Source organism: Nocardioides sp. Z24_21, from assembly GCF_058134345.1.
Window position 1 is genome coordinate 1009317 of sequence record NZ_JBYTTH010000002.1, and the last position, 55903, is coordinate 1065219.

General features: G+C 73.5%; 53 protein-coding genes (2 of these 53 only partly in view). 28 read left to right on the plus strand and 25 right to left on the minus strand.

The features are described 5' to 3' along the window. The 3 genes in view from AC3X7Z_RS11240 to AC3X7Z_RS11250 are tightly spaced (at most 58 nt apart) and all read left to right on the plus strand, a layout consistent with a single transcriptional unit that may run on beyond the window. Positions 1-41: the 3' portion of an NAD(P)H-quinone dehydrogenase gene (locus tag AC3X7Z_RS11240; protein WP_489975957.1), read on the plus strand. The gene continues 1351 nt to the left of window position 1, outside the view; the window shows 41 of its 1392 coding nt (coding positions 1352-1392); the start codon falls outside the window, past its left edge; the stop codon is at positions 39-41. 58 nt (positions 42-99) lie between these two features. Beyond that, entirely contained in the window at positions 100-1332 is a 1233-nt protein-coding gene (locus AC3X7Z_RS11245; protein WP_186341384.1) for a SpoIID/LytB domain-containing protein, read from the plus strand. Beyond that, on the plus strand, positions 1329-2270 hold the full coding sequence (locus tag AC3X7Z_RS11250; RefSeq protein WP_489975958.1) for an SGNH/GDSL hydrolase family protein: 942 nt from the start codon (positions 1329-1331) through the stop codon (positions 2268-2270). Before AC3X7Z_RS11245 ends, AC3X7Z_RS11250 begins: the two co-directional genes overlap by 4 nt. On the opposite strand, the gene AC3X7Z_RS11255 is transcribed toward AC3X7Z_RS11250, so the two are convergent. Together AC3X7Z_RS11255 and AC3X7Z_RS11260 are read right to left on the minus strand one after the other, a co-directional pair. Next, positions 2257-5649: a pyruvate carboxylase gene (locus tag AC3X7Z_RS11255; protein WP_489975959.1), complete on the minus strand. Its 3393-nt coding sequence runs from the start codon at positions 5647-5649 to the stop codon at positions 2257-2259. The genes AC3X7Z_RS11250 and AC3X7Z_RS11255 overlap by 14 nt on opposite strands. A gap of 60 nt (positions 5650-5709) precedes the next feature. After that, positions 5710-6651: an NAD-dependent epimerase/dehydratase family protein gene (locus AC3X7Z_RS11260; RefSeq protein ID WP_489975960.1), complete on the minus strand. Its 942-nt coding sequence runs from the start codon at positions 6649-6651 to the stop codon at positions 5710-5712. A 124-nt stretch (positions 6652-6775) separates the two neighbouring features. On the opposite strand from AC3X7Z_RS11260, the gene AC3X7Z_RS11265 reads away from it, so the two are divergent. Then, a complete protein-coding gene (locus AC3X7Z_RS11265; protein ID WP_489975961.1) occupies positions 6776-7534 on the plus strand; it encodes a TetR/AcrR family transcriptional regulator in 759 nt (252 codons plus the stop codon). 15 nt (positions 7535-7549) lie between these two features. Here the strand turns inward: AC3X7Z_RS11265 and AC3X7Z_RS11270 are convergent, their stop codons facing one another. Next, positions 7550-8041, minus strand: coding sequence for an anthrone oxygenase family protein (locus tag AC3X7Z_RS11270; RefSeq protein WP_489975962.1), 492 nt, complete (start codon positions 8039-8041; stop codon positions 7550-7552). 83 nt (positions 8042-8124) lie between these two features. On the opposite strand from AC3X7Z_RS11270, the gene AC3X7Z_RS11275 reads away from it, so the two are divergent. Further along, positions 8125-9117 carry an AraC family transcriptional regulator gene (locus tag AC3X7Z_RS11275; RefSeq protein WP_489975963.1) on the plus strand — a complete coding sequence of 331 codons (993 nt, stop codon included), beginning with the start codon at positions 8125-8127 and terminating at the stop codon, positions 9115-9117. 12 nt (positions 9118-9129) lie between these two features. Here the strand turns inward: AC3X7Z_RS11275 and AC3X7Z_RS11280 are convergent, their stop codons facing one another. After that, complete coding sequence (locus AC3X7Z_RS11280; RefSeq protein WP_241005340.1) at positions 9130-10911, minus strand: acetyl/propionyl/methylcrotonyl-CoA carboxylase subunit alpha; 1782 nt, start codon at positions 10909-10911, stop codon at positions 9130-9132. Positions 10912-11405: 494 nt separating this feature from the next. Here AC3X7Z_RS11280 and AC3X7Z_RS11285 point away from each other — a divergent pair, with 494 nt between their 5' ends. Next, complete coding sequence (locus AC3X7Z_RS11285) at positions 11406-12602, plus strand: acyl-CoA dehydrogenase family protein (protein ID WP_186341391.1); 1197 nt, start codon at positions 11406-11408, stop codon at positions 12600-12602. A 25-nt stretch (positions 12603-12627) separates the two neighbouring features. On the opposite strand, the gene AC3X7Z_RS11290 is transcribed toward AC3X7Z_RS11285, so the two are convergent. Together AC3X7Z_RS11290 and AC3X7Z_RS11295 are read right to left on the minus strand one after the other, a co-directional pair. Continuing rightward, positions 12628-12963 (minus strand): YnfA family protein, encoded by a 336-nt coding sequence (locus tag AC3X7Z_RS11290; RefSeq protein WP_489975964.1) that lies wholly within the window; start codon positions 12961-12963, stop codon positions 12628-12630. A gap of 56 nt (positions 12964-13019) precedes the next feature. Then, the gene (locus AC3X7Z_RS11295; protein ID WP_489975965.1) at positions 13020-14375 is read right to left on the minus strand and encodes an HNH endonuclease; all 1356 of its coding nucleotides are present in this window, start codon (positions 14373-14375) and stop codon (positions 13020-13022) included. A gap of 154 nt (positions 14376-14529) precedes the next feature. Here AC3X7Z_RS11295 and AC3X7Z_RS11300 point away from each other — a divergent pair, with 154 nt between their 5' ends. The 4 genes from AC3X7Z_RS11300 (at position 14530) to AC3X7Z_RS11315 (ending at position 18787) form a co-directional block, all read left to right on the plus strand. Further along, complete coding sequence (locus tag AC3X7Z_RS11300; RefSeq protein WP_489975966.1) at positions 14530-15882, plus strand: sensor histidine kinase; 1353 nt, start codon at positions 14530-14532, stop codon at positions 15880-15882. Further along, positions 15879-16577 carry a response regulator gene (locus tag AC3X7Z_RS11305; protein WP_277395313.1) on the plus strand — a complete coding sequence of 233 codons (699 nt, stop codon included), beginning with the start codon at positions 15879-15881 and terminating at the stop codon, positions 16575-16577. The genes AC3X7Z_RS11300 and AC3X7Z_RS11305 overlap by 4 nt, the downstream gene beginning before the upstream one ends. 114 nt (positions 16578-16691) lie before the next feature. Next, the gene (locus AC3X7Z_RS11310; protein ID WP_489975967.1) at positions 16692-17573 is read left to right on the plus strand and encodes an ABC transporter ATP-binding protein; all 882 of its coding nucleotides are present in this window, start codon (positions 16692-16694) and stop codon (positions 17571-17573) included. Next, positions 17570-18787: an ABC transporter permease gene (locus AC3X7Z_RS11315; RefSeq protein WP_489975968.1), complete on the plus strand. Its 1218-nt coding sequence runs from the start codon at positions 17570-17572 to the stop codon at positions 18785-18787. The genes AC3X7Z_RS11310 and AC3X7Z_RS11315 overlap by 4 nt, the downstream gene beginning before the upstream one ends. A 14-nt stretch (positions 18788-18801) precedes the next feature. Here AC3X7Z_RS11315 and AC3X7Z_RS11320 read toward each other — a convergent pair whose 3' ends face one another. Genes AC3X7Z_RS11320 through AC3X7Z_RS11345 form a run of 6 tightly spaced genes read right to left on the minus strand, consistent with a single transcriptional unit; the run spans position 18802 to position 24158 of the window. Then, positions 18802-19260: a YqaA family protein gene (locus tag AC3X7Z_RS11320; RefSeq protein WP_186341397.1), complete on the minus strand. Its 459-nt coding sequence runs from the start codon at positions 19258-19260 to the stop codon at positions 18802-18804. Continuing rightward, positions 19260-19895, minus strand: a complete 636-nt coding sequence (locus AC3X7Z_RS11325; protein WP_489975969.1) for a CDP-alcohol phosphatidyltransferase family protein — start codon at positions 19893-19895, stop codon at positions 19260-19262. The genes AC3X7Z_RS11320 and AC3X7Z_RS11325 overlap by 1 nt, the downstream gene beginning before the upstream one ends. Before the next feature lie 18 nt (positions 19896-19913). Next, positions 19914-20543: a Maf family protein gene (locus AC3X7Z_RS11330; protein WP_489975970.1), complete on the minus strand. Its 630-nt coding sequence runs from the start codon at positions 20541-20543 to the stop codon at positions 19914-19916. Beyond that, positions 20540-22228 carry a DUF885 domain-containing protein gene (locus tag AC3X7Z_RS11335; protein ID WP_489975971.1) on the minus strand — a complete coding sequence of 563 codons (1689 nt, stop codon included), beginning with the start codon at positions 22226-22228 and terminating at the stop codon, positions 20540-20542. Before AC3X7Z_RS11335 ends, AC3X7Z_RS11330 begins: the two co-directional genes overlap by 4 nt. Before the next feature lie 32 nt (positions 22229-22260). Then, entirely contained in the window at positions 22261-22521 is a 261-nt protein-coding gene (locus AC3X7Z_RS11340; protein ID WP_489975972.1) for an acyl-CoA carboxylase subunit epsilon, read from the minus strand. Next, positions 22521-24158, minus strand: coding sequence for an acyl-CoA carboxylase subunit beta (locus AC3X7Z_RS11345; protein WP_489975973.1), 1638 nt, complete (start codon positions 24156-24158; stop codon positions 22521-22523). Before AC3X7Z_RS11345 ends, AC3X7Z_RS11340 begins: the two co-directional genes overlap by 1 nt. Positions 24159-24258: 100 nt before the next feature. Between AC3X7Z_RS11345 and AC3X7Z_RS11350 the strand changes: the two genes are divergently transcribed. The 4 genes from AC3X7Z_RS11350 to AC3X7Z_RS11365 all read left to right on the plus strand — a co-directional run bounded on the left by AC3X7Z_RS11350 (position 24259) and on the right by AC3X7Z_RS11365 (position 27040). Further along, a complete protein-coding gene (locus tag AC3X7Z_RS11350; RefSeq protein WP_186341401.1) occupies positions 24259-25056 on the plus strand; it encodes a biotin--[acetyl-CoA-carboxylase] ligase in 798 nt (265 codons plus the stop codon). Between the two features lie 15 nt (positions 25057-25071). Then, complete coding sequence (locus AC3X7Z_RS11355) at positions 25072-25575, plus strand: PH domain-containing protein (RefSeq protein WP_186341402.1); 504 nt, start codon at positions 25072-25074, stop codon at positions 25573-25575. Next, positions 25565-26641 (plus strand): adenylate/guanylate cyclase domain-containing protein, encoded by a 1077-nt coding sequence (locus tag AC3X7Z_RS11360; protein WP_489975974.1) that lies wholly within the window; start codon positions 25565-25567, stop codon positions 26639-26641. Before AC3X7Z_RS11355 ends, AC3X7Z_RS11360 begins: the two co-directional genes overlap by 11 nt. An 81-nt stretch (positions 26642-26722) precedes the next feature. Then, positions 26723-27040 carry a winged helix-turn-helix domain-containing protein gene (locus tag AC3X7Z_RS11365; protein WP_489975975.1) on the plus strand — a complete coding sequence of 106 codons (318 nt, stop codon included), beginning with the start codon at positions 26723-26725 and terminating at the stop codon, positions 27038-27040. Positions 27041-27043: 3 nt separating this feature from the next. On the opposite strand, the gene AC3X7Z_RS11370 is transcribed toward AC3X7Z_RS11365, so the two are convergent. Then, on the minus strand, positions 27044-27427 hold the full coding sequence (locus AC3X7Z_RS11370; RefSeq protein WP_489975976.1) for a hypothetical protein: 384 nt from the start codon (positions 27425-27427) through the stop codon (positions 27044-27046). Continuing rightward, the gene (locus AC3X7Z_RS11375) at positions 27424-27876 is read right to left on the minus strand and encodes a MarR family winged helix-turn-helix transcriptional regulator (RefSeq protein ID WP_489975977.1); all 453 of its coding nucleotides are present in this window, start codon (positions 27874-27876) and stop codon (positions 27424-27426) included. The genes AC3X7Z_RS11370 and AC3X7Z_RS11375 overlap by 4 nt, the downstream gene beginning before the upstream one ends. Before the next feature lie 81 nt (positions 27877-27957). Between AC3X7Z_RS11375 and AC3X7Z_RS11380 the strand changes: the two genes are divergently transcribed. Both AC3X7Z_RS11380 and purE read left to right on the plus strand, forming a co-directional pair. After that, positions 27958-29127 carry a 5-(carboxyamino)imidazole ribonucleotide synthase gene (locus tag AC3X7Z_RS11380; RefSeq protein ID WP_186341407.1) on the plus strand — a complete coding sequence of 390 codons (1170 nt, stop codon included), beginning with the start codon at positions 27958-27960 and terminating at the stop codon, positions 29125-29127. 10 nt (positions 29128-29137) lie between these two features. Next, positions 29138-29686, plus strand: coding sequence for a 5-(carboxyamino)imidazole ribonucleotide mutase (purE, locus tag AC3X7Z_RS11385; protein ID WP_186341408.1), 549 nt, complete (start codon positions 29138-29140; stop codon positions 29684-29686). A gap of 20 nt (positions 29687-29706) precedes the next feature. On the opposite strand, the gene arfB is transcribed toward purE, so the two are convergent. After that, a complete protein-coding gene (gene arfB / locus AC3X7Z_RS11390; RefSeq protein WP_186341409.1) occupies positions 29707-30147 on the minus strand; it encodes an alternative ribosome rescue aminoacyl-tRNA hydrolase ArfB in 441 nt (146 codons plus the stop codon). Between the two features lie 67 nt (positions 30148-30214). Here arfB and lhgO point away from each other — a divergent pair, with 67 nt between their 5' ends. The 3 genes from lhgO (at position 30215) to gdhA (ending at position 33884) form a co-directional block, all read left to right on the plus strand. Continuing rightward, on the plus strand, positions 30215-31423 hold the full coding sequence (gene lhgO / locus AC3X7Z_RS11395; RefSeq protein ID WP_186341410.1) for an L-2-hydroxyglutarate oxidase: 1209 nt from the start codon (positions 30215-30217) through the stop codon (positions 31421-31423). 52 nt (positions 31424-31475) lie between these two features. Continuing rightward, positions 31476-32477 carry a Gfo/Idh/MocA family protein gene (locus AC3X7Z_RS11400; RefSeq protein WP_186341411.1) on the plus strand — a complete coding sequence of 334 codons (1002 nt, stop codon included), beginning with the start codon at positions 31476-31478 and terminating at the stop codon, positions 32475-32477. Positions 32478-32558: 81 nt separating this feature from the next. After that, the gene (gene gdhA, locus AC3X7Z_RS11405) at positions 32559-33884 is read left to right on the plus strand and encodes an NADP-specific glutamate dehydrogenase (RefSeq protein ID WP_222129666.1); all 1326 of its coding nucleotides are present in this window, start codon (positions 32559-32561) and stop codon (positions 33882-33884) included. Positions 33885-33927: 43 nt separating this feature from the next. Here gdhA and AC3X7Z_RS11410 read toward each other — a convergent pair whose 3' ends face one another. Further along, complete coding sequence (locus AC3X7Z_RS11410; protein ID WP_489975978.1) at positions 33928-34359, minus strand: CoA-binding protein; 432 nt, start codon at positions 34357-34359, stop codon at positions 33928-33930. Positions 34360-34513: 154 nt separating this feature from the next. Between AC3X7Z_RS11410 and AC3X7Z_RS11415 the strand changes: the two genes are divergently transcribed. Together AC3X7Z_RS11415 and AC3X7Z_RS11420 are read left to right on the plus strand one after the other, a co-directional pair. Beyond that, positions 34514-35437 carry a DUF6801 domain-containing protein gene (locus tag AC3X7Z_RS11415; protein WP_186341414.1) on the plus strand — a complete coding sequence of 308 codons (924 nt, stop codon included), beginning with the start codon at positions 34514-34516 and terminating at the stop codon, positions 35435-35437. A gap of 143 nt (positions 35438-35580) precedes the next feature. After that, complete coding sequence (locus tag AC3X7Z_RS11420; RefSeq protein WP_186341415.1) at positions 35581-36753, plus strand: acyl-CoA dehydrogenase family protein; 1173 nt, start codon at positions 35581-35583, stop codon at positions 36751-36753. 40 nt (positions 36754-36793) lie between these two features. Here the strand turns inward: AC3X7Z_RS11420 and AC3X7Z_RS11425 are convergent, their stop codons facing one another. Both AC3X7Z_RS11425 and AC3X7Z_RS11430 read right to left on the minus strand, forming a co-directional pair. Further along, positions 36794-37561, minus strand: coding sequence for an IclR family transcriptional regulator domain-containing protein (locus AC3X7Z_RS11425; RefSeq protein ID WP_489975979.1), 768 nt, complete (start codon positions 37559-37561; stop codon positions 36794-36796). Between the two features lie 46 nt (positions 37562-37607). Beyond that, positions 37608-38795, minus strand: a complete 1188-nt coding sequence (locus tag AC3X7Z_RS11430; protein WP_186341417.1) for a thiolase family protein — start codon at positions 38793-38795, stop codon at positions 37608-37610. Between the two features lie 182 nt (positions 38796-38977). Between AC3X7Z_RS11430 and AC3X7Z_RS11435 the strand changes: the two genes are divergently transcribed. Continuing rightward, a complete protein-coding gene (locus AC3X7Z_RS11435; protein ID WP_489975980.1) occupies positions 38978-44194 on the plus strand; it encodes a DUF7507 domain-containing protein in 5217 nt (1738 codons plus the stop codon). Positions 44195-44322: 128 nt separating this feature from the next. On the opposite strand, the gene AC3X7Z_RS11440 is transcribed toward AC3X7Z_RS11435, so the two are convergent. Then, a complete protein-coding gene (locus AC3X7Z_RS11440; RefSeq protein WP_186341419.1) occupies positions 44323-44760 on the minus strand; it encodes a pyridoxamine 5'-phosphate oxidase family protein in 438 nt (145 codons plus the stop codon). Positions 44761-44854: 94 nt separating this feature from the next. On the opposite strand from AC3X7Z_RS11440, the gene AC3X7Z_RS11445 reads away from it, so the two are divergent. Beyond that, positions 44855-45625, plus strand: a complete 771-nt coding sequence (locus AC3X7Z_RS11445; RefSeq protein ID WP_489975981.1) for a dienelactone hydrolase family protein — start codon at positions 44855-44857, stop codon at positions 45623-45625. Continuing rightward, positions 45622-46512, plus strand: a complete 891-nt coding sequence (locus AC3X7Z_RS11450) for a DUF8832 domain-containing protein (RefSeq protein WP_489975982.1) — start codon at positions 45622-45624, stop codon at positions 46510-46512. Before AC3X7Z_RS11445 ends, AC3X7Z_RS11450 begins: the two co-directional genes overlap by 4 nt. Here AC3X7Z_RS11450 and AC3X7Z_RS11455 read toward each other — a convergent pair. From AC3X7Z_RS11455 to AC3X7Z_RS11480, 6 genes are all read right to left on the minus strand, one after another. Beyond that, on the minus strand, positions 46490-48121 hold the full coding sequence (locus AC3X7Z_RS11455; RefSeq protein ID WP_489975983.1) for a copper resistance CopC/CopD family protein: 1632 nt from the start codon (positions 48119-48121) through the stop codon (positions 46490-46492). The two genes, AC3X7Z_RS11450 and AC3X7Z_RS11455, sit on opposite strands and share 23 nt — an antisense overlap. A 53-nt stretch (positions 48122-48174) precedes the next feature. Then, the gene (locus AC3X7Z_RS11460) at positions 48175-48903 is read right to left on the minus strand and encodes a YcnI family copper-binding membrane protein (protein WP_489975984.1); all 729 of its coding nucleotides are present in this window, start codon (positions 48901-48903) and stop codon (positions 48175-48177) included. A gap of 62 nt (positions 48904-48965) precedes the next feature. Beyond that, the gene (locus AC3X7Z_RS11465; protein WP_186341423.1) at positions 48966-49523 is read right to left on the minus strand and encodes a hypothetical protein; all 558 of its coding nucleotides are present in this window, start codon (positions 49521-49523) and stop codon (positions 48966-48968) included. A 42-nt stretch (positions 49524-49565) separates the two neighbouring features. Then, positions 49566-50006 carry a DUF1707 SHOCT-like domain-containing protein gene (locus AC3X7Z_RS11470; protein ID WP_489975985.1) on the minus strand — a complete coding sequence of 147 codons (441 nt, stop codon included), beginning with the start codon at positions 50004-50006 and terminating at the stop codon, positions 49566-49568. Next, positions 50003-50752 carry a PadR family transcriptional regulator gene (locus tag AC3X7Z_RS11475; protein WP_489975986.1) on the minus strand — a complete coding sequence of 250 codons (750 nt, stop codon included), beginning with the start codon at positions 50750-50752 and terminating at the stop codon, positions 50003-50005. Before AC3X7Z_RS11475 ends, AC3X7Z_RS11470 begins: the two co-directional genes overlap by 4 nt. Positions 50753-50907: 155 nt before the next feature. Next, positions 50908-52110, minus strand: coding sequence for an LCP family protein (locus AC3X7Z_RS11480; RefSeq protein WP_186341426.1), 1203 nt, complete (start codon positions 52108-52110; stop codon positions 50908-50910). Between the two features lie 25 nt (positions 52111-52135). Here AC3X7Z_RS11480 and AC3X7Z_RS11485 point away from each other — a divergent pair, with 25 nt between their 5' ends. The 4 genes from AC3X7Z_RS11485 to AC3X7Z_RS11500 all read left to right on the plus strand — a co-directional run. Beyond that, positions 52136-52660, plus strand: coding sequence for an acyl-CoA thioesterase (locus tag AC3X7Z_RS11485; RefSeq protein ID WP_186341427.1), 525 nt, complete (start codon positions 52136-52138; stop codon positions 52658-52660). A 110-nt stretch (positions 52661-52770) separates the two neighbouring features. Then, positions 52771-54348 carry an LCP family protein gene (locus AC3X7Z_RS11490; RefSeq protein WP_186341428.1) on the plus strand — a complete coding sequence of 526 codons (1578 nt, stop codon included), beginning with the start codon at positions 52771-52773 and terminating at the stop codon, positions 54346-54348. Between the two features lie 31 nt (positions 54349-54379). Further along, the gene (locus AC3X7Z_RS11495) at positions 54380-55309 is read left to right on the plus strand and encodes a glycosyltransferase (protein ID WP_489975987.1); all 930 of its coding nucleotides are present in this window, start codon (positions 54380-54382) and stop codon (positions 55307-55309) included. After that, positions 55306-55903: the 5' portion of a glycosyltransferase family 2 protein gene (locus AC3X7Z_RS11500; protein WP_186341429.1), read on the plus strand. 323 nt of this gene lie beyond the right edge of the window; only the first 598 of its 921 coding nucleotides appear in the window; its start codon is at positions 55306-55308; its stop codon lies off the right edge, out of view. The genes AC3X7Z_RS11495 and AC3X7Z_RS11500 overlap by 4 nt, the downstream gene beginning before the upstream one ends.

Sequence of the window (55903 nt, forward strand, 5' to 3'; positions counted from 1 at the left end):
GCTCGATCGCCGAGGCCGCCCGCCGGCTGCACCACGTCTGAGTCCCCGCGCCCCCTGTAACCTCGGGGGTTCGACGTTCGTCCTTGGGGGAGAAGAGACATGAAGACCCGTTCCCGCCTGCTGCCGCTCGCGCTCGCCGTGAGCGCGCTGCTGCTGCCCGCGGCCGTCTCCGCGCCCGCGTCGGCAGAGCCGCGGCAACGTGTCGAGGCGTGGTCCACGCCCGGCAGCACGGCGATCACCATCACCGGGCACGGCTACGGCCACGGGCGCGGCATGTCGCAGTACGGCGCCCTCGGCGCGGCCCAGCAGGGCCTCACCTGGCAGCAGATCAACGAGTTCTACTACCCCGGCACCACCTGGGGGCAGGTGCGCGGCAAGCTGCGCGTGCTGATCACCGCCGACACCGGCCGCGACGTCCAGGTCGTGGCCGAGCGCGGGCTCAAGGTCACCAGCCTCGGCCGCGGCCGCACCTGGCGGATCCCGCAGCTGCCGGCGAAGAAGTGGCGGCTCATCGCGCAGGGCGACCGCACCGCCGTCCAGCGCACCAAGGGCGGTGGGTGGCGCACGTGGAAGACGTTCCGCGGCGAGGGCGAGTTCCGCGCCGCCGACGGCCGGCTCACCCTGGTGCTGCCCGGCGGCCGGCGCGACTACCGCGGCACCCTGCAGTCGGTCGCGGCCCGCCAGGGCGGCAAGCGCCAGACCGTCAACCGCATCGGCATGGAGGCCTACCTGCGCGGCGTCGTGCCCGAGGAGGTGCCGGCGCTCTGGGAGCCCGCGGCGGTCAGCGCCCAGTCCGTGGCGGCGCGCACCTATGCGGCGTTCGAGCGCTCGCACCCCGCAGCGCCCCACTACGACCTCTGCGACACCGCGCTCTGCCAGGTCTACGGCGGCGCCGACGTCGAGCACCCGTCCGCCACCGCGGCGATCCGCGCCACCGCCCGTCAGGGCCTCTTCCACGGCGGCCGCCCGGCGTTCACCCAGTTCTCCGCCAGCAACGGCGGCTTCTCCTCGGCCGGGTCGATGCCCTACCTCGTGGCGCAGGCCGACCCCTATGACGGCCTGGCCAACCCGACGTACGCCACGTGGTCGACGACCGTCGACGACACGCAGGTCGAGAAGCACTGGCCCGACCTGGGCGACCTCACCGGCATCGAGGTCGTCTCCCGCGACGGCAACGGCGACTGGGGCGGTCGCGTCACCGAGATGGCGTTCGTCTTCACCGGCGGCCGGGCCACCGTCAGCGGCGACACCGTCCGCTCCTACCTCGGCCTCTACTCCGACTGGTTCACCTTCGCCGTGACCCCGCGCCAGAACGGCCCCGCCCGCCCGTGACCCGACGCCTCCGGCTCGCGGCGGCGCTCGTCGCCCTCGCGCTCGCCGCCTCCGCGTGCGACTCCGGCCAGGCGGCCGGCGACGGCGAGACCGACCTGCCGGACCTCGGCCTCGGCACCGAGCCGACCAGCGACATCGACTACGTCGCGCTGGGCGACTCGTTCTCGGCCGGACCGTTCATCGGCACGATGCGCACCGACCCCCAGGGCTGCGCCCGCTCCAAGGACAACTACCCCGCCTTCCTGGCCGACTGGCTCGAGGTCGCGAGCTACACCGACGTGACCTGCTCCGCGGCCACGACGGCCGACCTCTACGAGCCGATGCTGACGTTCGACGGCCAGACGACCCCTCCGCAGCTCGACGCGGTCTCGGCCGACACCGACCTGGTCACCCTCGGGATGGGGGGCAACGACTTCGGGATCTACGAGGCGCTGATCCAGTGCCAGGCCGGGACGGGGGCCGCCTGTCCGGTCGAGCGGCTGCGCGCCGACGCGGCCAGGGTCGCCGGACGGATCCAGCAGGCGGTGCGACGCATCACGCGTGCCGCGCCGGACGCCGAGGTGCTGGTCGTCGGCTATCCGGACATCCTGCCGAGCGACGGCTCCTGCCCCGCCGTCGGTGTGCCCGCCGACGTCCTGCGGCCGGTGGCGGAGGTCGCCGGCGTCCTCAACGACTCGCTGCGCAGGGGTGCACTGGCCGCGGGCGCGTCCTACGTCGACATGGCGGCGGTCTCCGACGGGCACGACGTGTGCGCGAAGGACCGCGCCTGGGTCAACGGACCGCAGTTCCGCGCGGGCATCGCCGCGCCGTTCCATCCCAAGGTCAACGGCATGCGTGCCGTGGCGACCGAGGTGTTCCGCGAGGTGACGGGGGAGGACCCCGAGGTCACCGAGCACGCCGAGCCCGACCCCGACGTGGTCGTCGTCAACGAGGGCTGATCACCAGCACCAGGTCGCCGCCCTCGACGGCCTGCGTGGAGCGGACCGCCAGTCGCTGCACCGTGCCGGCCACGGCGGCGGTGATCGCGGCCTCCATCTTCATCGCCTCGATCGTCGCGACCGTCTGACCGGCCTCGACGTCGTCGCCCTCGGCCACGGCGACCGTCACGGCGCCGTCGTAGGGGGCCGCGACGTGGCCGCCGTCGGTCGGGTCGGCCTTCTCGGCGGACGCGACGTCGGCGGAGATGCTGCGGTCGCGCACCTGCACCGGGCGCATCTGGCCGTCGACGGTGGCCATCACGTTGCGGAAGCCGCGCTCGTCCGGCTCGCTGATGGCCTCGAGGGCGAACAGCATCTCGCGTCCCTCGCGCACCTGCACGCGGTGCTCCTCGCCGCGGCGCAGGCCGTAGAGGTAGTCGAGCGTGGAGACCGCCGACAGGTCGCCGTAGGCCGCGCGCGACTCCTCGAACGCCGCGGTCGGGCCGGGAAAGAGCAGCTCGTTGAGGGCCGCCCGCCGGTCGTCGGCGAGGCGGGCCCGCTGGTCGTCGGTGAGGCTCTCGACCGGCTGCTTCCAGGTCCGGCCGGCGAGGGCCTTGGTGCGGAACGGCTCGGGCCAGCCGCCCGGCGGGTCGCCGAGCTCGCCGTTGAGGAAGCCGATCACCGAGTCCGGGACGTCGTAGGAGGCGGGGTCGGCCTCGAAGTCGGCCGGGTCGGCGCCTGCGGCGACGAGCGCGAGGGCCAGGTCGCCGACCACCTTGGAGGAGGGCGTCACCTTCACGACGTTGCCGAGGATGTCGTTGGCGGCCGCGTACATGTCCTCGATCTGCTCGAACTTCTCGCCCAGGCCCAGCGCGATGGCCTGCTGGCGCAGGTTGGACAGCTGGCCGCCGGGGATCTCGTGGCGGTAGACCCGCCCGGTCGGGGACGGCAGGCCCGACTCGAAGGGCGCGTAGACCCGGCGTACGGCCTCCCAGTAGGGCTCCATCGCGTTGACCGCGGCCAGCGACAGCCCGGTCTCCCGCGCGGAGTGGTCGGTCGCGGAGACCAGCGCCGACAACGCGGGCTGCGAGGTGGTGCCGGCCATCGCCGCGCATGCGGCGTCGACGGCGTCGACCCCCGCCTCGATGGCCGCGACCAGCGTGGCCAGCTGGCCGCCGGGGGTGTCGTGGGTGTGGAGGTGCACCGGCAGGTCGAAGCGCTCGCGCAGCGCCGTGACCAGGGTGCGGGCGGCGGGCGCGCGCAGCAGGCCGGCCATGTCCTTGATCGCGAGCACGTGGGCGCCGGCGTCGACGATCTGCTCGGCCAGGCGCAGGTAGTAGTCGAGGGTGTAGAGCCGCTCGTCGGGCGAGGACAGGTCGCCGGTGTAGCAGAGCGCGACCTCCGCCACCGAGGTGCCGGTGGCCCGGACCGCGTCGATGGCCGGGCGCATCTGCGAGACGTCGTTGAGGGCGTCGAAGATGCGGAACACGTCGATGCCGGTCTCGGCGGCCTCCTGCACGAACGCCTCGGTGACCTGGGTGGGGTAGGGCGTGTAGCCGACCGTGTTGCGCCCGCGCAGCAGCATCTGCAGGCCGACGTTGGGGATGGCCTCGCGCAGTGCGGCGAGCCGCTCCCACGGGTCCTCGGACAGGAAGCGGAGCGCGACGTCGTACGTCGCCCCGCCCCAGCACTCCACCGACCACAGCTGCGGCGTCGTGCGCGCCACGTGGTCGGCGACCGCGAGGAGGTCGCGGGTGCGGACGCGGGTGGCGAGCAGCGACTGGTGGGCGTCGCGGAACGTCGTGTCGGTGACCGCGACCCGGTCCTGGGCGCGCAGCCGACGGGCGAACTCCTCGGGCCCGACCTCGCGGAGCAGCTGGCGGGTGCCGTCGGGCACGGGCCCGGAGCGGTCGAGCTGCGGCAGCTTGCTCACCGGGGTGACGCTCACCGGTGCGGCGCCGTGCGGCTGGTTGACCGTGACGTCGGCGAGGTAGGCCAGCAGCTTGGTCGCGCGGTCGCCGCCGAGGCTGGCGCTCTGCAGCTGGGGGTGGTCCTCGATGAACGAGGTCGTGACGCCCCCGGCCGCGAAGTCGGGGTCGGCCAGCACGGCCTGGAGGAACCCGACGTTGGTGGCGACGCCGCGGATGCGGAACTCGAGCAGCGCCCGCCGGGCCTTCTGCACGGCCGCCTCGAACGTACGCCCGCGGCAGGTGAGCTTGGCGAGCATCGAGTCGAAGTGGGGGCTGATCTCGGCGCCCGAGTACGTGGTGCCGCCGTCGAGCCGCACGCCCGGACCGCCGGGGGAGCGGTAGGTGGTGATCCGGCCGGTGTCCGGGCGGAAGCCGTTGGCTGGGTCCTCGGTGGTGATGCGGCACTGCAGCGCGAAGCCGCGGGGGCGCACCGAGTCCTGGGTCAGGTCGAGGTCGGCGAGGGTGGCGCCGGCCGCGATCATCATCTGCGACTGCACGAGGTCGACGGCGGTGACCTCCTCGGTCACCGTGTGCTCGACCTGGATGCGGGGGTTCATCTCGATGAAGACGTAGCGCCCGGCGGGGTCGAGGAGGAACTCGACCGTTCCGGCGTTGGTGTAGCCGATCTCGCGGGCGAAGCGGACCGCGTCGGCGCAGATGCGCTCGCGCAGCTCCGGGTCGAGGCGGGGCGCCGGGGCGATCTCGATGACCTTCTGGTGGCGGCGCTGCACCGAGCAGTCGCGCTCGTAGAGGTGGATGACGCCGCCGTCGGAGCCGGTGCCGTCCGCGAGGATCTGCACCTCGATGTGACGCGGGTCGACGACGGCCTGCTCGATGAAGACGGTCGGGTCGCCGAACGCGCCCTCCGCCTCGCGCATGCAGGTCTCGATCGCCTCGCGCAGGTCGGCCCGGTCCTCCACGCGCCGCATGCCGCGGCCCCCGCCACCGGCGACGGCCTTCACGAAGAGCGGCGCCTCGATCCGCTCGGCGGCGGTGAGGAGCTCCTCGACGTCGGTGGACGGCGGCACCGACTCGAGCACGGGCACCCCCGCGGCGCGGGCGGCCGCGATCGCGCGCGCCTTGTTGCCGGTCAGCGTGAGCACCTCGGCGCTGGGTCCGATGAAGGTGATCCCGGCGGCGGCGCACGCCTCGGCGAGCGCGGGGTTCTCCGACAGGAAGCCGTAGCCGGGGTAGATCGCGTCGGCCCCGCACTGCACCGCCACGTCGACGATGGCCTGCGGGTCGAGGTAGGCGCGGACCGGGTGGCCCACCTCGCCGATCTGGTAGGCCTCCTCGGCCTTCATCCGGTGCTCGGACCCGCGGTCCTCGTAGGGGAAGACGGCCACCGTGCGCGCGCCGATCTCGCGTGCGGCACGGAACGCCCGGACTGCGATCTCGCCACGGTTGGCGACGAGCACCTTGGAGAACATGTGCCGCACGCTATCGAGCGCCGGGTGTGAGGTGGATCACCTGTCCGTACCCCGGGCGGCTCAGGCGGCAGCGTGCTGCTCCTCGCGCCACCACGCCACCGTCCGTGCCACCCCCTCCACCAGCGGGGTCGGGGCGAGGCCGAGCCGGCGCTCGCTCGCGGTCGAGTCCATGACGAACGGGCGGGCGAACATATAGCCGGTCTCCGCCATCTCCCGCACCCGGCGCGAGAGCAGGCCCCCGGCGCCGAGCACCGGCACCGGGACCGAGGCGACCCGCGGCGTGCCTACCCCGGCCGCCTCGGCCACCATCTCGACCAGCCGGCGCTGCGTGAGGGCGGGAGCGGTGGGGGCGTGGAGGAACGAGTCCCACAGGTCCTCGCGGGCAGCGGCCGTGATCATCGCCGCCGCCAGGTCGGGGACGTAGGTGAACGAGTGCGGCTGGTCGGGGCTGCCCAGCACCCGCATGGTCCGCCCGGCCAGGACGGTGGGCACCATCCGCTCGCCCGCGTGGGCGTTGCGGACCAGCGGACCGTAGAAGTCGGACGCGGCCACGCTGACGGTCGGGGTGGGGGAGGCGTCGCGCTGGGCCAGCAGCTCGGTGCGGACCCCGAGCTTGCCCGTCCTCGCGGTGCGCGGGGTGGCCTCGGTGATCACCTCCGTCACCGGCCCGTAGGCGTAGAGGCTCTCGGGGAACACGACCACGGCCCCCACCCGTCCCGCCGCCTCCAGCACGACCCGCTCGGCCCGGGGCAGCTCGGCGCGCCAGACGCGAGCGTCGTACGCCGAGCCGTGGATGCAGTGGTGGACCGCGACCGCCCCGGCGAACGCGTCGCCCAGCTCCTCCGGGCGCGAGACGTCGACGCGGCGGCGCTCGACCAGGGGGTGGACGGGCCCGCTGCCCGAGCGGGTCAGCAGGCGGACCCGCTGGCCGGCGTCGGCCAGCTGGAGGGCGACGGTGGAGCCGACGGGGCCGGCTCCGGTGACGACGTGGACGGTGCTCATGGGATCTCCCGGGGATTGAGAGAGCGGTGCTCTCGGTTCGACCATCATGGCGACGTCCGACGACAAAAGCAAGAGCGATGCTCTCTTTCGGCACACGTGCTCACCGATGTGCGAGGATGTCGGGATGGCCGACTCCCGGACGACGCCCTCCTCGCCCGCCTCGCCGACCCCCTCTGCGCCCGCCGCCCGCGCCTCCTCGCCGCGCGCCCGGGCACGTGAGCAGACGATGCGCGACATCGTGCGGATCGGTCGGGATCACCTCGCCACCGACGGCGCGGCCGCGCTGTCCCTGCGGGCCGTCGCGCGCGACTTGGGCCTGGTGTCCTCCGCCGTCTACCGCTACGTCGCGAGCCGCGACGAGCTGCTGACGCTGCTCGTCATCGACGGCTACGACGAACTGGGCGACGCCGTGGACGCGGCGCTGGCCGAGGTGGATCCGGCCGACCACGCGGGACGCATGGTCGCCATCGCCCGCGCCGCCCGGGCGTGGGCGCTGCGCGAGCCCGCGACGTACGCCCTGCTCTTCGGCAGCCCGGTGCCCGGCTACGAGGCGCCCGCCGAGCGGACGACCGGGCCGGGCACGCGGGTGGTCGGGCGGCTCGTGGAGGTGTGGGAGGACGCGTGGCGCGCGGGGGCGATCGTGGTCGACGACGCACCGCTCGACCCGCCCCGGCTCTCGCGCGACCTGGCGCGGATCCGCGAGGAGGTGCACCTCTCCGTCCCCGACCGGCTGGTGGCCCGCGGCCTCTTCGCCTGGGCGGCGTTGTTCGGCTGCGTGTCGTTCGAGGTGTTCGGCCAGTACGGCGCGGACACGTTCACCGACCCCGAGGACGTCTTCGAGCACCACCTCGACCTGCTGGTCGGCACGGTCGGGCTGGGGTGAGCCCCGCCGGTCCCGTCATCCCCTGAGCCGGAGGGCCGCCACCGCGAGGCAGGCCAGCGCACCGGCCGAGGTGAGGCAGCGCGCGATGTTGAGCGCGACCCAGCGCGACTCGAAGTCCGCGCGGACCGCGGCGAGGTCGGCGATGGCGTCGAGGCGCCCGGCGGCCGCGAGGGCGTCGTTGAGCGGGACGTTGCCGGCGACGGTGATCGCGACGGTCCCCACCGCCAGCACCGTGGCCGCGATCGCCCAGGGCCGCGCCGGCCCGGTGCCCAGGACCGCGACGGCGCCCGCGAGGAGGGGCGGTGCGGCGAACGTGGCGAGGAAGATCGGGTTCACGATCGCGACGTTGACCTGCTGCATGGTGGCCACGAAGGTCCGGTCGTCCACCCGCGCCAGACCGGGCATCACCCCGGTGGCCCAGGTGAAGTAGGTGCCCGCCTGCAGCCCGGCGACGACGGTCGCAGCGAGGGAGAGGACGAGGACGGGGCCGAGAGGGGTGCTGGTCATGGCACCCAGTCCACCGCAGCCGGTGGAGCCCTGCCATGGTCACGGAGCGCGCGGGCATGCGCGTGCGTCTAGTGTGGGACGGGATGGACGCACTCACCGGACTGCTCGACGGACCGCGCGCCCGGCGCGCCTTCCTGCTCCGGATCCTTCTCGACCCGCCTTGGTCGATACGGCTGGCGGACGAGGCGCCGCTGTCGCTGACCTCCGTGGTGCGCGGCCACCTCTGGGTGCGCCCCGACGGGGAGGAGCCGGTCCGCCTGGCGGCTGGCGACGTCGTGGTGTGGGTCGGCCGTGACCACTGGACGATCGCCGACGACCCCGGCACCCCCGACCAGCTCGTCATCCACCCCGGTCAGGTCTGCACCACCGTCGACGGGCATGTCGTGGTGGAGGAGATGAGCCAGGGGGTGCGCAGCTGGGGCAACAGCACGGTGGGCGAGACGGTGCTGCTCACCGGGGTCTACCAGCTCGAGGGCGAGGTCACCCGCAGGCTGGTCCGGTCCCTGCCGCGCACGTTGGTGCTGCGGGCCGAGGAGCTCGACACGCCGCTGCTCGACCTGCTGGGGGAGGAGGTCGTGCGCGACGCTCCAGGGCAGGAGGCGGTGCTCGACCGCCTCCTCGACCTGGTGCTCATCACCCTGCTGCGCACCTGGTTCGCGCGTCCGCGATCGGGTGCCCCGGCGTGGTACGCCGCGCAGGCGGACGCCGTCGTGGGACCCGCGCTGCGCCTGATGCAGCAGCACCCCGCGCACCCGTGGTCCGTGGCTGAGCTCGCCGCGCGCGCCGGGGTGTCCCGGGCGGGCTTCGCCCGACGGTTCACCGCGCTGGTCGGCGAGCCGCCGATGGCGTTCCTCCTCGACTGGCGCATCACTCTGGCCGCCGACCTCCTCCTGGAGCCCGACGCGACGCTCGCCGCGGTCGCTCGCCGGGTGGGCTATGCGAGCCCGTTCGCGCTGAGCGCGGCGTTCAAGCGGGAGCGGGGGATCAGCCCGCGCGACCACCGGCGGGCTGCTGATCGGGGTGGACGCGCAGGTGACGTCATGGGAACCCCCGGTCGGGACCGGGAGATCCCATGACGTCGCGGCGGCTCAGTCCTTGATCTCGCAGATCACGGCGCCGTTGGTGACCGTGGCGCCGACCTCGGCCTGCAGGCCGGTCACGGTGCCGGCCTTGTGGGCCTTGAGCGGCTGCTCCATCTTCATCGCCTCCATGACGACGACGGTGTCGCCCTCGGCGACCTCCTGGCCCTCGGTGACGACGACCTTGACGATGGTGCCCTGCATCGGGGAGGTGACGGCGTCGCCCGAGGCCGCGGCACCGGCCTTCTTGGCCGCGCGCCTCGGCTTCTTCGACCCGCCTGCGCCGCCGTTGCCGCCCGCGGCGAGGCCGCCGAGCCCGGCAGGCAGGACGACCTCGAGGCGGCGGCCGCCGACCTCGACGGTGACCGTCTGCCGGTCGCCGGGGGCGTCGGCCTCGGCGCTGTCGCCGGCGTAGGGCTCGATCCGGTTGTCGAACTCCGTCTCGATCCACTGGGTGTAGACGCTGAACTCTCCCTCCCCGGTGGGGGTGGACGCGCCGACGTAGGCCGGATCGCGCACCACCGCGCGGTGGAACGGGATGACGGTGGGCATGCCGTCGACGACGAACTCGTCGAGCGCTCGCCGGGACCGCTCGAGGGCCTGGGTGCGGTCCTTGCCGGTGACGATGAGCTTGGCGATCAGGGAGTCGAACGAGCCGGGGATGGTCTCGCCCTGGTCGTAGCCGCCGTCGAGGCGTACGCCGGGACCGGCCGGCGGGTGCCAGCGGGTGAGGGTGCCGGGGGCGGGCATGAAGTTGCGGCCGCCGTCCTCGGCGTTGATGCGGTACTCGATGGAGTGCCCGCGGACCTCGGGGTCGCCGTAGCCGAGCTCCTCGCCGGCGGCGATGCGGAACATCTCCCGCACGAGGTCGATGCCGGTGACCTCCTCGGAGACGCAGTGCTCGACCTGGAGGCGGGTGTTGACCTCGAGGAAGGAGATGGTGCCGTCCTGGGCGACGAGGAACTCGCACGTGCCGGCGCCGTGGTAGCCGGCCTCGGTGAGGATGCGCTTGGAGGACTCGTAGAGCTCGGCGACCTGCTCGTCGGTGAGGAACGGCGCGGGGGCCTCCTCGACGAGCTTCTGGTTGCGGCGCTGCAGCGAGCAGTCGCGGGTGGAGACGACGACCACGTTGCCGTGCTGGTCGGCCAGGCACTGGGTCTCGACGTGGCGGGGCTTGTCGAGGAACTTCTCGACCAGGCACTCGCCGCGACCGAACGCGGTGACCGCCTCGCGGACCGCGGACTCGTAGGCGTCGGGGATCTCCTCGAGCGTGCGGGCGACCTTGAGGCCGCGGCCGCCGCCGCCGAAGACGGCCTTGATCGCGACCGGGAGGCCGTTGGCCTTGGCGAACTCGACGACCTCGTCGGCGTCCTTGACCGGGTCCTTGGTGCCGGGCGCGAGCGGCGCCTTGGCCCGGTCGGCGATGTGCTTGGCCTTCGCCTTGTCGCCCAGCGCCTCGATCGCGGCCGGCGGGGGGCCGATCCAGATCAGCCCGGCGTCGATGACGGCCTGGGCGAACTCGGCGTTCTCGGCGAGGAACCCGTAGCCCGGGTGGATGCTGTCGGCGCCCGAGCGCTCCGCGATCGCGATGATCTTGGCGATGTCGAGGTAGGACTCGGCCGGGGTGGCGCCACCGAGGGAGTGGGCCTCGTCGGCGAGGCGGACGAAGAGGGCGTCGCGGTCGGGGTCGGCGTACACCGCCACCGAGCCGATGCCGGCGTCCTTGCAGGCGCGGATGACGCGGACGGCGATCTCGCCACGGTTGGCGATGAGGACCTTCTTCAAGCTCACGCGAGGACTCCTGCGGTGACACTGAGGGGCGGGGACGGGCAGCCGGAGGGCGTACCGCTCGGCAGGCTACCGCGCTCCGAGTGCCGCGCGACGGGCCGCTTGCCGCGTGGGCTGTGCCATGCGCGCGTAGGCGATGCCGGCTGTGAGCGACGCCACAGGGACGAGCGCTGGTGGCCGGCGTTCTCGGGCGCCGGTCGACCTCCGGGGCGTGAGGAGATGGACAGGCGCTCTGCGGCGGGGTGCCTGCGACCCGCGTGGGCAGCCGCCGCGCCCGCAGGTGGGCACCCACGGCTTTCCGGAAGCGACGGGGGCGATGGTGATGAGGGGGTCGGGGCTCGGCGGCCAGCGCGACGGCACGGCCGCGGAGTCGTCTGCACGAGGTGTCGTCAGCACCGCGATGACGGGTGGGCTCGGGCGCGTGCGACGCCCGACCTGTTGCGTGCGTCACTCCTGTGGTTAGCGATCGCTAACCTAGCGGCGCTAGGGTGCGAGGCATGACCTTCGAGCTGTCCCCCGAGCACGAGCAGTTCCGCCGCAGCGTCCGCGACTTCGCCGAGGCCGAGATCGCGCCGCACGCCGCCCAGTGGGACCGCGAGCACCACTTCCCGACCGACGTCGTGCAGAAGATGGGCGCCCTCGGGCTGATGGGGCTGACCGCCCCGGAGGAGTTCGGCGGGGCGGGGATGGCCGGGGAGGACGGCGGGTTCACGTCGCTGTGCCTGGCGATCGAGGAGGTCGGGCGCGTCGACCAGTCGATGGGCATCACGCTCGAGGCGGCCGTCGGGCTCGGGATCAACCCGATCCTCACCTTCGGCACCGACGAGCAGAAGAAGACCTGGCTCCCCGAGCTCGTCGCCGGCGAGAAGGTCGCCGGCTTCGGACTCACCGAGCCTGGGGCCGGCTCCGACGCGGGCGCGACCCGGACCAAGGCCGTCCTCGAGGACGGCGAGTGGGTCGTCAACGGCGCGAAGCAGTTCATCACCAACTCCGGCTCGTCCATCACCTCCCTGGTCACGGTGACCGCCCGCACCGGCGATCGCGCGGACGGTCGTCCGGAGATCTCGACCATCATGGTCCCCTCCGGCACGCCCGGCTTCACCGCCGAGAAGGCCTACGACAAGCTCGGCTGGCACGCCTCCGACACCCACCCCCTCTCCTTCACCGACGCTCGGGTGCCCGAGTCGCACCTGCTGGGGGAGCGGGGTCGTGGCTACGCGCAGTTCCTCGCCACGCTCGACGACGGGCGCGTCGCCATCGCGGCCCTGGCCGTCGGCTGCATCCAGGCGTGCCTCGACATGTCGCTGGAGTACGCCGGCGAGCGGCAGACCTTCGGCGGCCCGATCGGACGCAAGCAGGGCGTGGCCTTCCAGGTCTCCGACCTGCAGGTGATGCTCGACGCCTCGCGTCTCCTGACCTACAAGGCGGCCGCGATGAAGGACGCGATGGACGCAGGTGGGTCGGTCTCGATGGGCGCGTTCAAGCAGGCGGCCGCGGTCGCCAAGCTCTACGCCACGGAGTCGGCCGTGACCGCGACCCGCATCGCGACGCAGGTCTTCGGCGGCTACGGGTTCATGGAGGAGTACCCCGTCGCGCGCTTCTACCGCGACGCGAAGGTCCTCGAGATCGGCGAGGGGACCTCGGAGGTCCAGCGGATGCTGATCGCGCGGGGGCTCGGCCTGCCGGTCGAGTGAGCCGGGGGCGGAAGACGCGGGGCGGTCAGGTCGAGCGCGGGGCGTACATGATCACCGCGACGCCGACCAGGCAGACCAGGGCGCCCGCGAGGTCGTAGCGGTCGGGTCGGAACCCGTCCACCGCCATGCCCCACGCGAGCGAGCCGACGACGAACACCCCGCCGTAGGCCGCCAGGATCCGCCCGAAGTTGGCGTCGGGCTGCAGCGTCGCGACGAGGCCGTAGAGGCCCAGTGCGATGAAGCCGGCGCCGACCCAGAGCCAGCCGCGGTCCTCGCGGATGCCCTGCCAGACCAGCCAGGCACCGCCGATCTCGGCCAGGGCGGCGAAGGCGAAGAGGACGAGCGACATCACGACGGACATGTCCGGGAGTCTGGCAGCCCGAGGTGCTGCGACCCGGGCCCGCGCCCACTGGCGGCTCAACCGGTGGAGACGTACTCGATGTGGATCGGTGGGACTGGCCCGCGCCGGATCGTGGCGATCGGCGGCGGCCTGGTGGTGAAGGTGCGGCCGGTGGGGAGGGTCGTGGTCACGCTCCCGTCCGGCCCGGGCCTGGCCCGCCAGCGGTGGGCCTTCTTCGCGTAGTTGCAGGCCTCGCACAGCCCTTGGGCGTTGTGCGCGGACGTCGCGCCACCGGCGGCCCGGGGCTCGACGTGGTCGATGTGGCGCACCGGTGCGTCGCACCACGGGCTGCGGCAGGTGCGGTCGCGCAGTCGGACGAAGCGGGCGAGGTTGCCGCGGAACGTGCGCGTGCGGGCGTCCATCGTGACGAGCTCGCCGGTCGTCGGCGAGGCGTAGAGACGGCGGATGCTCACCTCCTCCTCGGCGGTGAGGGCGCCGCAGACGATCTCGCGCGCCAGCTCGGCGGGGATCGGGCCGAAGCCCTCGAGGTGCGCCTCGTCGTCGGCCCCGCCGAAGAGGGCGTGATCGCTCATCACGACCCCCAGGGCGACCGGGGTGACCGGGACGCTGACCGGGCCGGCCGTGGCGTCCCCGAGCACGGTGGCGACCAGCAGGTCTGCCATGACCTGGCCGCGCCCGCGCTCCTCGCCCCGCGCCCGGGCGCGGTCGGCCTCGCCGGTCAGGGCGGTGTAGACGGCCACGCCGTCCTTCACCGGGAGGAGGGCGGTGAGCCAGGTCATCGAGTCGGGCGCGGGACGCAGGGTCACCCGGCGCTCGGACTCCGCGTGCCGTCGGCGGGCCACGCACGCCGCGGGGTCGAGTCGTTCGGACTCCACGCGTAGCCGCGCGAGCAGCCGACGTGGGCTCAGCTGCTCGAGGGCGTCGGAGTCGCCGGCGACGATCTCGTCGACGGCGAGCCGGTGCTCGAGCGGCAGACAGGCGGTCTCGCGGGCGATGATGGTGGTCGTCCACTCGTCGATGCGCCCCTCGAGCCACGCCGCCCACGTGTGCGGCAGCTCCGTCGGGACGACGCGGGCCAGGCTCACGTGCCGTCGGCCGCGGTGGGGCGACTCGCGCCGCGCGGCCGCGACGACGTTGCCCACACCGGCGCCGAGCTCCTCGGGCCTCGCGCCGGCGGCGGCCTGATCCTGCGTGAGCAGCTCGTCGAGTCGACCGGTGAGCTCTGCCTGGACCGCGCCCACCACCCGACCGAGCGTCTCCAGCTCGCCGAGCAGGTCGACCAGCGCGGCCGCGTCGAGCTGCGGCGCGGTCGCCACCGAGGCACGCAGCCGCCCGCACATCGCCGCGACGTCGGCGACCTCGACGACGGGGGAGGCGCCGGGGGAGGCGTGCTGGGGCGGGCTGGTGGTCATGGCGCCACCGAAGCAGCCGCTCCGGACAGTCCGCTCCGCTCGTGGCGACCGGCTGTGGAGAGCCGCCCGTCGCGTCCGCCTGTGGATGATCGGCGGCTTGCTTCTCCTCCTCCCGGCGGATCCGGTCACCCGTCTCGCGATCTACCCTCGCCCCATGTCGAGCACGAGTCAGCGCGTCCTCACGTGGTTGGGCGTCGACGACGAGTGGGAGCGGCCGAGGCCGCCGATCGGTCGCCAGGACCTCGTGCTCGCCGCGAGTGTCGAGGCGGTCAGCCTGCTCGCACTCGAGCTCGTGCGCAGTGCCGGCGGCTTCGAGCACACCGACGGGCCGGTCTGGGCGCAGTGGCTCGCCGTGTCCACGGGAGCCGCGCTGCTGCTCGGTCGCCGCCGGTGGCCGCTCGTCGTCGCGAGCCTCGCGGCGCTACACATGTTCGTCGCCGGAGTGACGATGCCTCAGGTGATGGGGCAGCTCTCGCTGCAGATCGTCTACTTCGTGGCGCTGCTGTCCGGCGTCGCCTACGCCCGCGACCGGCGGGCCATGGTGGTCGTCATCGGCACGATCCTGCTGTTCATGTTCGCGTGGATCACGTGGCAGTTCGCGGTCGGATCGGCCGCGCAGGAGATGGTCGACGAGTTCGCGGACGCCGAGCGCGTCGGGGCGTTCGCACCGATCCCGGCGACGGTCGCCCTGACCCTCCTGGTCAACGTGATCTACTTCGGTGGCGCCATCGTCGGCGGTGGGGTGGCCTGGCGGGCGGCGCGCCAGCGCCTGCGCCTCCAGGAGCAGGCCGCCACGATCGCTGCCCAGGAGGGTCGGCTGCGCGAGCAGGCCGTCGTCGACGAGCGGCTGCGCATCGCCCGCGAGCTGCACGACGTGGTCGCCCACGGAGTGTCCGCGATGGGCATCCAGGCCGGGGCCGCGCGGCGGGTCCTCGACCGCGATCCCGACGCGGCGCGCACCGCGCTCTCGCGCGTGGAGGAGGCCTCTCGCGATGCGCTCACCCAGATGAGGCGCCTGCTCGGCACGCTGCGCGCGGGCTCCGTCGACGGCGGAGCCGAGGGTGGGCCCGACGCCGCGGACGGCGGCACCGGAGCGCGTACGCCGGAGGCGGGCGTGGACGACCTGCCCGAGCTGGTCGCGCAGACCTCCCGGCAGGGCCTCGCGGTGCGCCTCGACGTCGTGGAGGAGCAGTCGTCCGCCGCCAGCCGGTTGCCGCGCGGGATCGGGCTGGCGATCTACCGCACCGTCCAGGAGGCACTGACCAACGTGCGTCGTCACAGCACCGCCGACGCGGTCTCGGTGGTGGTCCGGGTCGACGAGGCGGCGGCGTACGCGGAGGTCGAGGTCGTCGACAACGGGCGTCCGCGGCACGGCACCTCGGGCAGCGGCCTCGGCCAGCTCGGCATCCGGGAGCGCGCGGCCACGCACAACGGCAAGGTCGACATCGGCCCCCGCGTGACCGGCGGCTACCGCGTGCGCGTGCGCTACCCCCTGGCGGCGTCGTGACCGACCGACCGCTCACCGTCCTGCTCGTCGACGACCATGCGATGGTGCGTTCGGGCTTCGCCATGGTGCTGTCGGTCGAGGACGACATCGAGGTCGTGGGCGAGGCGGCCGACGGCATCGAGGCGATCGAGCGGGCCCGCGCCACGCGGCCCGACGTGGTGCTGATGGACGTCCAGATGCCGCGGATGGACGGCATCGAGGCGACCCGCCACCTCGTCGCCGACGACCTCGGGCACGTCGTCATCGTCACGACCTTCGACCGCGACGACTACCTCTTCGACGCCCTCCGGGCCGGGGCGAGTGGCTTCCTGCTGAAGAACGCCGGCCCGGAGCAGCTGCTCGACGCCGTACGCGCGGCCGGGCGCGGGCACGCGCTGCTCGCGCCGGAGGTGACGCGGCGGGTGATCGCCGAGATGGCCGGCGGCGCCCGCGGCGAGACGTCGGCAGGCGGGTCGAGCCCCGCGACCCGGGCCGAGCCCAAGGAGCTCGCCCTGCTGACGGCCCGTGAGCGGGAGGTGCTGACGCTGCTGGGCCGGGGACTGTCGAACGGCGAGGTCGCGGCGACGCTGGTGCTCGGCGAGGCGACGGTCAAGACCCACGTGTCCAACCTGCTCGCCAAGCTGCACCTGCGCGACCGCGTGCAGGCGGTCATCTACGCCTACGAGGCCGGCCTCATCCTCCCGGCGGAGGACTGAGCCAGGCGGGTCGCACCTCCATCCCACATCCCCCCGACCTCCACCGCACCTCCACCCCAGAGCTCCCTCCGGCGACGGATCACAGGCGGGTCGCGCACCACTAGCGTCGTCGCCATGCTGGAGATCAGGGAGCTGACCAGACGGTTCGGTGACAACACCGCCGTCGACCACGTGTCGTTCGAGGTGCCGGCCGGGCAGATGACCGGCTTCGTCGGCGGCAACGGCGCGGGCAAGACCACGACCATGCGGATGATCATGGGCGTGCTCGGCATCGACGAGGGCGAGGTGCTGTGGCACGGCCGGCCGATCACCCGGCTGGACCGCCGCCGCATCGGCTACATGCCCGAGGAACGCGGCCTCTATCCCAAGCAGCCGATCCTCGACCAGCTCGTCTACATCGCCCAGCTCAAGGGCATGGACCGCACCGCGGCCCGCGCCGAGGTGGCCGAGCTGCTGGAGCGGTTCGGGCTGGGCGAGCGGACCAAGGACCACCTGGAGAAGCTGTCGCTGGGCAACCAGCAGCGGGTGCAGATCATCGCCTCGGTGCTGCCCAGGCCGGCCGCGCTCGTGCTCGACGAGCCGTTCTCGGGCCTGGACCCCCTGGCGGTCGACTCGATGGTCGACCTGCTGCGCGAGTACACCCGCGACGGGGTGCCGGTCCTGTTCTCCAGCCACCAGCTCGACCTCGTCGAGCGACTGTGCGACCGCCTGGTCGTGCTGTCCCACGGACGCCGGGTCGCCGCCGGGACGGTCGCGGAGCTGCGCGACGCGGGGGTGCCGCGCTTCCGCCTCGTCCTCGGCGGCGACGCCGGTTGGGTCCGCGGCCTGCCGGGTCTGGAGGTGCTCGACATCGACGGCGCGACCGCGCTCGTCGAGGTCCACCATGACGGCGCCGAGCAGCACCTCGTCGCCGAGGCGACCGGCCGCGGCCACGTCCACGAGTTCGTCCGGGTCCGCCCGGCCCTGAGCGAGATCTACCGGGAGGCCACCGCATGAGCACCCACGACGACACCCGAGACGACAACCGCGACGCACGAGGGTCGACCGGCGAGCCGCCCTGGCTGCTGGTCACCCGCCGCGAGGTCGTCTCACGGATCACCGACAAGTCGTTCCTGCTCGGCACCGCGTTCATGGTCGTGCTGATCGCCGGCTACATCGGCTTCACCGCCTGGCAGGCCGAGCGCACCGACCAGGTCACCCTCGCCGCCACCCCGGACGCCGTCGCGATGGCGAGCGCCATCGCCGAGGGTGCTCCCGCGGTGGACGACCGGGTGGAGGTCACCCTCCTCGAGGTCGACGACGCCGACGCCGCCGAGGCGGTGCTCCGCGACGACGAGGCCGACGCGTGGCTGCATCCGGTCGACGGCGGCTGGCAGCTCACCTCGGAGTCCAGCGAGCAGGACGCGCTCACCGACGTCACGCGCGTGGTCGTGGCCGAGCAGGTGCTGGCCGACAACGCCGCCAGCGCGGGCACCACTGTCGACGCGCTCCAGGCCGGCAGCACCGTGTCGACCGAGTTCCTGCGCGGTGACGCCGAGAAGGCGGGTGTCGCCGAGGCGGTCGGTTTCGTGTTCGTCTTCCTCTTCTACTTCGCCGCGCTGATCTTCGGCATGCAGCTCGCGTCGTCGGTGATCGAGGAGAAGCAGAGCCGCATCGTCGAGATCATCGCCGCCGCGATCCCGCTGCGCCACCTGCTGGCCGGCAAGGTGCTCGGCAACACGGCGCTGGCGATGATCCAGCTGCTCGTCTACCTCGCGGTCGGCCTGGTGGGGCTGTCGTTCACGCCCTACAAGTCCTACGTCCCGGCGCTGTCGGGCCCGACCGCGTGGTTCATCGCGTTCTTCTTCGCCGGCTTCGTGGCGCTCGCCTGCCTCTGGGCGGTCGCGGGGTCACTCGCGTCGCGCACGGAGGACCTGCAGTCCACCTCGACGCCACTGACGATGCTGATGCTGGTGATGTTCTTCGGCGGCGTCTCCCTCGACGGGCGGGGACAGGTGATCGCGTCGTTCGTGCCGCCCGTGTCGGCCGTCGTGATGCCCAAGCGGATCCTGGCCGGCGGGGTCGAGTGGTGGGAGCCGCTGCTGGCGCTGGGCCTGCTCGCCGCCTTCGCCGCGGTCACCGTCTGGATCGGCGAGCGCCTCTACCGCCGCGCCCTGCTGCAGACCGGCGGGCGCGTCAGCCTCCGCCAGGCCTGGGCCACCGCCGAGTGAGCCGGGCGGGGACCTCAGAAGAGGTCGACCACCGACGAGGTCCCCGCCACCACGGCCCAGAACCGCAGGCCGCGCCCCAGCAGGCCGGTCACCATGAAGATCCAGAACGGCACGCGCAGGGTGCCGGCGAGCACCGCGGTGACCGCGTACGGCGGGATGCCGGTGCTCGCGGACACGAAGAGCAGCCCGGCCGTGAACCACGGACGGCCCTCCGCCCGCTCGTGCCACTTGTCGAGCGAGGCGCGGACCTTCGGCTTCTCGAGGTGCTTGTGCACCCAGGGGGCCCGGTCGAGGTGCATGCCGCCCCAGTACCAGAGGATCTTGCCGAGCATCTGCCCGATCGTGGCCGCGAGAAGCAGCCCCCAGGCGCTGCCGGGGGACCGGCTCACCGCGACCACGAGGATCGCCTCGATGTTGATGAGCGGCACCAGGGCGGACGCCATCGAGGCGCCAAGGACGCTCCAGAACAGCATCAGCGAGTCGCCCCGGGCACCGGCAGGCCGATCCGGGTCAGCCGGTGCAGGGACACGCACTTGAGCACCAGCAGCGCGGTGGCGATGGCCAGCCCGACCCACATCCAGCCGGTGACCAGCAGCAGCACGGCGAACAGCGCGCTGTTGACGGCCTTGGCGGGCTTGGACCAGTTCCACAGCCAGATCCACCGGTCGACGACGAAGAAGTAGTTGGGACTGCGGATCGGCCAGGCCAGGAACGCGATCGACAGGAAGCAGTCGATCACCATGAACTCGGCCAGGTAGACGAAGATCGCCGGCGACAGGTCGGGCTGCAGCCACGCGAGCCCGATGTAGAACGCCGCGGCGTTGAAGCGGTCGCACATGATGTCGAGCACCGCGCCGATGCGGGTCTCGCAGTCGCGGACCCGGGCGTAGAAGCCGTCGAGCATGTCGCCCACCCAATAGACGACCAACGCGACGACCAGCAGCGTCAGGCTCTGCTGGTGGGCGGCCATGGCCGCGAGGACGACGGAGGCCACGGTGCGCACGCCGGTGATGACCGTGGCGCCGGTGAGCAGCCGCTCGTCCCGTACGCCGTAGGCGCCCTCGGGGTCGACCAGCGGCGCTGCCACGCCGTCCGCCCCGCTGCCCACGTGCGAGATGCTATCGGCTCACGTCCACAGGTCGGGCCACGCGTGCCCCAGCTCGAGCACGAGGTCGCGCAGGAGGGGCAGGCTGACGCCCACCACGTTGTGGTGGTCACCCTCGATCCCGCGGACGAACGCGCCCCCGATCCCGTCGATGGTGAACGCGCCGGCCACGTGCAGCGGCTCGCCGGTCGCGACGTAGGCGTCGACCTCCGCGTCGCCGACGTCCGCGAAGTGCACGAGGGTCGAACCGGTGCCCGCGACCGCCCGCCCGGTCGTCACGTCGCGCAGGCTGTGGCCGCTGTGCAGCACCGCGGTGCGCCCGCGCATCGAGCGCCAGCGCTCCCGTGCCTCGGCGGCGTCGCGGGGCTTGCCGAGCGCCTCGCCGTGTCCGGGCGTGCCCGGCGGCACCTGCAGCTCGAGCACCGAGTCGCACCCGAGGACGAGCGCGCCGGGAGGCAGGTCGTCACGCGCGGCCACGACGGCGCACTTGAGCTCGGCGAGCCGGAGCGCGAGCTCGGCCGGCGCCAGCCCGGTCAGCTGCGTCTCGTCGACCCCGCTCACGACGACCGTCGGCTCGATCCCGGCGGCGCGCAGCGTCGCCAGGCGGGCGGGCGAGGCGGAGGCGAGGACGAGGGGGACCCGGGCGGTCACAGCCGACCCAGCGCCGCGCGGAGCGGGTCGAGGCCGAGCGAGCCCAGGTCGAGCGCCGCCCGGTGGAAGGCCCGGAGGTCGAACGCGTCGCCCTGGCGCCGGCGCACCTCGGCGCGGGCGTCGAGCCAGATCCGCTCGCCCACCTTGTAGGACGGCGCCTGGCCGGGGAGGCCGAGATAGCGCTTGACCTCGAACTGGATGACCTCGTCGTCCATCCGGCAGTGCAGCCGCATGAACTCCAGGCCAAGCTCCGGCGTCCAGGTCTCGCCCGGGTGGAACGGCGTGCCACCGGGCCCGAGCCGGTTGTCCTCGGGGATCGTCAGCTCGAGGTGCATGCCGATGTCGACGATGACGCGCGCGGCGCGCATCGACTGCCCGTCGAGCATCCCGAGCAGGTCGGCCGGGTCGTCGAGGAAGCCGAGCTCCTCCATCAGCCGCTCGGCGTACAGCGCCCAGCCCTCGCCGTGCCCGCTGCACCAGCACATGAGGCGCTGCCAGCGGTTGAGGGTGTCGCTGCGGTAGGCGGTCTGGGCGACCTGGAGGTGGTGCCCGGGGACGCCCTCGTGGAAGACGGTGGTGACCTCCCGCCAGGGGTGGAAGTCCTCGATGCCGTCGGGCACCGACCACCACATGCGGCCGGGGCGCTCGAAGTCCTCCGAGGGGCCGGTGTAGTAGATGCCGCCGTCGTTGGTGGGGGCCAGCATGCACTCGATGCGCCGGATCGGGGGCGGGATGTCGAAGTGCACGTCGGCCATCTCGGCGATCGTGCGGTCGGCGAGGTCCTGCATCCAGTCGCGGAACGCCTCGCGGCCGTGGACGACGCGGTCCGGGTCGCCGTCGAGGTGGGCCACCGCGGCGTCGACGTCGGCGCCGGGCAGGATCCGCTCGGCGGTGGCGTCCATCAGGTCGGAGAGCCGCTGGAGCTCGCTCCAGCCCCAGGCGTAGGTCTCGTCGAGGTCGACCTCGGCGCCGAGGAAGTAGCGGCTGGCCAGCGCGTAGACCTCGCGGCCCACGCCCTGCCGCTCGCGACCCTGGGGCTCGAGCTCGTCGGTCAGGAAGAGCCCGAACGCCGCGGTGGCGGCGCTCGCGGCGCCGGCGAGCGCACGCAGGTGGGTCGCGTCGCCGCCGTCGAGGCGCTCGACGAGGTTGAGGTAGAAGTCGCCCGCCTCGCCGGTCTGCCCGGTCCAGCGCCGCACCTGCTCGGCCACCTCGGCGTACTGCCGGGCCGCGACGACGTGACCGCGGTGCGCCTCGTCGGAGAGCGTCACCCGCAGGCCCTCCAGGGCGGCCGGCACGCCGGCGAGGCGCGAGGCGATCGCCGCGACGGCCTCCTCGCCCTCGGTCGGCATCAGGTCGAACACCCCGCGGATCTCGTGCAGGGGGCTCCACAGGACCGACATGCGCGAGCGGTTGACGCCCGCCTCCTCCAGCTCGATCTCCAGCCGGGTGCGCTCGAGGAACGAGTCGCGCGCCGCGGCCTCGCGGTCGTCGACCGGGGTCGCTGCCTCGACCGCGGCGACGGCCCGGCGAGCCAGCTCGAGGCGGGCGTCGAAGCCCGCGGGGGAGTAGTCGGTCAGCTCGTGCTCGTGCCCGGCCACCCCGATCGAGGTGGCGGTCAGCGGGTCGAGGGCGCAGTAGTCCTCGACGTAGGCGTTGCAGAGGGCGTCGACGGTGCGTGGGCTCACGGCGCGACCCTAGCCGGGCCGTGGCCCGGGGGTCAGCCGGGCAGCCCGCTCGAGCGCCAGGACCCGGGGCCGTGGCGGTGCACACCGCGTACGCCCCGGGCGGGGTCGGTCCACGACGGCCGGGGCCGCGCCGGGGCCGCGCCGGCGCCGGGGCCCAGCGTTGACAGCACGGCCACCAGGGCGGCGACCTCCTCGGGCGTCGCGTCGGGGTTGACGATCCGCAGCAGCGGCGTCCGTGCGGCGGGGTCGGGCTGGCTCCCGGCGGCCATCAGGTCTCCCATCAGGTCTCCCATCAGAGGGGGATGTTCCCGTGCTTCTTGGCCGGGAGGGCCTCCCGCTTGGACCGGAGCAGCCGCAGCGACCGGATGATCTCGACCCGGGTCTCGTGCGGCGCGATGACGGCGTCGATGTAGCCGCGCTCGGCCGCGATGTAGGGGTTGGCGAGCGTGGTCTCGTACTCGTCGACCAGCTCGGCGCGGCGGGCCTCGACGTCGCCGCCCTCGTCGGCGACGGCCTGGAGGGTCTTGCGGTGCAGGATGTTGGCCGCGCCCTGGGCGCCCATGACGGCGATCTGGGCGGTGGGCCAGGCGACGTTGATGTCGGCGCCGAGGTGCTTGGAGCCCATCACGTCGTAGGCGCCGCCGTAGGCCTTGCGGGTGATGACGGTGATCAGCGGGACGGTGGCCTCGGCGTAGGCGTAGATCAGCTTGGCGCCGCGGCGGATGATGCCGTTCCACTCCTGGTCGGTGCCGGGCAGGAAGCCGGGCACGTCGACGAAGGTGAGCACCGGGAGGTTGAACGCGTCGCAGAACCGGACGAACCGGGCGGCCTTCTCGGAGGCGTCGATGTCGAGGGTGCCGGCGAACTGCATCGGCTGGTTGGCCACGACGCCCACGGTGTGGCCCTCGACGCGGCCGAAGCCGACGAGGATGTTGGGCGCGAACAGCTCCTGGACCTCGAGGAACTCCTCGTCGTCGAGCACGGCGGTGATCACGTCGTGCATGTCGTAGGGCTGGTTGGGCGAGTCGGGGATGATCGTGTCCAGCGCCCGGTCGAGGTCGGTGACCTCCATCTGGGGCGCCTCGCCCGACTCGGGGTCGTGCACCGGAGCGGGGTCGAGGTTGTTCTGCGGGAGGTAGGACAGCATCGCCTTGACGTACTCGATGGCGTCCTCCTCGTCGGAGGCCATGTAGTGGGCGTTGCCCGACTTGGTGTTGTGGGTGCGCGCGCCGCCGAGGTCCTCCATCGAGACGTCCTCGCCGGTGACGGTCTTGATGACGTCGGGGCCGGTGATGAACATCGCCGAGGTCTGGTCGACCATGACGGTGAAGTCGGTGACGGCCGGGGAGTAGACGTGCCCGCCGGCGCAGTTGCCCATGATCAGGCTGATCTGGGGGATGACGCCGGAGGCGTGCACGTTGCGGCGGAAGATCTCGCCGTAGAGGCCGAGGGAGACCACGCCCTCCTGGATCCGGGCGCCGGCGCCCTCGTTGATCCCGATGATGGGGCAGCCTGTCTTGATCGCGAGGTCCATCACCTTGGTGATCTTCTCGCCGTAGACCTCGCCCAGCGACCCACCGAAGACGGTGAAGTCCTGGCTGAACACGCAGACCATCCGGCCGTTGACCTCGCCGTAGCCGGTCACCACGCCGTCGCCGTAGGGGCGGGTCTTCTCCAGCCCGAACGCGGTCGAGCGGTGCCGGGCGAGCTCGTCGAGCTCGACGAAGGTGCCCTCGTCGAAGAGCATCTCGATGCGCTCGCGGGCGGTCCGACGGCCCTTGGCGTGCTGCTTCTCGATCGCCTTGGCCGAGCCGGCGTGCACCGCCTCGTCGAGGCGCCGCTCGAGGTCGGCGAGCTTGCCCGCGGTCGTGTGGACGTCGATCTCCGACTGCGGGGGGACGTCGGTGCCTTCACCCGGCTGTGCGCTCACGCGGTGGCCTCCTGTGCTGGGGTCGTGTCTGCTGCGAGACGGTGCGAGACGGTCTGGGGACCGGTGCTGCGCGCTCCGCCCGTGGGGCAATCTAGACCCCATGACGCCCGAGCCCGCACCGCGCCCACCCCTCGACCTCGACCGGCTGGTGGCCCCGGCGGGGTGGCGCGTCGAGGTCGTCGAGGCGGTCCCGTCGACCAACGCCGCCGTCGCCGAGCGGGCCCGCGCGGGCGAGGAGCCGGGCCTGGTGCTGGTCACCGAGCACCAGACCGCCGGACGCGGTCGCCTCGACCGCGTGTGGGAGACGCCGGCGCGCGCCTCGCTGACGTTCTCGGTGCTGCTGCGCCCCGACCTCCCGCCGTCCTCGTGGTCCTGGCTGCCGCTCCTCACCGGGTACGCCGTGCAGGCCGCGCTCGCCGACCGGCTGCCCGACATCGCCCTGAAGTGGCCCAACGACGTGCTCGTCGACGGCGCCTCGGGCAGCGGACGCAAGGTGTGCGGCATCCTCGTCGAGCGCGTGGCGACCGCCCACGGCCCGGTGGCGGTGGTCGGGGTCGGCATCAACGTCGACCAGACCCTCGACGAGCTGCCGGTCGCGCTGGCGACCTCGATCAGCCTCGAGACGGGCGAGCCGGTCGAGCGCACCGGCCTGCTCAGCCAGGTGCTCGGCTCGCTGCACGGCCTGCAGGGGCTGCTCGAGGACGTCGACTCGCTGCGCGCGGCGTACGCCGACGTGTGCGTGACGCTCGGCAGGACGGTCGACGTGCACCTGCCCGGCGGCGACGTACGTCGTGGCGAGGCGCTCGACATCGACGCGAGCGGCGCGCTCGTGGTCGGCACCGACGACGGGACGTTCGTCGTGGCCGCGGGCGACGTGGTGCACGTGCGTCCCGCCTAGTGACATGATCGGCGCGTGCCGTTCCCGAGCAAGCTCCTCAACCCCGGTGAGCGCGTCGTCGTCTCCACCCGCACCCACGTCAAGGCGCTGATCCTCCCCGGCCTCGCCGTGCTGCTCGCGCTGGCGGCCGCCGTCTTCCTCGACCGGCTCATCGACCCGCGGGTCGCGAGCCTGGTGGTGTGGGCGCTGCTCGCCGCGGTGGTGGTGTGGTTCGTCGTCGGGCCGCTGCTGCGCTGGCTGACCACCACCTACACCTTCACCGACCGCCGCTTCATCACGCGCACCGGGTTCATCGCCACCTCCGGTCGCACGATCCCGCTCAACCGCATCAGCGGTGTCGACTTCGAGATCGGTGTGATCGACCGCCTCTTCGGCTGCGGCACGCTGGTCGTCACCGACGCGAGCACCGACGGCAGCGCCCGGCTCCACGACATCCCCGAGGTGGAGAAGGTGCAGCTGCAGGTCTCCGACGAGCTCCACCGCCTCTCGGGTGGCGACCGCCGCGACGATGGCGCCTGAGCGCAGGCGTCGAGGCGGCCGGCCCGACCCTGACACCGGCCCCGACCCGGTCCACGCCCCCGGCCCCGACCCCGGCCCCGACCCGGGCCCCGACCCGGGGCCTGCCGGCGAGCAGCTCGACCAGGCGATCCTGCGCAGCGACCCGGCGTTCAACGCTGTCGAGGTCGCCGAGCACACCGGCGTGACGGTCGAGCAGGCGCGGCGGCTGTGGCGCGCGCTCGGCTTCCCCGAGTTCACGGGGGAGAAGGCCTACACGGCCGCCGACATCGAGGCGGTGTCGACCCTCATGGGCTTCGTCGACTCCGGCGCGGTCGACTTCGACGTGGCCGTCAACCTCACCCGCGGCGTCGGCCAGACGATGGCGCGCCTCGCCGACTGGGAGGTCTCCACGCTCGTGAGCCGGGTCGAGGAGATGGAGGCCGGCGACGAGGCCACCGGCTCGCGCGTCGGCTCGGCGATGCGGCTCATCGACGAGGTCAACCCGCCGTTCGAGCGGCTCCTGGTCTACGCGTGGCGTCGCCACCTGGCCGCCGCGGTCGGCCGGATCGAGGCGATGGGCGCCAAGGACGAGGACCTGCACACCATCGAGGTGAGCGTCGGGTTCGCCGACCTGGTCGCCTTCACCGCGCTGTCCAACACCCTCGACCGCGACGAGCTCGGCGACCTCGTCGAGGTCTTCGAGAGCCGGTGCCAGGACGTCGTCGCCCGCTTCGGCGGCCGGATCATCAAGAGCCTCGGCGACTCCGTCCTCTTCGTCACCAACACCGCCGAGGAGGCGGTCGGGGTGGCCGAGGGGATCATCAACGTGATCGGGCGCGACCCGAAGATGCCCGACGTCCGCCTCGGCCTGGCCAGCGGCCCCGTGGTCCAGCGGCTGGGCGACATCTTCGGACCCCCGGTCAACATGGCGGCCCGGCTCACCCAGGTCGCCCGCCGCAACCGGCTCATCGTGGACCAGAGCACCGCCGACCGGCTGCCCCACGAGGAGTGGGAGCACCGCCGGCTGCCGGCCCGTCCGGTGCGCGGCTTCGGCCTCGTCGAGCCGGTCGCCGTACGCCGCCGCTGACGCGTCGCGTGGACCAGACCACTCACCCGATTCCACCCATAAGGGTCACGCCGGCGCGCGGTCATCCCTACGTTTCTGGCCGTGTTGGCTGTGCAGGACGTGCGACTCGACCCCCTCTCGCGACGCGTGTGGCGTGGTGATCGCGAGATCAGGCTCTCGCGCAAGGAGTTCCAGCTCCTGCACGCCCTGATGGCGCGACCGGGCGACATCGTCACCCGCGGCGAGCTGATGGCCGAGGTGTGGCAGACGACGTTCTACACCAGCTCCAAGACCATCGACGTGCACCTGGGCTGGCTGCGCCGCAAGCTCGGCGACGACCCGCGCAGTCCCACGCTGATCACGACCCACCGCGGCCGCGGCCTGCGCTTCGAGCCGGCCTCCAGCGCCGTGGCCGGCTGATCGTCAGCCGCTCGCCACGACGAGGCAGCACGCCGTGAGCACCACGCAGGCAGGGGTCATCGTCAGCCGCTCGGGACGGCTGCGCGAGATCGCGTTGAGCACGATGCCGATCGCGAAGTAGCCGACCAGCGCCCACGCCACCACCTCGGCCGCCGTGCCCGCGCGCCCCCACGCGCCGGCCCGCACGAGCAGCGCGCCCACCGCGGCGGCGTAGAGCGGGACCGACAGCGCGCTCCCGACGCGCAGGCCCCTCGGGAGCACCTCATGCCGCCCGCCCCAGACGAGTCGGCCGCAGGGCCGTCCGGCCGCCGCCAGCACCTGGACGGCGCCGATCCCCGCCAGCACGAGGGTGGCGAGGAGGACCGCGACCAGGTCGGGCGTGCTCATGGTCGGCCGGTGCCGGCCAGGTGGCGCTCGGCGTTGGCGGCGACGCGGTCGAGCGCGGCGATGAGCCCCGCGACGTCGACCCCGTCCTCCAACCCGTCGTCGTGCCGCGCGAGCGACTCCCACGCCGCCGTGAGCAGCGCGCGTCCGGCCGGGGTGAGGGCGACGGAGTTGGCCCGGCGGTCGCCCGGTTCCGCGACGACGACGACCAGCCCGTCCCGCGTCAGCGACGCCAGCCGCTGGGTCACGGCGGACCGCGAGACGTCGAGCGCGGCCGCGAGGGCGCTCTGGCGCGCGGGCTCGAGGGCGTCGATGCTCGCCAGGGCGGCCAGCTCGGACACCCCGATGCCGTGGGCAGGGCGGAGGTGGGCGTCGGCCACGCGGTCGACGAGGGCGGTGGCCCGGTGGAGCGCGAGGGCGAAGCGTCGGGAGAGGGGCTCGGGATCGGTCATTGTGAAGCACTTAACAACCTGGCGCGTCTCGGCGTCAAGCCCCGGCCCGCGCGGCGTGCGCGGCTTCTATAGGCTCCGGACGTGTCCTCGACCGGCTCGCACCGCGCTCCCACGCTCGCCGTCGTCGGGGGTGGCCAGCTGGCGCGGATGATGGCCCAGCCCGCGATCGCGCTCGGGCTCCCGCTGCGCCTGCTCGCGGAGGCCGAGGGGGTCTCGGCCGCCCAGGTCATCCCCGACCACCTCGTCGGCGACCACACCGACCTCCCCACCCTGCGCCGGGTGACCGCGGGGGCGGCGGTCGTCACCTTCGACCACGAGCACGTCCCGACCTCCCACCTGCGCGCGCTCGCCGCCGACGGCGTCGCCGTCCGCCCCGGCCCCGACGCCCTCGTGCACGCCCAGGACAAGGCGGTGATGCGCCGCCGCCTCGGCGAGCTCGACGTGCCCTGCCCCCGCAACGCCGTGGTCGTCTCCACCGACGACGTGGCCGCCTTCGGCCTGCCGTGCGTGCTCAAGACCACCCGGGGCGGCTACGACGGCAAGGGGGTGTGGGTGGTGCGCGAGCTCGACGAGGCGCAGGTCGCCTTCGACGCCGCCGCCGCTGCGGGCGTGGAGGTGCTGGCCGAGGAGCTCGTCGACTTCCGGCGCGAGCTCTCGGCGCTGGTGGCGCGCTCGCCCAGCGGCCAGGCCGCGGCCTACCCCGTCGTCGCCTCGACCCAGCTCGACGGCATCTGCCACGAGGTCGTCGCCCCCGCTCCCGACCTCGCGCCCGCGCTGGCCGGGCAGGCGCAGGAGATCGCGTTGCGGGTCGCCGGCGCGCTCGACGTCACGGGCATCCTCGCCGTGGAGCTCTTCGAGACGACCGACGGCCGGATCCTGGTCAACGAGCTGGCGATGCGCCCGCACAACACCGGCCACTGGACCCAGGACGGCGCCGTGACCTCGCAGTTCGAGAACCACCTGCGCGCCGTCATGGACCTCCCGCTCGGCTCGCCCGCGCCCCGCGAGCGCTGGACCGTGATGGTCAACATCCTCGGCGGACCCACCGACTCCGGCCACCTCTACGACGGCCTCCCGCACGCGATGGCACGCGACCCGCGCCTGCGGGTGCACCTCTACGGCAAGGACCTGCGCCCCGGGCGCAAGGTCGGGCACGTCAACGCCTACGGCGACGACCTCGAGGACTGCCTCGAGCGGGCCCGCCACGCGGCCGCGTGGTTCCGCGGCGACCTGGGCAACGAGAGCGAGTGAGGGCGAGCAGATGAGCGAGCAGACGAGCGGTACGCAGCAGGCCGGCGCCAGGGTCGGCATCGTGATGGGCTCCGACTCCGACTGGCCGGTCATGCAGGCCGCCGGCGAGGTGCTCACCGAGCTCGGGGTGGCCTGGGAGGCCGACGTCCTCTCCGCGCACCGGATGCCCACCGAGATGATCGCCTGGGGCCGCGAGGCGCACACCCGCGGGCTGTCGGTCGTGATCGCCGGCGCCGGGGGCGCCGCCCACCTGCCCGGCATGCTGGCCTCGGTCACGCCGCTGCCCGTCGTCGGGGTCCCGGTGCCGCTGGCGTACCTCGACGGGATGGACTCGCTGCTCTCCATCGTGCAGATGCCCGGCGGGATCCCGGTCGCCACCGTCGCCATCGGCAACGCCAAGAACGCCGGCATCCTCGCCGCGCGCATCCTCGGCACGAGCGACCCCGCCCTCCAGCAGCGCCTCGTCGACTACCAGGCCGGGCTCGCCGAGACCGCGCACGCCAAGGGCGAGGTCGTCCGCCGCGCCGCGGGCGGCGACACCCCACGGGTCGGCTTCTAGCCCGGCTCCTCCGCCCCGGGTCAGGTCGACTTCTGGTCGTCGATCCGGCCGCGCAGCGCCTTCGTCCGGCCTCGCTGCTTCTTGGCCTTCAGCCGGCGCTCCTTGGCCCCGCGGCTGGGACGCGTGGGCCGCCGCGACGGCGGTGGCGGGGCGAGCGCCTGGCGCAGCAGGTCGGCGAGGCGCTCGCGGGCAGCCACCCGGTTGCGGTGCTGGGAGCGGTGCTCGGAGGCCGCGATGCTGACCCGTCCCGACGGCCAGCGCCGCAGCGCCCGCGCCCGCTGCGCGTCGGTGAGGGCCTGGGAGGTGGTGACGTCGAAGTCGAGCTCGACGCGCGAGTCGCTGGTGTTGACCGACTGGCCGCCCGGTCCCGGCGAGCGCGAGAACCGCTCGACCAGCTCGGCCGCCGGCACGACCAGCCCGTCGGGCAGGCCGGGTCCGGCCGGGACGTGGAGGTCGCGCATCCCCCCATTGTGGGATGAAACCCCCTCCCGCTTGACGGCGGCCGGGTGAGCGGCGAGCGTCTCGGCCATGGGGGAGCAGCGGGTCGGCGTGGTCGGCGGGGGCATCCTCGGCGTCGCCATCGCGCGCGAGGTGGTGCGCCGCCGCCCGGGCACCGAGGTGGTGGTGCTGGAGAAGGAGGACCGGCTGGCCGCCCACCAGACCGGGCACAACTCCGGTGTCGTCCACGCCGGCATCTACTACCGCCCGGGGAGCCTCAAGGCCGAGCTGTGCGCGCGTGGGCGCGGGCTGCTCCGCGACTTCTGCCTCGAGCGCGCCATCGCCTACGACGCGTGCGGCAAGCTCGTGGTCGCGGTAGCCGCCGACGAGCTGGGCCGCCTCGACGCCCTCGAGCGGTCCGCCCGCGCCAACGGCGTCCCCGGCCTCCGGCGGCTCGCGGCCGAGCAGATCGCCGAGGTCGAGCCCCACGCCCGCGGGCTGGCGGCGCTCCACTCGCCCGAGACCGCCATCACCGACTACCCGGCGATCACCGCGGCCCTCGCCGACGACGTCTTCGCGGCCGGTGGCGGCGTACGCCTCGGCGCGCGCGTGGTCGGCATCCGGCGCGACGGCGACGCGGTGCTCGTCCAGGTCGACGGTGACCCGACGCCGCTGCGGTTCGACCACGTCGTGGTGGCCGCCGGCCTGCAGGCCGACCGGGTGTCGGCGCTCGTGGACGGCGAGCGCGGCCCGGCGATCCTGCCGTTCCGCGGGGAGTACCTCGGGGTCAGCGCCGCCAAGCGAGACCTGGTGCGCGGCATGGTCTACCCGGTGCCCGACCCGCGCTACCCGTTCCTCGGCGTGCACTTCACCAGGAGGGTCGACGGGTCGTTGGAGGTCGGCCCCAACGCGGTGCTGGCGACCCGGCGGGAGGGGTACCGCCGCCGCGACGTCTCGCCCGCCGACCTCCGCGACACCCTCGCGTGGCCGGGGTTCTGGCGGATGGCGCGGGCCCACTGGCGCACCGGCGTCGACGAGGTGGTCGGCTCCGCGTCCCGGCGCGCGTTCATGCGCTCGGCCTCGCGCTACGTGCCCGACATCGGGGTCGCCGACGTGCGGCGCGCCGGCAGCGGCGTCCGCGCCCAGGCGGTCGACCGCGACGGCAGCCTGGTCGACGACTTCCGCATCACCCGCGCCGACGGCGTCACGTGCGTGCGCAACGCGCCCTCGCCCGGGGCCACCTCCAGCCTGGCCATCGCCGCCCACGTGGTGGACGAGGTGTGGCAGCACCGCGCGTGAGATGCGCGTGAGATGTGCGTCCCGCGGGTGCGGTGATGTCTAGGGTCGGGGCATGACCACACGTTGGGGCATCGCCGCCACGGGCGGCATGGCCGCCGCATTCGCCTCCGACCTCGCCCTGACCCCGGACGCCGAGATCGCGTTCGTGGGCAGCCGCTCGCCCGCGTCGGCGGCCGACTTCGCCGCCCGCTTCGCCGCCGACGGCGCCGGTGCCGGCAGCTATCGCGACCTGCTCGAGGCGGGTCGGCGCGGCGACGTCGACGTCGTCTACCTCGCCACCCCGCACCCCCAGCACCGCGACCTCGCGATGGCCGCGATCGAGGCCCGCACCCCGGTGCTGGTCGAGAAGGCGTTCACCGCCACGCTCGCCGGGGCGGAGGAGGTCGTCGCCGCCGCCCGCGCCGCCGGGGTGTTCTGCATGGAGGCCATGTGGACCCGCTTCCAGCCGGCCGTGGCCCACGTGCGCGACCTCGTCGCGGCCGGCGACATCGGCGAGGTGCTGCTGGTGCAGGCCGACTTCGGCGCGCAGCGCGACTACGACCCGGGGAGCCGGCTGTTCGACCTCGCGCTCGGCGGCGGCTCGATCCTCGACCTCGGCGTCTACCCGGTCTCCCTGGCCCAGCACCTCCTCGGCCGCCCGGACCGGGTCACCGCCACTGGCACCACCTACCCCGACGGCGCCGACCGCTCCGCGGCGATCCAGCTGTCCTACGACGACGGCCGCGCCGCGTCGCTGACCTGCACGCTCGCGAGCCAGACGCCCGGCCGGGCGCTCCTGGTGGGCACCGGGGGGACCGTCGAGATCGTCCCGCCGTTCTACCACCCCAGCACGGTCGTCGTACGCCGCAACGGCGCCGAGCCCGAGGAGGTGGAGCGCCTGCCCAGCGGCCGCGGCTACGTCCACCAGGCCGAGGAGGTGCAGCGCTGCCTGGCGGCCGGGCTGACCGAGAGTCCGCTGATGCCGCTGCAGGACACCCTCGACGTGATGTGGGTGCTGGAGGAGGCGCTGGCCCAGCTCGGCATCACGATGGCGGAGGCCACGGTCGAGGTCTGAGCCCGGCTCAGGACTCGGACCCGGTGCGCTCGGGGTGCGGTGAGTGCCTAGGGTGCGGTGGTGACCCGTGAGGACTCCCGACTGCACTCGATCTACGACCTCGTCGTCCAGCGCAACCCCGGCGAGGACGAGTTCCACCAGGCGGTGCGGGAGGTGCTCGACAGCCTCGGGCCCGTCGTGGCCCGCCACCCGGAGTACGCCGACGCGCGCGTGATCGAGCGGATCTGCGAGCCCGAGCGGCAGATCATCTTCCGCGTGCCGTGGGTCGACGACTCCGGCCGGGTGGAGATCCACCGCGGCTTCCGGGTGGAGTTCAACTCCGCCCTCGGCCCCTACAAGGGCGGCCTGCGGTTCCACCCCAGCGTCTACCTGGGCATCGTGAAGTTCCTGGGCTTCGAGCAGGTCTTCAAGAACGCGCTCACCGGCATGCCGATCGGCGGCGCCAAGGGCGGCGCCGACTTCGACCCCAAGGGTCGCTCCGACGGCGAGGTGATGCGCTTCTGCCAGTCGTTCATGACCGAGCTCTACCGCCACATCGGGGAGTACACCGACGTGCCGGCCGGCGACATCGGCGTGGGCGGGCGCGAGATCGGCTACCTCTTCGGGCAGTACAAGCGGATCACCAACCGCTACGAGTCGGGCGTGCTGACCGGCAAGGGCACCGGGTGGGGCGGGTCGGCGGTCCGCAAGGAGGCCACCGGCTACGGCACCGCCTTCTTCGTGCGCGAGATGCTGCGCCAGCGCGGCGAGTCCCTCGACGGCAGGCGGGTCGTCGTCTCGGGCTCGGGCAACGTGGCCATCTACGCGATCGAGAAGGTCCACGAGATGGGCGGCACCGTGGTGGCGTGCTCCGACTCCGCGGGCTACGTCGTCGACGAGGCCGGCATCGACCTCGAGCTGCTCAAGCAGCTCAAGGAGGTCGAGCGGGCGCGGATCAGCGAGTACGCCGAGCGGCGCCCGGGGGCGTCCTACGTCGCAGGCGGGTCGATCTGGGACGTGCCGTGCCACGTCGCGCTGCCGTGCGCGACCGAGAACGAGCTCGACGACGCCGCCGCCCGGACGCTGGTCAGGCAGGGCTGCGTCGTGGTGGCGGAGGGCGCCAACATGCCCACCACGCCCGCCGGTGTGGCGACCTTCGTGGACGCGGGCGTGCTGTTCGCGCCCGGCAAGGCGGCCAACGCGGGCGGGGTCGCGACCAGCGCGCTGGAGATGCAGCAGAACGCCTCGCGGGACTCGTGGACCCACGACCACGCGGAGACGAGGCTGGCCGAGATCATGGCGGGCATCCACGAGCGGTGCGCCGCGGCCGCCGACGACTACGGCCGGCCCGGCGACTACGTGCTGGGCGCCAACATCGCCGGCTTCGTCCGGGTCGCCGACGCGATGCTCGCGATGGGCGTCGTCTGAGGCGCGATCCCCACCCGGGCTCCGGGCTGACTCCCGGGGAGGCTCAGCGGCGGTGCCGACGCCACTCGATGGCCGGGCAGGTGTCCATCACCATCGGCACGCCGGCCGCGGTCGTGCGGGCGAAGGCGTCGTGGTCGACGACCCCGAGCTGGAACCACACGCCGCCGGCGCCCACCGCGACGGCCTGGTCGGCGAACTCGCCGGCCGCCTCGGAGCGACGGAACACGTCGACGACGTCGATCGCGTCGGGCACCTCGGCGAGGGTGGCGTAGCCCTGCTCGCCCAGCACGGCCGGCGCGCCCGGGTCGGCGAACACCGGGTGCACGGGGATGATCCGCTTGCCGCGCTCCTGCAGCAGCGCCGCGATCGAGTAGGCCGTACGGCCGGGGTCGCCGGAGAGGCCGACGACGGCCCAGGTGTGCGCGTCGTCGAGCATCCGGTCGATCACCGCGGGGTCCTGCCACTCGCTGCCCATGGCGCCACGGTAGCCGCACGGCCCCCACCCCGGGGAGCGCGTAGGAGCGCCCCCCGGTTACCAGGAGGTAGCGAAAGTGGCGGGGGTGTTGGGGCCCCGGTGGCGGATGTGGTGGGATGACCCACGTCACATCACACCCACGAGGGGAACTCACATGCTCCACACCGCATCCCGGCGCCTCGGCGCCGTCGCTGCTGCCGGCGCGCTGACCGCCGGCGCCCTGGTCGCCCTGGCGGCGCCGACCGCGACCGCGGCCACCGCCTCGACCACCTACACCTGCACCTTCCCGGCGCTCGGCGCCCGCGACATCCCCGTCGCGATCACGGCCAACCTCCCCGCCGCGGCCAACGCCGGCCTGGACGCCCCGTCCATCCCGGTGCTGCTCAGCGTCACGCTCCCGGGCGACGTCGTCGACGCCGCCAAGGGCCTCTTCCAGGCCACCAGCATCGGCGGCTTCTCCAACGACATGGTCGCCACCCTCGACGAGCTGTCCTCCGACGCCTCGGCGGAGCTGCCCCTGGAGAACGTGCGCTTCCCGCAGACGGCCCTCCCGGAGACGGCCAACACGCCGGTCAAGCTCGACACGCCCAACCCGCTCGCCACCCCGGGCGCCGTCCCGGCCGGCACGGTGCCGGTCAACCTGCCGGGCAAGGGCACCTACGACATCGTGGTGCCGTCGGCGTTCACGTTCACCGCCACCAAGCAGGGCGACGTGACGATGCTCGCGGACGTGCCGTGCGTCTTCAAGGCGGGCTCCCCGTCGAGCCTCGGCTCGATCGTCCTCGCCGCCAACGAGTCGACCACCGAGGCCACCCCGACCAAGAAGGTCACCAAGCTGGGCAAGAAGACCACGCTCAAGGTGGTCGTGGACGCGGCCAACGAGGTGCCGACCGGCAAGGTCAAGGTCATGCTCGGCAAGAAGACCCTCGGCAAGGGCGTGCTCAACGGCAAGGGCAAGGCGAAGGTCACGCTGAAGAAGGCGCTGCCGGCCGGCAAGACCAAGGTCAACGTGCTCTACCTCGGTGACGACTACACCAAGAAGTCGAAGGACAAGAAGGTCGTGATCCGGGTCCGCTGACCCGCTCCACGCCTGTCCCGCCCGGTCGGTGCCTCGGCACCGGCCGGGCGTTCGTCGTTCCTGCCGTGCGCACGGGCGGGGAGTGGGGATGACCACACCGTCAGGCGTCTCGTGGAGATGCATGGACGTCCTACAATTCGCGCATGAGCGAGTTCCCCCTCTACGCCCTCTCCGAGGAGCACCAGGCCATCCGCGAGGCCGTGCGCGCCGTCGCCGAGGCCAAGATCGCGCCCTTCGCGGCCGCCGTGGACGAGGAGGCCCGCTACCCGCACGAGGCGGCCGAGGCGCTGCTCGCCTCCGACTTCCACGCCCCCCACGTGCCCGAGGCCTACGGCGGTGCCGGCGCCGACGCGCTCGCCACGGTGCTGGTCATCGAGGAGGTCGCCCGCGCGTGCGTGTCGTCCTCGCTGATCCCCGCCGTCAACAAGCTCGGCTCGCTGCCCGTGCAGATCGCCGGCTCCGAGGAGCTCAAGCAGCACTACCTCGGCGCGCTCGCCCGCGGCGAGGGCGGCTTCTCCTACTGCCTCTCCGAGCCCGACGCCGGCTCCGACGCCGGCGGCATGAAGACCCGCGCGGTGCGCGACGGCGACGAGTGGGTGCTCGACGGCGTGAAGCGCTGGATCACCAACGCGGGCGAGTCGGAGTTCTACACGGTCATGGCCGTCACCGACCCCGAGAAGAAGACCCGCGGCGGCATCTCGGCGTTCGTGGTGGAGAAGTCCGACGAGGGCGTGTCCTTCGGTGCACCGGAGAAGAAGCTCGGCATCAAGGGCAGCCCGACCCGCGAGGTCTACCTCGACAAGGTCCGCATCCCCGCCTCGCGGATGATCGGCGAGGAGGGCACCGGCTTCACGACCGCGATGAAGACCCTCGACCACACCCGCGTCACCATCGCGGCCCAGGCGGTCGGCGTCGCGCAGGGCGCTCTCGACTACGCGCTCGACTACGCCAAGGAGCGCCAGCAGTTCGGCAGGTCGATCGCCGACTTCCAGGGCCTGCAGTTCCTGCTCGCCGACATGGGCATGAAGGTCGAGGCGGCCCGGCAGATGACCTACGCCGCCGCCGGCCGCTCCGAGCGCGGCGACGACGACCTCACCTTCTTCGGCGCCGCCGCCAAGTGCTTCGCCTCCGACGTCGCGATGGAGGTCACGGTCAACGCCGTGCAGGTGCTCGGCGGCTACGGCTACACCCGCGACTACCCGGTCGAGCGGATGATGCGCGACGCCAAGATCACCCAGATCTACGAGGGCACCAACCAGGTGCAGCGGATCGTGATGGCACGCCAGCTCCTCGCCGGGGTCCAGTCCGAGCTCTGAGCTGCGGCTCCTCCGGGCCTCGAGGGGCTGGCTGGGGCCCCTAGCCCGAGTGGCCGAGGTCGGCGCTGACGGCATCCGCGGTGCCGAGCAACGACTCGAGGTACTCGGCCTGCGGGTCGTGCAGGACCGTGGAGGAGACGTTCACGGCGGCCACGACGTGCCCCGAGCGGTCACGCACCGGGGCGGCGATCGAGCGGAGTCCCGGTGCGAGCTCCTGGTCGTTGGCGGCCCACCCCTGCTCGGCGGCCGCGTCCAGCAAGCGTCGCAGCGCGCCCTCGTCGGTGGGCGTGTGCTGGGTGACGGCGGTGAGCTCGGCGCCGGCGAACCAGTCGTCGAGCTCGCGGGCACTGAGGCCGGCGAGCAGCACGCGTCCCATGGACGTCGCGTGGGCGGGGAAGCGGGTGCCGACGGTGATGGCGACGTTCATGATGCTGCGAGACGCGACCCGGGCGACGTAGACGACGTCGGTGCCGTCGAGCACGCCGAGCGACGTGGACTCGCCGACCTGCGCGGAGAGGGCCTCCAGGTGTGGGCGTGCGATCTCGGGGAGCTGGAGCCCCGACAGGTACGCCGTGCCGAGCCGCAGCACGCGGGGCGTGAGGGCGAAGTGCTTGCCGTCGTACCGGACGAACCCGAGCTCGACGAGGGTGAGCAGGAACCGGCGTGCGGCGGCACGGCTCAGTCCGGTCACGTCGGCCACCTCGCTGAGCGTCATCGCGGGCCGGTCGGCGTCGAACGCCTGGACGACGTCCAGTCCGCGTGCCAGCGACTGGACGAACTCGCCGCCGGCGCTGGGTCGGTCCCTCACGGACGACTCCACGAGCTCGGGGCGTCGTCGTGGATGGTGGCGCGGCTCATCGGGTGGTCTCGACGTTCTCGAGGACGACGGCCAGTCCTTGGCCGACGCCGATGCAGATCGCCGCGACGCCCCAGCGCTCGCCGCGTTCGCGCAGCACGTGGGCGAGGGTGCCGAGGACGCGGCCGCCGGACGCGCCGAGGGGGTGCCCGAGGGCGATCGCGCCGCCCCTGGTGTTCACGATGTCGGGGTCGACCTTCCATGCGTCCATGCAGGCGAGGGACTGGACGGCGAACGCTTCGTTGAGCTCGACGGCGCCGACGTCGGCCCAGCCGATGCCGGCACGCGCGAGTGCGGCGTCGGCGGCCTCGACGGGGGCGAACCCGAACATGCGGGGGTCGAGTGCGGATGCCCCGCGGCCGGCGATCCGCGCCAGGGGAGCGGCCCCGATCCGGTCGGCGGCGGTCTCGGAGCCGAGGACGAGCGCGGAGGCTCCGTCGCTGAGCGGTGAGGCGTTGCCGGCGGTGATGGTGCCGTCGGGTCGGAAGGAGGGCTTGAGCCCGGCGAGCGTCTCGGCGGTGGTGCCGGGCCGGATGGTCTCGTCGCGGGTCAGGTCGACGCCGTCGACGGGGACGACCAGGGCGTCGTAGAAGCCGTCGTTCCAGGCGGCGTCGGCCAGGGTGTGGGAGCGTGCCGCGAACTCGTCCTGCCGTTCGCGCGAGATGGCGAACCTCTCCTGCAGCAGCTCGTTGCACTCGCCCAGGGACGCCGTCCACGCGCTCGGCATCGCGGGGTTGACGAGCCGCCAACCGAGCGTGGTGGAGACGGCGGTGACGTCGCCGGCCGGGAACGGTCGGGTGGACTTGGGCAGCACCCAGGGCGCCCGCGTCATGGACTCCACCCCGCCCGCGACGACCACGTCCGCGTCGCCGGACTCGATGGTGCGCGAGGCCATCATGGCGGCGTCCAGGCTGGAGCCGCACAGCCTGTTGACCGTGGTGCCGGGTACGGACGTGGGCAGGCCCGCGAGCAGGACGGCCATCCGGGCGACGTCGCGGTTGTCCTCGCCGGCGCCGTTGGCCAGGCCCCAGACCACGTCACCGATCTCAGCGGAGTCCAGGGCGGGCACCTTGTCGAGCACGGCGCGCAGGGCGCGCGCCGCGAGGTCGTCGGGACGCGAGCCGGCGAGGGCTCCTCCGAACCTGCCGAAGGGAGTGCGTGCGGCGGCGTAGATGTGGGCGGTCATGGTCTACCTCGATGTTCGCAGTGCGTACAAGCGTTCGGGATACGTACAGGCTACGGGCCCGGGCGGCACGGGGACAGACGCCGGGGGCTGTCGCGGAGACCCGTGCCATCCGGCACTTGGAGGCCGACGTGGTCCGGGACATGGTGGAGAACCGTCCACCCACCCCGAAGGTGAAGCGCGCCATGACCCGACGCCTGATCGCCACCACCGTCGCGTGGTGCATGACTGTGTCCATGCTCGCCCTCCTGGCGCAGGGGGCTGCCGCCCCGGCCTCCGCGGATCCGCCGACCGGTGGAACCACGATCGCGACCGAGACGTTCACCGGCCGGTCCGTCGCGGACCCGGCATGGACCGCCCAGGGCGACAGCTGCCTGACGGGCGCCATCACCCCACCGCCGACGGGTGCCGCCAACATCCCGACCTGCGCGACACATCGGGTCGGTCCGGTGCCCACTCTCGGCCTCGTTCCCGGCTACCTGCAGCTCACCGACACGACCACCCAGACGGCCGGCAGCGTGCTCTACAACAAGCCGATCCCGGCGACGGCCGGGGTGACCATCACCTTCGACCAGTTCCAGTACGGCGGCACCGGGGCCGACGGCATCGGCTTCTTCCTCGTCGACGGCGCCACCAACCTGAACGCGACCGGCGCGCCGGGCGGCAGCCTGGGCTACGCACAGCGCACGGTCGAGGGCGAGGTCGCGGAGCCGGGCGTCGAGGGCGGCGTGCTCGGCGTCGGGTTGGACGCGTACGGCAACTACTACGACGACGGCGAGAATCGCGGGAACGGATGCCCCGAGGGGCAACGCTCGCCGTCGACCGCCGAGGGCGCTGTGGCCCCGAACGTGATCACGCTGCGCGGACCCGGTGACGGCTTCACGGGCTACTGCTACCTCGCCTCCACCACGCCCGCGGACGCCGACGACCCCGACGACCCGGGCACCACGCTCTCCGGGACGCTGCGCGGCCGCACCCTCGCGGCGTCATGGCGGCAGGTGAACATCACGGTGACGCCCGCGCCGGACCCGCGCGTCATCGTCCAGGTCCGCTACAACCCCGCCAACCCCGCCAGCCCGTGGGTCACCGAGCTCGACGAGCCGGCACCCGAGGGCCTGCCGAGCACCTACAAGTTCGGTCTGTCGGGCGCCACCGGCGGGGTCACCGACGTCCACCTGATCCGCAACGCCGTGGTCCGGACGGTCGACCCGCTGCCCCAGCTGCAGTTGGAGAAGCAGGTCGACCGCAGCTCGGGCACCCTGCCGGCCGTCATCACCGCCGGCACGGAGATCCCCTACCAGTACACCGTCACCAACGCGGGGGCGGAGAACCTCTCGACCCTCGCGATCGCCGACGACACGATCACCGGGCCGATCACCTGCGACGCCACCACGCTCCCACCCGCGCCGGCACCGGGGTCGACCACGGTGTGTCGAGGCACCTACACCGTCACCGCGGCGGACGTCTCGACGGGCGAGGTCGTCAACACCGCCGTCGCGAACGCCGTGAATCCCGGAGGCGAGACGGTCACCTCGCCGGAGGCCACCGTCACCGTCCCGCTGGTCTCGAGCCTCGACCTGGCCAAGAGCGTGCAGACCGACCCGCCGTACGTCGCCGGGCAGGAGGTCGAGTACCTCTACACCGTCACCAACACCGGCGGATCCACGGTGACGAACATCGCCGTCACCGACGATCGCGTCTCCCCGGCGTCCCTCGTCTGCGAGGCGAACGTCCTGGCCCCGGGTGCGTCGACCACCTGCACCGGCACCTACCTGGTCGACACCGCCGAGGCCAACGCTGCCGGGAGCATCGTCAACACCGCCATCGCGAGGGGGGAGACACCCTTCGGCCAGGAGGTCGAGTCGCCTGAGGCCCAGGCGAGCATCGGCGTCAACACCGACATCGCGATCACCAAGACCGTCGACGACCCCACCCCGAGCGTCGGCGACACGGTCACCTTCACCGTCACCGCGACCAACAACGGCCCGGCGGCCGCCACGGACCTCCTGGTCACCGACCTGCTTCCCGCCGGCCGGCTCACGCTCCAGAGCGCCACCACCTCGGGGCCCCAGCCGTCCGCCTACGGCGCCGAGGAGGGGGCGTGGTCCATCCCCGCGCTGGCAGTCGGCAACGCCGTCACGTTGACCATCACCGCGCGGGTCGACACCAACGGGGTGACCTCGAACACCGCGACCCTGACCAGGCTCGACCAGCTCGACACCGATCCGTCCAACAACAGCGCCACCGTGACGCTGAACGCGCGCGCCCTCGACCTGGCCGTGACCAAGGAGGTCATCGGCTCCGGGGAGGTCGCGGCCGGCGAGCCGGTCACGTTCCGGGTGACGGTCACCAACCTCGGTCCGCAGCCCGGCACCGGCATCACGATCAGCGAGGACCTGCCCCCCGGCCTGACCTACCTGCCCGGCCAGTCGGGCGGCACCGGCAGCTATGACCCGAGCACCAGCATCTGGACCATCGGCGCCCTCGGCGTGGACGAGACCGCGACGTTCGACTTCGTCCTCGACACCAGCGCCGCGGGCACGTTCACCAACGCGGTCAGCCTCGCCTCCGTCTCGCCCACCGACATCAACAGTGCCAACAACTCCGACTCCGCGACCGTCGCGGTTCGCACCCCGAACGCCGACCTCGTCATCGTCAAGGGCGTCTCGCCGCAGGAGGCCGTCGTCGATGACACGGTCACCTACACGGTGACCGTCCTCAACCGCGGCCCCGACCCGGTGGGCGGCGTCTTCGTCACCGACACCGGCGCCGAGGGCGTGACCCTCGTCGAGGCCGACCCCTCCCAGGGCACCGTCGACCTCGCCACGCGTCGATGGGACGTCGGCAGGCTCGCGTCCGGCCAGTCCGCCACCCTCACCCTCACCGCTCGGCTCGACTCCGAGGGGACCAAGGTCAACCTCGCCACGGTCGACGCGCCGCTGCTCGACGACCCGACGCCGGAGGACAACGAGTCGTCGGCCACCCTGACCACGCTGGCCCCCGCGGTCGACGTCGCCGTCACCAAGTCCGTGGCCGCGGCCGGCGGGGGACCCGCCTCGGAGATCCCGCTCGGCCAGGACGCGGTGTTCACGGTCACCGCCACCAACACCGCGGTCCCGGACGCGCCCGAGACCACCGTCACCAACGCGGTCTTCGCCGACCTCCTCCAGGAGGGGCTGACCTTCGTGTCCGCCACCGGCGACGGCGACTTCGACCCCGACACCGGCACCTGGACCGTCGGGTCCATCCCGGTCGGGACCACGGTCACCCTCACCATCACCGCGACCGGCACGGTGGTCGGGCAGCAGAGCAACACGGCGAGCCTGTCCAGCCTCGACCAGCGCGACGTCGATCCGACCAACAACTCGGCCTCGGCGGTGGCCACCTTCGTCGAGCTCGCCGACCTCACCATCACCAAGACCGTCGACCAGCCGGTCGCCCAGCCGGGCGACACGGTCGTCTACACGATCACCGTCACCAACAACGGGCCCAACGCCACGGACGACACGATCGCCCACGACCCCGCGCTCATCCAGGCCAACATCACCGGGCACACCACCGAGGACGGGACCTTCGACGAGACGTCCCGCGTCTGGACCATCCCTCGGCTGGAATCCGGCCAGACGGCGACGCTGGAGGTCTCGGTGCTGGTCGGCGACAGCGCCTCCGGGCACTACCGCAACCTGGCGGCGATCCAGCAGACCCGGGTCGAGGACCCCAACCCCGACGACAACATCGACGACGAGGAGCTGTTCGTGCCGGTCGCCGACATCGCGGTCACCAAGGCCGTCGACAACCCCACCCCGGTCCCCGGCGCGACCGTCACCTTCACGGTCGGGGTGCGCAACCTCGGCCCCGACACCGCCGAGGACGTCATCGTCAACGACGTCCTGCCCGACGGCCTGACCTACGTCAGCAGCACAGCCTCTCGCGGCACCTACGACGCTGCCACCGGCGTCTGGGACGTGGGCCAGCTGGCGCCCACGGACCTCCCGGCCACCGGAGACCAGGAAGTCCTGCAGATCACCGCGCAGGTCACCCGCACCGGCCCGCTCACCAACACCGCCTCGTCCGACCGCGCGCGCGCCGTGCCCTACGACCCCGACACCACCAACAACTCCGCTTCGGCGACCCTGAACGGCACCGAGCGGCCGGCACTCCAGATCGTCAAGACCGCGAGCCCCGCCACGGTCACCGCCGCCGGACAGCAGGTGCAGTACACGTTCCGCGTCACCAACGTCGGCGACGTCCCCCTGAGCGCCGTCTCGATCGTGGAGGACGGCTTCACCGGCTCCGGCGACCTCCCCACGCCGACCTGCCCGCCGAGCGCTGCACGCCTGGCCCCGGGGGAGAGCGTCGACTGCACGAGCGTGTACGTCGTCACCGCCGCCGACCTGGCCACCGGTCAGCTGCGCAACGTCGCCCGCGCCACCGGCAACGGCCCCAGCGGCGGCGCGACCTCCTCCGCCCCCGACGGCGCCGTGGTCGAGATCAACCCGGTGGCCCCTCCGGTGGCCACCCCGTCGATCCGCACCCGTACCTCCGACCGCGACGTCGAGCCGGGCGAGCGGTTCCACGACCGGGTCCGGATCACCGGGCTCCCCGATGGCGCCTCGGTCCCCGCGACCGCCCGCCTCTACGGTCCGTTCGAGTCCCTCGCGGACGCCTCCTGCCGGCCCGGGACGCTCGCCCGCACCGTGCGGTGGCGAGCCGGCGCGGGCTGGAGTCGCACCGCAGCCGTGGAGGTGAGCGAGCCCGGCGTCTACACCTGGCAGGTGACCACGCAGGCGACCGCCACGGCCGCCGCGGCCACCACCCGGTGCGGGCTCCCGCCGGAGACGACCACCGTCGCGAAGCCGCCCTACGTGGCTCCGATCGTGAGCGGAGGGTTCGCGGGCGTCCTGCCCGGCTCCGACCGCGAGGCTGCCGCCCGCGCGAAGGTGCGTGCGCCGGGCTTCGGGCTGAACGCCCCGGTCGTGCCCACCACGATCGTGCGCGGGAGGATGCGACTGCCCGAGAAGGTCGCACGGACCAGCTGGCTGCGCAGGTCCGCCGGCTTCGGCGACACGATCGGCACGTCGGTCATCGCCGGTCACGTCTCGGACCGGAGCGACCGTCCGGGCGCGATGTGGGGACTGCGGCGCGCCGAGCGCGGCGACACGGTCACCATCACGAGGGGCGGTCAGACCCAGCGCTACCGGGTGTCCGACGTCGCGACCTACGACCGGACGCGCAAGCTGCCGCAGCGGCTGTTCCGGACCACGGGCCCGCACCGTCTCCTGCTCATCAGCTGCAGCGACCGGGTCGTCTACCCCAACGGCCACTTCCACTACACGAAGTACAAGGTGGTGACCGCAGTGCCGATCCGTGCGGAGAGTGGACGCGTCCCGGTCGGTCCGTGAGCACGTGCTGCCAGGGGGGCAGTCGGAGCCCCGCGGGGCGACGCACGGCCGCCAGCCCCCGGCGGCGCGGGCCACCGAGCGCAGCAAGGTGCCGGTCCGTGCGGAGAGTGGACGAGGACGCGGTCCGGTCAGTCCGTGAGCATGTGCTGCCAGGGACGGGAGAGCTCGAAGCGGCGGCCGTTGATCTCGGTGACGTCGATCTCGACGACGTTCCACTTCTCGGTGCTCACCCACGGCCGGAGGGGGACGTTCTCGGCCCGGTGCTCCTCGTCCTCCTCGAGCTTGCGCGCGCGCCCGCGCATCACGATGCTCGTCGCCTGGTCGCCCACGATCTCGTCGACCTCGAAGGCGACGTCGGGGTTCATCACGACGCCCAGCAGCTTGGAGCCCTCGGCGGTGCGGAACAGCAGGCTCCGGCGACCCGTGGCCGGGTCGTGGTCGACGGCGTAGTTGATCGGGGTGATGTGCACCTCGTCGGCCAGGTGGTGGGCCAGCCTGCCGAGCTCGTGAGTGCGCAGGAACTCCCAGCACTCCTCGGTGTCCATGCGGGTGATCGGCTCGTCCATACCCGGACCGTACGGCGGGTGCGCCGCGATTGCACAGGGCCCTTGGACCCCTGTCACCACAGCGCGGTGGCGCCGATTGGCTAGCCTCGGGGACGTGCCGACCCTCACGCTGACCACACCCGACGGCGACGCCGAGGCCTACCTCGCGACCGCGCCCGGTGGCGCGCCCGCCCCGGGTGTCCTGTTCGTCATCGACGCGATCGGGCTCCGGCCGCGGATCGAGGAGATGGCCGACCGGATCGCCACGTGGGGCTACACGGTGCTGGCCCCCAACGTCTTCCACCGCGCCGGGACCGCGGCCGAGCTCGCGCCGCGGGCAGACCTGCGCGAGCCCGGAGCCCGCGAGGCCTTCATGCCCGGCGCGATGGAGCGGGTCCGCGCGCTGACGCCCGACCTGGTCGCCCGCGACCTGCCGGCCTACCTCGCCGCGCTGCGCTCGCGCCCCGAGACGGTCGGGGAGGAGGTCGGGGTCACCGGCTACTGCATGGGTGCGCGCATCGCCGTGCGCGCGGCAGGGATGGACCCCGGCGTCGTCGCCGTGGGCGGCTGGCACGGCGGCGGACTGGTGACCGACGCGCCCGACAGTCCCCACCTCGCGCTGCGCACCGCCCGCGCGGCCTTCGCCTTCGGCCACGCCTCCGACGACCCGTCGATGCCGCCCGAGGCCGTCGCGGCGCTCGGCGCCGCCCTCGACGAGGCCGGGCTGACGGCGCGCAACGAGGTGTTCCCCGGTCCCCACGGCTACTCCATGGCCGACACCTCGATGTACGACGGGGAGTCCTCCGAGCGGCACTTCGCCAGCCTGCGGTCGCTGCTCGACACCGCCCTCGGCGCACCGGACCCGCGGGGGATGGTCGTCCCATGACCCCGGTCGTCCGCCCTGCCCGCCCGCCCCGCCTCCGGCTCCGCCTCCCGTTGGCCGTGGCCGGTGCGCTCACGGCCGCCGTGCTGGCCGGGTGCAGCGGCGGCGACGGGGACGGTCCCGACGGGCAGGTCGAGGCGGGCCACACCCACGCGCCCGGCCAGGGCCACACGTCGCTGGCCGTCGGCGATGGCACCCGGGCCAGCGAGGTGGGCTACTCGCTCACCGGCGTGCGGGTGCGCGAGCGGGACGGCGGCATCGGCGAGCTGCGCTTCCGGATCGAGGACCACCGGGGCGAGCCGGTCACCGAGTTCGTCGAGGAGCTCACCAAGGAGCTGCACCTCTACGTCGTCGACGACGACCTCACCGTGTTCCGCCACCTGCACCCCGCGCGCGGCGACGACGGCACCTGGCGGGCGCCGTTCGACGTGCCCGACGCCGGCGGCTACCGGGTGATCGCCGAGTTCGTCGCCGTCGACGAGGGCGGCAACGGCGACCACGTCGTGCTGGGCAGGAGGCTGGCGCTGCCCGAGGGCGACCCGGGCGACACCGCGGCGGAGGACCGGGCCGTCACGGTCGCGGTCTCCCAGGCGCCCGTCGCGGGGCGCGACGGCGAGCTCCGGCTCGTCGTGCGCGACGCGGAGGGGAGACCGGTGGAGCTGGGCACCTACCTCGGCGCCTACAGCCACGTCACCGGCTTCCACCGCGAGAGCGGGGCGATGGTGCACCTGCACCCGCTCGCCGCCCCCGACGTCACCGAGGACGGCTCGGAGCTGACCTTCCACGCCGAGATCCCGGACCCCGGCGACTACCGCCTGTTCGCCCAGGTGCGCGTGGACGGCTTCCTGCACACGGTGCCCGTCGAGCTCACGGTCGCACGGTCAGCCTGACCGTCGTCACCGGGTTGTCGAAGGGGCTCAGCGCGATGCTGACCTGCACCTCCCACTGGCCGGCCCGCGGCACCACGACCTCGCCCCGGTAGGTGCCGGCGGCGATCGGCGTGACCGTCACCGTGCCGATGTCGAGGCCGTCGGTGCGCATCTCGACGACGGGGTTGACGGGCGGGTCGTACGGCTCGCCCGCGGCGTCCTGCACCTGCACGAGCAGGGTGTTGGGGCCCGTGCGACGTGGGTCCAGCACGGCGAGCACGCGGAGGTCGCCCGCGGTGGCCGTGCCGACGCCGGTCGTGCCGGACACCGGGGCGACCGAGGCCGCCCGCGGCGACTGGTTGACGAGGACGCCGGTGATGGCGAGCAGGACGACCAGCAGCGCCGCCTCCACCCGCACCGTGCGGGTCACGGCGGCGGCGGCCCGCTCGCGGTCGCCGAAGCCCACGGCGCGGGTGACCGCGGGGAGCGTCCGCCACCGGTTCCAGCCGCCGAGCGCCGCGACGAGCAGCGCGACCCCCACCTTGGCCAGCAGCAGCCAGCCGTAGCGGGTCTCGACCAGGGCGCCCCACGAGCCGAGGATCCGCCAGCCGAGCAGCGTCCCCGTCGCGGCGACGGCGAGCAGCACGCCGGCGGCCAGGGAGGAGAAGCGTGCCAGCGTGGCCGCCGCGACCACCTCGCGCCCGGCCAGGGCGCGCAGGCTGAGGGCCAGGCCGACGAGGCCGCCGAGCCAGGTGGCCCCGGCGACGAGGTGGAGGACGTCGGCCGCGACGAGCAGCGGCGTCGGCGCGAAGGCGCGGGTGTGGCCGACGAGCGAGGGGCCCGCCAGTGCCAGCACGGCGGCCCCGACCAGGAGTGCGCCGCCGGCCCGGCTCGGCGGGGAGTCGGTGGTCGTCCGGACGAGCAGTCCCAGCCCCACGACGACCAGCACCGCGCCGAGCACCTCGTTGACGACGAGGCCGGGGTCGAGCGCGGAGGCGACGTCGGTGAGCTCGAGGCCCTGACCGTAGACCGCGGCCACCGGGACCTGCAGCACCGCGCCCACGGCGCCCGCGGCGGCGGCGTACGTCATCAGCCGGCGCAGCCGGGCCCGCGTGGTGGTGCCCGGCCACGTCCGGGGGAGCACCTGTGCGACGAAGAGGGCGAGTCCCGCCGCGAGCAGGAGCCCCACCAGCGTCACGATGCTCAGGACGTCGCGCAGCACGGTCACGGCGGCCGACGACGTCTCTGCCTCCGGCGGCGCGGACACGGAGGCGCTGGGCGCGCCCACCGAGAACGTCAGCGCCCCGGCGACGGGGTGGCCGTCGCCGGACAGCACGTTCCACGACACGACATAGCTGCCGTCGGCGAGGTCGGCGGCGCCCGGCAGCTCGACGGTGACCTCGGTGCCGCTCGCGCCGGCGGTCGCCTCGACGGGCTCGCCGGCGGCGTCGTAGACCGCGACCTCCTGCGCGGTCAGCCGCACCGGCTCGTTGAAGGTGAGCGTCACCACCTCGGGCGCCGTCTCGACGACCGCCCCCTCGGCGGGGTCGCTGTCGACCAGCTCGGCGTGCGCCGACGCGGGGGCCGCGCCGAGCACGACGAGCGCGAGCGCGACCAGCACGGCGCCCACCCGTGACCCCAGGGAGAGGGCCGGGCGGCGCCGCGCCGGTCGCGCCGACGTGGTCACGTGGTGGTGCGCGTCCTGGCCAGCGCGAGACCGCCGGCGGCGAGGCCCAGCAGCCCGGCGACGAGGCCCGCCCAGCCGAGGGCGGACGAGCCGTCGTCGTCCGCGTCGTCGGCGACCGGGTCGTCATCGGAGTCGGTGTCGTCCGCGTCGGCGGCCGGCTCGGCGGCCGCGCCGTGGCCGCCTCCCTCGGCGGGCAGCACCTCGAACGACGGGGCCGGGCTCTCGAGCTCGTCGGGGTCCTGGCCGTCGGCGGGGACCTGGGTCCAGCCGGTCTCGCCCTTCTGGCAGGTCTGGACGGTCGGGAAGGCGAGCACCTCGCCCTCGGTGTCGGGCACCTGGAAGGACAGCTCGAACGCGTCGCGCTGGCCCTCGGGGAGGGGGGTGCGGGCCGTGTAGACGATGGAGCCGACCCGCTCGGTCACCTCGTTGCCGTGGCTGTCGGTGAGCGGCTCGTCGAGCTCCTCGCGCACGACCTCGACGTCGTAGAGGGGGTGGCGGGTCGGGGTCGCCGACAGCACCGACTCCGGGAGCTGGATCTCGATCCTGCGCGTGGGCGAGCCCTCGCAGCCGTGGCCGACGCTGAACGTGACGATGGAGTAGGAGCCCGCGGCCGCGGTCGACGGCGTCGCCGTGACGTGGGCGCCGGCGGGCTGGACGAGCGAGAGGGCGACGGCTGCCGTGGCGGCCGGGAGCACGCCGAGGCGCGCGAGGGTACGGATGGACATGTCTCTCCTGGGATGTGGTGCGGGTCTGGGGGTCGTGTCGACCACCCGAGCCCGGACCGGGCTCAGGCGGACAGGACCGCCGGGGGCGGCCCGCGCCGGGGCGGGACGAGCAGGAGGACGGGGGTCGAGTGCGCCGGCGGCTCGGCCGGGCGGACCAGCCGGACGGCGACCGGCGGCGCGGACCGGGCCCGCAGGTGTACGGCATACGACGCGGCGCGGCGCCCGGCCCACCACAGCGCCGCCACCAGCACGGCGACGAACACGTGCGCGGCGAGCATCTGCCACGACCAGCCAGAGGTCGCGGCGACGGCGGGGTGCGCGTGGGCGGGCACGGCGTCGGAGTGGTGGTGGCCGACCAGGCCGAAGGACTGGTGCACGCCGAGCTGGGCGGCGGCCACCGCGGGGAGCAGCGCCCAGCCGGGCACGCCGCGGCGGAAGACCAGCAGGCTGGCGCCGAGGACGACGCCGGCGACGAGCGCGAGGCCGGGACCGGTGGGGACGGTGCCGCCGGCCCAGGTGTGGGCGGCGGCAGCCCCGGTGACGGTCGCGACCGTCGCCGTCAGGGCGCGGGGGAGGGCGTGGGGCGCACGTGCGTGCGCGAGCCTCGCCTCCCATTCCACGCGGTCATGATGGCAGAGCCGCGTCCCCGGTGGGGGATCGGCTCACCACCCGTGCGAACGCCCCGGACGCCGGTAGTCGGTGTGCCCGTGGCGGCGCTGGTGCGCCGGGCCGCGGCGCCGGTGCGCGAACCACATCACCGGGAAGATCAGCAGGAACAGCGGCGCCTCGAGGAGCACGCTCAGCGCGAGGAGTATCACCAGCACCGGCAGCAACGGGACGCGGAAGCGGGGGCCGGCCGTGCGTGCGCGGGCCGTGCGTGCGGTGGACGCCGGAGCGCGGGTCGGGTGCGGCGCCGGCAGCCGCGGCAGGTCGTTGAACAGGACGGCCAGGTCGGCCCGGGTGCGCGCCGTCCAGATCGCGTCGAGCCGCTCGTCGTACTCCTCGTGGTCGAGCCGGCCGTCGGTGTAGTGCAGGGCCAGGTCGGCCATCGCCCGCTCCCGGTCGCTGTCGGCGATGCGCACCCGAGGGTCGGGCGCAGTCATCGCTCGCCGTCCCGCCCGTCGGCGAGGATGCCGTAGAGCCTGCGGCGCGTGTCGACGAGGACGTCGAGCGCCGCCTTCCTCTGCTGGTCCGAGCCCTGGGTGGCGAGCTGCCACACGGCGCTGACCACCTGCCCGATCTCGCTCTTGATGTCGGCGTGCCCGGACGGCTGCTCGGGAGCGGTCTCCTGGGTGGGGGTGAAGGGGGCCCAGACGGCGGCGAGCTCGCTGCCGTTGTCCTCGGCCCAGGCGACGCCGGCGTCGGTGAGCCGGATGGTGCGACGGCCGCGGGCGTCGTCGGCCTCGACGAGGCCCTCGTCCTGCAGCTGCTGGATGGTCGGGTAGACCGAGCCGGGGGAGGGGCGCCACTCGCCGTGGCTGAGCTCGGCGATCTCCTGGATCACCTGGTAGCCGTTGATCGGCTCCTCGGCCTTGCGGGCGCGGTGCAGCACGTCGATGATCGCCGTGCGCACGTCGCCGCGACGCACCCGCGGGCCGCGCTGCTGCGGGCGCTGCGGAGCAGAGGCGAAGCCGAAGATCTCGCCGAGCCACGGCGGCGGGCCGCCGGCGCGGCGGCCGCGGGCGCCGGTGAATGCGCTGCCCCAGCTGGCCCAGTCCTGGGCGCCCGGGCGCCGGTAGTCGCGCGCGGCGGGGTGGTCGCCGGGGGTGTCGTTGGAGGTGGCGTGGTCGTCGGGCTGGGCGGTGTCGTCGTCGCCGGGCCAGTCGGCGCCGGGCCAGTGGTGTCCCATGGGGTGCTCCTCGGATGAGTGACGGTGATCGGTGTCTGCGTCGGAGCGGTACGTCGTGATCTATCGGTGACGTATCGCGATATATCGCGAGCGTACGCCGAGTTCAGGGACCCGACAAGGTCCGAGCACGAACGGGCGCGCAGGGCGCCCCGCGCCTACGAGCGGGCGCGACCGGTCGGTGTGCAGGCCTGCTGGGGCACCGACGTGCCCTCGATGATCGCGTCGAAGAGGGCGGGGGCCCGGTCGGGGTCGGCGATGATGCGGTTGGGGTCGCTGGGCGCGGGCAGGTTGGGCATCGTGCAGGTCTGGCTCTTGCCGGTCATGGCGAGGGCGAACCGGCCGAGGTCGAGGGGGTTCATCTCCTCGTCGATCCGGATCGCGTCGGCGGCCGCGTCGGTGATGCGCCAGTAGCGCACGGGGTTGAGGAAGGTCCACGGCGAGAGCGCCTCGTCGCCCAGCGCGCTGATCACCTCGCGCTGCCGGGCGACCCGGTCGAGGTCGCTGAGCGCGGTGACGTGGCGCGAGCGTGAGTAGGCGAGCGCGGTCAGGCCGTCGACCTCCTGGCAGCCCTTGGAGATGTCGAGGCGGGCCATCGGGTCCTTCATGTCCTGCGTCGGGCAGATCTCGACCCCGCCGAAGGCGTCGACGGTGTTGATGACGCTGCCGAAGCCGAGCTCGACGTAGTGGTCGACGTGGATGCCGGTCAGCTGCTCCACGGTGGCCACCAGCAGCGGCGGGCCGTCGATCGCGAAGGCGGCGTTGATCATCTGCGTGCCGTGGCCGGGGATCTCGGCGAGGGTGTCGCGCGGGATCGACATCATCGTGCGACCGCCCGGGCCGGTGTGCAGCACGATGATCGTGTCGGTGTTGGTGCCGCCGCGCGGGCCCGTCTGCAGCGCCTTGCGCTGCGCGTCGGAGAGGTCGTCGGCCTTGTCGGAGCCGACGATGAGGTAGTTGGTGCCGGGCTGGTCGGCGGGCCGGTCGCCGGCGGGGATCGCGTCGACCTTCTCGATCCGGGTCCACTGGTAGAGCGGGATGCCGAGCAGGTAGACCAGCAGCAGGACCAGCACGAGGGGGATCATCGCGAGGCGCGGGCGCCAGCGGCGCCGCTTCGGCCGCGGCGCCGGGGCCGCGGCGGGCGTACGCGCCGGGCCGGGGGGTGAGCCGCCCGAGCCGCGTGCCTCACGACGCGCCACCGGCATCACCCGGGTCTCGTCGGCGCGGGCCCGCGAGGGCTGCTGCGCCTCCATCCGCTGCGTGGCGTCGCTCGGCGGCGTGGACGACTGGCTCCCGTAGAGCCAGTCGTACTCGGGTGTTCCCTTCTCGGGCACCCCGGAGCCCTGCGGACGATCAGCCATGGGCGAAGACGCTACCGTGCGACGCATGAGCGAGCGCATCGAGCGAGCGGTCCCCGGCGCGGCGCGACCCACCTCCTACAGCCGCGTCAGCCTCGGCATCATGGCCCACGCGAGCGAGGCCAACCTGCTGGGCAACGTCCACGGCGGGGAGATCATGAAGCTCGCCGACTCCACCGCGGGGGCCGTCGCGCACCGGCACAGCGGGGGGCCGGCGGTCACGGCCGCGATGGACGAGATGACCTTCCTGGCCCCGGTGCACGTCGGCGACATCATCAAGACCTATGCGCAGGTCAACTGGGCCGGCACGTCGTCGATGGAGATCGGCGTGCGCGTCGAGGCGCAGCCGTGGGGCAACGCCGGCGACGAGCCGGTCCACGTCGCCAGCGCCTACTTCGTCTTCGTCGCCATCGACGAGGACGGGCACCCACGTCCCGTGCCGCCGCTGGAGACCGAGACGCCCAGCGACGTACGACGTCAGCGGGAGGCCGAGATCCGGCGCGCGCACCGGCTGGCCCGCAAGGCCGAGATCGACGAGGGCCGCGAGGACTGAGCCGGCTGTGACCCGATCGCACCCGCGGCCACGGCGCGTCGCGGGCCGGTGTGACGGGTGTGACTGGTGATACTGGGCGGGCTGACTTCCCCCAGCAGAGAGGCCCTTCGATGCCGCCCGCCACCCCCTCCGGGTCGCCGCAGCCGCGATTCACCACGCTCGACCGCGCCCAGCGCGTGCGGTTCCGACGCGCAGTGACGCTCATGCTGATGACGCTGGTCCTGCCGGGGTCGGCCCAGCTCGTGTCCGGCAACCGCCGGGTGGGTCGCATCGCGATGTGGACCTGGCTCGTGCTGCTGGTCGCAGGCGTGCTCGGGGCGGTGACGGCGTACTTCTGGCACGGGCTCGCGTTCAGCGCCGGCACCAGCACCACCTTCCTCCAGTTGCTGCGCCTGGTCCTGATGGCGCTGGCCGTCGGGTGGGCCTACCTGCTCGTCGACGCGTGGCGCCTGGGCCAGCCGCTGACGCTGCAGCGCCAGCACCGCCTCGCCGTCGTCGGCGTCAACGGCTTCCTGTGCTTCAGCGTCGCCGGGGCGCTGCTCTTCGGTGCCCACATGGTGGGCGTCCAGCGCCAGTTCATGATCTCGATGTTCGGCGAGGGCTCGGCCGTCGGCGCCAGCCACGGCCGCTACAACGTCCTGCTGCTGGGCGGCGACTCCGGCGCCGGGCGCTGGGGCCTTCGCCCCGACGCGATGACGGTGGCCAGCATCGACGCCGAGACCGGCAAGACCGTCCTGATCTCCCTGCCCCGCAACATGCAGAACTTCCCCTTCGCCGAGGGCTCGGTGATGGACGAGCAGTTCCCCGACGGCTTCGACGTGGAGGGGATGTACCTCAACGGCCTCGCGACGTGGGCGCTCGACCACGCCGAGCTGTTCAAGGGCTCGAAGAACCCGGGCGTCGACGCCACCGTCCAGGGTGTCGAGGGGATCACCGGCCTCGACATCAACTACTGGGCGATGGTCAACCTCGAGGGCTTCAAGGACCTGGTCGACGCGGTCGGCGGCGTCGAGCTCAACGTCCGCCAGCCGATCCCGGTCGGCCTGCCGCACGAGAAGACCTTCCACTACATCGAGCCCGGAAAGCGCACGCTCGACGGGCACGACACGCTCTGGTTCGCCCGGGCGCGCGAGGGCTCGGACGACTACTCGCGCATGGCGCGGCAGAAGTGCGTGATGAGCGCGATGCTGCAGCAGGTCAGCCCGCAGGCGGCCCTGCGCAACTTCGAGGCGATCGCCGGGGCCAGCTCGGCGATGGTCTCCACCGACCTCCCGCGCGGGGAGGTCGACCGGTTCGTCGACCTCGCGCTCAAGGCGAAGAGCCAGAAGATCGCCACCCTCTCGCTGGTGCCGCCGATGATCAACACCGCCGACCCGGACATCGAGCTGGTCCACGCCAAGGTCGCCGCCGCGATCGCCAAGGCCGAGGGCCGGGCACCGGCGAGCCCGACCCAGCCGGACCCCGCCGACGACTCCGACACCGCCGAGGCCGCCCCCGCGGGCGGCGACGCCGGGGGCCCGGAAGAGCCGACCGGGGACGAGCCGGCCGCCGACACCGAGCCCGCCGAGACCGAGCCCGCCGAGACGGTGACCCCGACCCCGCCGCCGGCCGTCACCGGCGGGTCCCTCGGCTCGCTGTCGACCGGCTACGCCGCCAACCAGTCGGAGGACCTGGGCGCGGTTTGCTGAGCGCGCACCGCCCGCCCCTAGGGTGTAGGCCGTGACCACCGGACCGCTGCCTCGCATCGTCGCGGTCGTGGTCACCTTCAACCGCCTGCCGCTGCTCGAGCGGCTCGTCGCGCGGCTCGGCCAGGTCGACGGGGTGGTCGAGGTGCTGGTGGTCGACAACGCCTCCACCGACGGCACGGGGGAGTGGCTCGCCGCCCGTCCCACCACCGGCGAGATCCCGCTGAGCGCGCGCACGCTGACGACCAACCGCGGCGGCGCCGGCGGCTTCCACGACGGCCTGGCGTGGGCGATCGACCGCGACGCCGACCTGGTCTGGCTGATGGACGACGACGGCCTGCCCGACCTCGACTGCCTCGACCACCTGCTGGACCAGGCGGGCAACCTCGACTTCTGGGGCCCCCTCGTGGTCGACGAGGCCGACCCCGAGCGCCTGGTGTTCCCGATCCGGCTGCCCGGCGGCACCCGCGTCGTGCACGCCGTCGACGACGTCCGCCGCGCCGCGCGGGCCGACCGCATCGACGGGATCGTCATCCCCTTCAACGGCGTCCTGGTGACCAAGGAGCTCGTCGACCGGATCGGCCTGCCCCGCGAGGAGTTCTTCATCTGGGGCGACGACCACGAGTACCGCCTGCGCGCCGAGGAGTCGGGTGCCCGGGTGGCCACGGTCGTCACCGCCACGGTCCGCCACCCCAGCGTCGGCAACCTCGGCACCCCGATGATGTTCGGTCGCACGACCTACAACGACTCGCCGAGCGACCTCAAGCACTACTGCATGGCCCGCAACAACCTGGTCAACCTGCGCGACTACCGCGGGCCCCTCCACGCGCTGGCGTTCGTGGTGAAGACGGCGTGGTTCTACACCTTCACCCGGCCCAGCCTGTCGCGGCTGCGGCTCAGCGCCTCGGCGATGCGCGCGGGCATCGCCGGCGACTTCGACGGCCACCGGAGGTTCTTGTCGTGACCACCCCGGCCGCACCGGAGACAGTGGCGGTCGTCGTGGTCACCTACAACCGCGCCGACCTGCTCGTCGGGATGCTCGACGGCCTGGCCGCCCAGACACGGCGTCCCGACGCCGTCATCGTGGTCGACAACGCCAGCACCGACCACACCCGCGAGGTGCTGCAGGCGCGCACCGACCTCCCGCTCCACGTCACCCACAGCGACGACAACCTCGGCGGGGCCGGCGGCTTCCACCTCGGGGTGCGGGCGGCGTACGACGCGGGCTGGGACCGCGTGTGGCTGATGGACGACGACGTCGTGCCCGCCCCCGGCTGTCTCGAGGCGCTGATGGCCGTGGACGAGGACTGCCTGATCGCGGTCCGCGAGGACCGCACCGGGGCCCTGGTCGAGAAGGCCGCCGTCGACTTCGACCTGCGCAACCCGCTCGCCATCAAGCCCAAGCGCGCCTCGGTCGACAGCACCTACGCCGACCGCGCGTCGATGCCCGAGCTGGTCGAGGTCCACAACGTGGCCTTCGAGGGCTTCATGGCGCGGCGCCGGGTGATCGAGGAGATCGGGTTCCCCGACCCGTCGTTCTTCATCTTCTACGACGACG

Bases quoted from the DNA above. Each gene is read 5' to 3' on its own strand.
- AC3X7Z_RS11480 (WP_186341426.1), bottom strand. From the start codon at position 52,110: ATGGCTGATCGTCCGCAGGGCTCCGGGGTGCCCGAGAAGGGAACACCC.
- AC3X7Z_RS11340 (WP_489975972.1), bottom strand. From the start codon at position 22,521: ATGGGAGACCTGATGGGAGACCTGATGGCCGCCGGGAGCCAGCCCGAC.
- lhgO (WP_186341410.1), top strand. From the start codon at position 30,215: ATGGGGGAGCAGCGGGTCGGCGTGGTCGGCGGGGGCATCCTCGGCGTC.
- AC3X7Z_RS11490 (WP_186341428.1), top strand. From the start codon at position 52,771: ATGCCGCCCGCCACCCCCTCCGGGTCGCCGCAGCCGCGATTCACCACG.
- AC3X7Z_RS11245 (WP_186341384.1), top strand. From the start codon at position 100: ATGAAGACCCGTTCCCGCCTGCTGCCGCTCGCGCTCGCCGTGAGCGCG.
- AC3X7Z_RS11420 (WP_186341415.1), top strand. From the start codon at position 35,581: ATGAGCGAGTTCCCCCTCTACGCCCTCTCCGAGGAGCACCAGGCCATC.
- AC3X7Z_RS11350 (WP_186341401.1), top strand. From the start codon at position 24,259: ATGACGCCCGAGCCCGCACCGCGCCCACCCCTCGACCTCGACCGGCTG.
- AC3X7Z_RS11275 (WP_489975963.1), top strand. From the start codon at position 8,125: ATGGACGCACTCACCGGACTGCTCGACGGACCGCGCGCCCGGCGCGCC.
- AC3X7Z_RS11300 (WP_489975966.1), top strand. From the start codon at position 14,530: ATGTCGAGCACGAGTCAGCGCGTCCTCACGTGGTTGGGCGTCGACGAC.
- AC3X7Z_RS11400 (WP_186341411.1), top strand. From the start codon at position 31,476: ATGACCACACGTTGGGGCATCGCCGCCACGGGCGGCATGGCCGCCGCA.
- AC3X7Z_RS11285 (WP_186341391.1), top strand. From the start codon at position 11,406: ATGACCTTCGAGCTGTCCCCCGAGCACGAGCAGTTCCGCCGCAGCGTC.
- AC3X7Z_RS11375 (WP_489975977.1), bottom strand. From the start codon at position 27,876: ATGACCGATCCCGAGCCCCTCTCCCGACGCTTCGCCCTCGCGCTCCAC.
- AC3X7Z_RS11485 (WP_186341427.1), top strand. From the start codon at position 52,136: ATGAGCGAGCGCATCGAGCGAGCGGTCCCCGGCGCGGCGCGACCCACC.
- purE (WP_186341408.1), top strand. From the start codon at position 29,138: ATGAGCGAGCAGACGAGCGGTACGCAGCAGGCCGGCGCCAGGGTCGGC.
- AC3X7Z_RS11255 (WP_489975959.1), bottom strand. From the start codon at position 5,649: ATGTTCTCCAAGGTGCTCGTCGCCAACCGTGGCGAGATCGCAGTCCGG.
- AC3X7Z_RS11460 (WP_489975984.1), bottom strand. From the start codon at position 48,903: ATGTCCATCCGTACCCTCGCGCGCCTCGGCGTGCTCCCGGCCGCCACG.
- AC3X7Z_RS11410 (WP_489975978.1), bottom strand. From the start codon at position 34,359: ATGGGCAGCGAGTGGCAGGACCCCGCGGTGATCGACCGGATGCTCGAC.
- AC3X7Z_RS11415 (WP_186341414.1), top strand. From the start codon at position 34,514: ATGCTCCACACCGCATCCCGGCGCCTCGGCGCCGTCGCTGCTGCCGGC.
- AC3X7Z_RS11290 (WP_489975964.1), bottom strand. From the start codon at position 12,963: ATGTCCGTCGTGATGTCGCTCGTCCTCTTCGCCTTCGCCGCCCTGGCC.
- AC3X7Z_RS11260 (WP_489975960.1), bottom strand. From the start codon at position 6,651: ATGAGCACCGTCCACGTCGTCACCGGAGCCGGCCCCGTCGGCTCCACC.
- AC3X7Z_RS11315 (WP_489975968.1), top strand. From the start codon at position 17,570: ATGAGCACCCACGACGACACCCGAGACGACAACCGCGACGCACGAGGG.
- AC3X7Z_RS11360 (WP_489975974.1), top strand. From the start codon at position 25,565: ATGGCGCCTGAGCGCAGGCGTCGAGGCGGCCGGCCCGACCCTGACACC.
- AC3X7Z_RS11320 (WP_186341397.1), bottom strand. From the start codon at position 19,260: ATGCTGTTCTGGAGCGTCCTTGGCGCCTCGATGGCGTCCGCCCTGGTG.
- arfB (WP_186341409.1), bottom strand. From the start codon at position 30,147: ATGCGCGACCTCCACGTCCCGGCCGGACCCGGCCTGCCCGACGGGCTG.
- AC3X7Z_RS11310 (WP_489975967.1), top strand. From the start codon at position 16,692: ATGCTGGAGATCAGGGAGCTGACCAGACGGTTCGGTGACAACACCGCC.
- AC3X7Z_RS11430 (WP_186341417.1), bottom strand. From the start codon at position 38,795: ATGACCGCCCACATCTACGCCGCCGCACGCACTCCCTTCGGCAGGTTC.
- AC3X7Z_RS11370 (WP_489975976.1), bottom strand. From the start codon at position 27,427: ATGAGCACGCCCGACCTGGTCGCGGTCCTCCTCGCCACCCTCGTGCTG.
- AC3X7Z_RS11295 (WP_489975965.1), bottom strand. From the start codon at position 14,375: ATGACCACCAGCCCGCCCCAGCACGCCTCCCCCGGCGCCTCCCCCGTC.
- AC3X7Z_RS11450 (WP_489975982.1), top strand. From the start codon at position 45,622: ATGACCCCGGTCGTCCGCCCTGCCCGCCCGCCCCGCCTCCGGCTCCGC.
- AC3X7Z_RS11435 (WP_489975980.1), top strand. From the start codon at position 38,978: ATGACCCGACGCCTGATCGCCACCACCGTCGCGTGGTGCATGACTGTG.
- AC3X7Z_RS11470 (WP_489975985.1), bottom strand. From the start codon at position 50,006: ATGACTGCGCCCGACCCTCGGGTGCGCATCGCCGACAGCGACCGGGAG.
- AC3X7Z_RS11440 (WP_186341419.1), bottom strand. From the start codon at position 44,760: ATGGACGAGCCGATCACCCGCATGGACACCGAGGAGTGCTGGGAGTTC.
- AC3X7Z_RS11270 (WP_489975962.1), bottom strand. From the start codon at position 8,041: ATGACCAGCACCCCTCTCGGCCCCGTCCTCGTCCTCTCCCTCGCTGCG.
- AC3X7Z_RS11475 (WP_489975986.1), bottom strand. From the start codon at position 50,752: ATGGGACACCACTGGCCCGGCGCCGACTGGCCCGGCGACGACGACACC.
- AC3X7Z_RS11265 (WP_489975961.1), top strand. From the start codon at position 6,776: ATGGCCGACTCCCGGACGACGCCCTCCTCGCCCGCCTCGCCGACCCCC.